A 57,671-nucleotide genomic window follows, 5' to 3' on the forward strand; every position below is an offset into this window, starting at 1 on the left:
ATGGGCACCGCAACCGATGGTTGAGCTTCCTGAATTCGAAACAAACGACCCGACAAGAGGTTAATCAATTTCTCAATCCCAAGGAACTTCCATGAATCCAGATTTAGCGCTGACTAGACCTTACCCTTTTACACGATTAAAAAAATTATTGGAAGGATCTCAGCCTCCTGCCGGCAAAAAACATATTTCTCTGTCAATCGGAGAACCGAAACATCCGGCTCCTTCATCTGTATTAAATGAGCTTTACCACAACTTCCAACTGTTTGAAAAATATCCTTCCACCAATGGAATGCCTGAACTGCGGGAGGCAATTGCCAATTGGAACTTGAGACGGCATGGAGTAAAACTCAATCCAGCCACTCAAATTCTGCCGGTCAACGGGTCCCGAGAAGCCCTATTTTCTTTTACTCAAGCTGCCATAGACTCCTCCAAGAACCCGACGGTTTTAATGCCTTGTCCCTTCTACCAAATCTATGAGGGAGCGGCCATTATGGCCGGAGCCAAACCCGTTTATATCCCGACAACTGCTGAAAACGACTTTGTGATGGACTTAGAGGCCTCTGCCTCCGAAGAAGAACTCGAAAACGCCCAACTGGTTTTTGTTTGCTCCCCGAGCAACCCGACAGGAAAAGTCCTCGGCCTGGCTCATTGGAAAAAATTATTTGAATTGGCCGATAAATACAACTTCATTATCGCCAGTGATGAATGTTATTCGGAAATTTATTTCGACGAAGATAATCCCCCGCTTGGAGCTTTGCAAGCCGCGAAGATTCTAGGCCGAGATGATTTTGACAAGTTAGTGGTTTTTTCAAGTTTGTCCAAGCGCTCAAACATTCCGGGCATGAGAACAGGATTCGTGGCAGGTGATGCAAAGCTCTTGAAACCCTATCTTCTTTACCGAACCTATCACGGCTGCGCCATGAGCGGTCCTTTGCAAAAAGCAAGCATCATTGCTTGGAATGATGAAGAACACGTTAAAGAGAACAGACGTCTTTACCATGAAAAATTTGAAGCCGGTCTGCCTCTCGTACAGCAGACCCTTGAAGTAGAAATGCCGGATGCCTCATTTTATCTTTGGGCTAAGACCCCAATAGATGATAAAGTTTTTACTAGGAGGCTCTACGAGGAAGCAGGCATCACGGTTCTTCCGGGGAGTTTTTTAGGAAGAGAACTGGCAAACGGCATCAATCCGGGTTCCGGATACGTGCGAATTGCACTCGTAGCGACAACTGAAGAAGTGAAAGAAGCGACGCAACGAATCGCTGAATTTAAGATATAGGAGTAAAAATGCAATATATAAAAGACATTATCGAACGCGCTTTTGACCTCAAGCCGGAACATTTAGGTCCCGAAGTACACAACGCTGTAGATGAAGTTCTTCAGTCTTTGAACAAGGGGAAATTAAGAGTCGCCGAAAAGATTGACGGCAAGTGGGAAGTCAATCAATGGATCAAAAAGGCAATTCTTCTTGAATTCAGAATGAATCCAAGCCGTGTTTCCAGAGCAGGTGAGTTTGTTTATTTCGACAAAGTTCCTCTTAAATTTACTCTTTACAACGAAAGAATGTTCAAGGAAGGCGGCTTCCGCGTTGTTCCAGGAGCTATCGCCCGCGAAGGCAGCTTCATTGCTCCGGGAGCTGTTTTGATGCCGTCTTATGTCAACATCGGTGCATACGTCGGTGAAAACACAATGGTCGACACTTGGGCAACCGTAGGCTCTTGTGCACAAATCGGCAAAAACTGTCATCTCTCCGGCGGTGTCGGCATCGGCGGCGTTTTGGAACCTCTCCAGGCCAACCCAACTATTATTGAAGATAACTGCTTCATCGGTGCCCGCAGTGAAATTGTCGAAGGCGTCATCGTTGAAGAAAACTCCGTTATCTCTATGGGCGTCTTTATCGGCCAAAGCACGAAGATCTATGACAGAACAACAGGCGAAATTTTCAGAGGCCGTGTTCCTGCCGGTTCCGTTGTTGTCCCGGGAAGCCTCCCGAGCAAAGACGGCAAATATAACCTGAACTGCGCCGTCATCGTTAAGCGTGTCGATGCCCAAACAAGAGCCAAGACAAGCATTAACGAACTTTTAAGAGACTAAGCATGACTGCCGCCTCAGACAACTTAACCCTTCGGCTTTTGAGAGAAGTCCTCTCTTGTCCCTCCGTCACACCGGAGGATAAGGGATGCCAGAACTTAATCAGCGGTTTCCTTATTGACGCCGGGTTTGAATCAGAAACTATTTGCCGTGGAAAAACAGACAATCTTTACTGTTGGTATGGATCTGCCGGACCATTGTTTTTATTTGCCGGTCACACTGACGTCGTTCCTCCCGGTTGCGGCTGGAATACAGACCCGTTTGCTCCGACAGAAGTTGACGGGAACTTAGTTGCTCGAGGCGCGCAGGACATGAAAACCTCTGACGTTTGCTTTGCAGCTGCTGCAAAGCAATTCGTCAAAAACTTTCCAAACTTTAAGGGTCGTATTGCCCTTCTTCTCACAAGTGATGAAGAAGGGGACGGCAAAGACGGAACGGCTTTTGCCATCGAGGAACTGAAGAAGAAAGGAATTCAGCCCGACTTTTGTATTGTCGGCGAACCGACTTGCTCTAAAGAATTAGGAGACACCATCAAGAACGGCCGCAGAGGCTCTTGCAACTGCCGGGTTACTATTTATGGGGAACAAGGTCATGTCGCCTATCCGTTAAAGGTTGAAAACCCAATTCATACAGCGTCCAAAATTATCAGCAAGCTTGCTCAAACTCAGTGGGATCAGGGCTGCGAAGGCTTCCCCTCCACTTCTTTCCAGGTAAGCAATATCACTGCCGGAACAGGCGCCGTCAACATAGTCCCCGGCTCCTGCAGCTTTGTTTTTAATTTACGTTATAACCCGGCAACTTCCGGCCAAGAAATCGAAAATAAAGCTAACGGCATTATTAAAGAATTTGCAGAAAACTCCGATATCTCTTGGGAGCACAGCGCTTTTCCTTTTAAAACGGAAGGAAAGGAATTAACCGGATGCTTAGAAAAAGCCATCTCTAAGGTTCAAGATATCAAACCAGCGCTTTCAACCACAGGAGGAACCAGCGACGCACGTTTCATCAGCCGGTGGTGTTCGGAAGTCGTTGAATTCGGCCCTGTCAACAATCTCATCCATAAAGCGAACGAATCCATTCCTTTGAAGGATATTCCGAAGCTGACAGAAATCTATTACCAAACACTTGTCAATCTTTTTTCGGTAAGTTCAAAATGAATTTAGAAAACACTGCCCCTCTAAGAACAATTAGAGATTTTGTCAGGTACGCTGCAACTCAATTGTCAAAAGCAAACATCTCTTATGCTCACGGATATGACAATCCATACGACGAAGCAGGATTTTTAGTGCTCCGTTCCTTGGGAATCGAACTTGAATATGAAAATAAGTTTTTAGACGCAGCGTTAACTCAGGACGAAAGACAATTCATTCTTAACCCAATTTCCCGCAGATGCGATGAACTTGTGCCGACTGCTTATCTCACCAAAGAGTGGTGGCTGACCGGCCATCGTTTTTTTGTAGATGATCGGGTCCTAATTCCCAGAAGCTTTATTGCCGAATTAATTGAAGAAAAATTTCAGCCGTGGGTAAAGAACCCTGAAGAAATTACTTCCGTATTAGATATGTGCACCGGCTCCGGATGTCTTGCCATTCTCTCCTCCGAATGCTTCCCGAATGCGGAAGTAGATGCTGTTGATATCAGCGAAGGCGCTTTGGAAGTTGCCGAAAAAAATATCGCCGACTACGGTTTAGAAGGTATTGTAAGACCTATTCAATCTGATTTATTTACCAACTTAGTCGGCAAGAAGTACGATGTTATCATCACAAATCCTCCCTATGTCACCACAGAAGCTATGGAGCATTTGCCCGGTGAATACCGGCACGAACCTGAGCTGGCTTTAGTTGCGGGCGAAGACGGGATGGATTTAATTAAAACTATCCTTGAGCAGGCTAAAGAACATTTAAATGATGGCGGTTTAATGTTCGTAGAACTCGGCGACGGCAAAGAGGCTTTCGAAAACAGATGGCCCGAATTAAATGTTGTATGGCTTCCCACCAGCGGAGGCGATGATCAGGTATTCATGATCAGAAAGGAAAATCTTCCGTAATGCTTAGACTCCAAAACGTATCTGTCTCCCGCGGAACAAGAATTCTTTATTCCGGGGCAACACTCATCAGCAGCCCCGGAGAAAGAATCGGATTAGTGGGACCTAACGGGTCAGGCAAATCAACATTATTTGCCGCCATTCTCGGAGAAATCGGCACAGAAGCGGGTGACATCACAACTCCGGAATACACCCTCATTTCGCACGTTGCTCAGAGAATTGAAAACCCTGAACAGCAAGCCATGCATTACGTCCTTGAAGGACATAAGCCTCTCATCGAAGCTAAGAGTGCTTTAGCCAAGGCTGAACAGTCTCATGATGATTTAGCTTACGCCTCGGCTCTAGCCGCTTACACTGAAATCAATGAAGGAGCAGTGGTTGCCAGAGCAAAAGAAATTCTTCACGGTCTAGGATTCAAGGACGAAGACTCCGAAAGAAAGGTATCAGAGTTCTCAGGCGGTTGGAGAAACAGACTTTCTCTGGCCCGTGCTCTGCTTACACCGGCCGAGTTAATGCTGCTTGACGAACCGACCAACCACTTGGATATCGACTCCGTCATTTGGCTGGAAAGTTGGTTGAAGGCTCAACAAACCACTATCGTCGTCATTTCCCATGACAGAGAATTCTTAGATCGGATTTCTCAAACAATTTGGTCTATTGAAGACGGCACCATCCATCGTTATTCGGGAAACTTCTCCGATTACGAGAGAATCAGAGCTGAAAAGATCAAACAGCAAGCAGCGGCTGCTAAAGCTTACGAAAAAAACGCCCGTCATCTGCAAAAGTTTATCGACCGTTTCCGCTATAAAGCTACCAAGGCCAAGCAGGCTCAATCCCGTATCAAGATGCTGGAAAAGCTGCAAGCCATTGAGCCGATTAAAGGAAGCAATGAATGGCGCTTTAATTTTGCTGAACCTGAGAAGATGCCTCAGCATCTCATCTTTGCACAGGAGTTGAACTGCGGCTATGACGGCAAGCCAATTCTGACTAATGTCAAAGTTAAGGTTGAACCTCAAGACCGAATCGGCGTTTTAGGCGTCAACGGAGCGGGTAAATCTACATTAATTAAAACGCTTATCGGAGAACTTGCGGCGATATCCGGAGAAATCCGCTACGGCACAGGCTTAAATATCGGGTACTTTGCCCAGCATCAGCTCGATCAGCTCAGAGAAGACGAATCCCCTTTGCAGCATCTTACCCGCATCGCACCGAATGTCAGAGAACAAGAACTGCGAAACTATCTTGGGGGATTTAAGTTCAGCAATGAGATGGCCTGCAACCCTGTCGGTCCGATGTCCGGAGGAGAAAAAGCCCGTCTTTGCCTTGCCTTGATAGCGTGGACTAAACCTAATCTTTTAGTCCTTGACGAGCCAACCAACCATTTGGATATGGAAACTCGCGATGCTCTCACCGTAGCCTTGTCCTCTTTTGAAGGTGCGGTCTTATTGGTTTCTCACGATCGGCACCTTCTGAAAACCGTATGTGACGATTTATGGATTGTTCATAAAGGTCAGGTCAGTGAATTTTTAGGAGATTTGGAAGATTACGCACGTATTGTTCTTGAAGACAAAAAGGACAAAATCAAAGAATCCGCCTCCGAGGACAAAGAAGCTCCTACGGTAAATAAAAAAGAGAAACGAAAATTAGAAGCGGAAGAAAGAGCACGCATTTCCGCTTTAAGAGCTCCTCTGCAAAAGCAGCTTAAACAGGTTGAAACCGCTCTCGATAAAAAGTCAAAGAAGTTAAAAGAACTCAACGCTCAGTTAGCTGAGGAAGATTTTTATCAAAAAGATTCCGCTCTCGTCAGCAAAACCATCAAAGAACAGGGAGAGCTTGCTTCGGAGGTGGAAGAACTCGAACTCCAGTGGCTGAATTTATCCGAGCAAATCGAAAGCATCGTTTAAACCAAAACTATCAGTTAACCTTCCGATCGTTCTTCACGCCCAACGGGACGATCGGAACGCCTTCTTCAATCAATTCAATGACTTCTTCCGTTTTAGCCGTTCCCCTGATGGAGCGCTCGGGACTGTCACCATAATGAATAGCTCTCGCCTCGGCGGCAAACTTTTCCCCGACATCTTCAGCCGAGTTAATTTGTTCCGCAACTTCTTTAATTAAATTTTCTAACCGTTCTTGGGCTTCTTTTTCACTGGCAGAGACGGAAGTACTACGGCTGCGCGCAACATGCGGGGCAGAAAGGACTCTTTCAACCTCCCTGCACTCACAAAAAGGACAAAGGAAAAGACCGGCGTCCCGCTGCTTTTCGAACTCCTTAACGCTTGGAATCATCGCTTCAAATAGATGCCCATTTTTGCATTTGAAGTTAAATACTTTTAAAGCCAATCCAAATTCCTTTTTGTTAGTCCGCTTGTTATGTTAACCAGGAAAAGCGGCATATTCAAATTTGAAGCGTGTCGTCTGATAGCTCCCCGGAAAAACTTTCACAATTCCAGAGACCGTAATGGTAAATCTCGGCGGCTTCTTTGCTCCTCTATCACCAATACACTTTTGTTATCTTTTCATAGAAGAACAAAAAGAAGCGGACACGTGCTCCATTTTGCGCTGCGCCAACATTTTCTAATTTTCGTCTTCTGCCAATATCCTCTTTGCTCTGTCGGGCAAAGAAATTCTTGAAGAGTTTTTGCAAAAATTTACAGTTAGAGAAAGTCTTTAGGTTTGAGTTTGTATGAGTTTTTGTTATCGAAAAATATTCAAAAAAATCTTTAATAAACAAAGAAATCTAAACCCTCCCTCCTTAATCACACCATAAAAAGAAACTTAACCTATGTCGTATTTTTGCAACGCTTTCAAAATACGCTAAAAATTTTTGAGGACCTAATTTGACAAGCAAAAATTCTGCCTGTATAGTTCTGTTTCTCTCAGCGCGGGAGTAGCTCAGTTGGTAGAGCGCAACCTTGCCAAGGTTGAGGTCGCGAGTTCGAGACTCGTCTCCCGCTCCAGAATTTTTAAAGTTATTCTTTAGAGAACAGATTTTGGATGGCGCGATAGCAAAGCGGTTATGCACCGGATTGCAAATCCGTTGAGAGCGGTTCGACTCCGCTTCGCGCCTCCAGTGCGGGAGTAGCTCAGTTGGTAGAGCGCAACCTTGCCAAGGTTGAGGTCGCGAGTTCGAGACTCGTCTCCCGCTCCAACTAATCTTTCTCTAACCGATAACTACGCGGGAGTAGCTCAGTTGGTAGAGCGCAACCTTGCCAAGGTTGAGGTCGCGAGTTCGAGACTCGTCTCCCGCTCCATTCTTTTGTTTACTTTTCCTGATTGCATCATTACAAAAACTTCAGTTCGCCAACGAACTTCTCGGGATTAGGCTTGGGCCACAATGCCATTCTTTAGTACTTTTACTCAACACTTAAGATTACCAATTTGTCGCCTTGGCTTTTGTGCATCCCCCAAAAGCCTTTGGCATTTTTTCATTTCTGATTCCAAACGTTACCACCTGTAAAGAATCGGAAATTAATGAGTACAAATGAGATCAATTCTCAATATTTAATAATTTTTTAAGTACTTATGCCTAGACTCTCCTTTCTAAATTCCGCTTGGTAGCGCAGCACAGATGTTTGAATATGAATTAAAGAGGTTAAACCTCAGCGAGAAAAGAGAGCAGCAGGTCAAACATCCTTATATTGCTAAGGATGTTGAGACTATTCGCATCATGACAGAGATTTTCTGTCATGCACACCATGACACTAAAGAAGGAATGTGTCCGGAATGCGAAGACTTTTATCTCTACGCCGTTAAGAGACTTGCCTGCTGCCCTTTCGGAGAGAAAAAACCGGTCTGCGGAAGCTGCAAAATCCACTGTTTCGGCAAAGGTTATAAAGAAAAAGCAAAAGAAATTATGGCCTTCTCCGGACCAAGATTAATCCTGAAACACCCTTACCTATCTTTCCGCCATTTAGTAGCATTGTTTAGGACGGCTCCGGATAAACCAACGGCCGCGAAACCGCGGCCGACTGTAGCTAAAAAAGAGAAGTAGACAGATACACTGAAATCTTTATGATTCGGCGTACGAGCCTCGATATAACTCTCTTTACTTCTTGGCGTCTTTCATTACGGTTTCGCCCGCCACTTTGCCGTTCACTAAGCAGTCCATAACTGCATTAGCACCGATACGAACGGCACCATGAATACCTCCGGTACATTCTCCGGCAGCATAAAGGCCCGGAATCGGCTGATCGTTAACCACGGACAAAACGCGTGTGGATGTGTCAGTAGCAATACCTCCCATGGTGTGATGAATCTTCGGACTCATTTCAGAGACATAATAAGGAGCGTGAGTAAGAGACTTCAACCCTTTATCAAATTTTCGGTTGAATTCCTCATCTTTCCCAGCTTCAATCGATTTGTTAAAGTCAGCAAAAGTTTGTTTTAAGACTTCCGGATTCATTCCATAGGCTTTGGCCAGAGCATCTAAATCCGCATACTCTTTGACCGCTCCGTTCTTTTTCAAAATTTCCATTGCTCCCGGACGGACTTTCTTGAACGATTCGACACCTTCTGCATCAGTTACGGAAATTGTTCTTCCTTTAGCGTCTAATACTTTGAAAATAGCATCGGTTGCTGTTTTACGATCGCCGAATTCATCGGTAAATCTCTTACCGGTATTGGTATTGAGCCACAAACCATACAAAGAGCCACCTACGCTTGCAAAATGAGATCCCATGCCCATTCCTTCTTCATCCGGCGAGGTATTCGGCAAGAATTGAATCCAATCGGCCTGAATGATATTTGCGCCTATACGGCTTGCTTCACGCATTAATTCTGCGGTTGCGCCGGGCTGATTGGTGGTCTTCAAGTTAGCCGTCAGCTTAGGATCAAGCAATGTGCGATAAGCGATATCAGCTGAGAATCCGCCGAAAGCTAAAATAACGCCGTCCTTAGCTTTGATCTCAACTGTTTTTCCTGAATCCTCTTTTCCGAATTTGTATCCTTCACGTGCCGTAACACCGATGACTCGGCCGTCTTTATTCTTATCGAGAGAAATTACTTTAACACCCGTGAAGACAGGAACTCCGAGTTCTTTGAGTCTGGCCATGAAAGGAACCAAAATTCCTTGACCTGTTCCTTCCTTGGTAATCAAGCAGCGTCTTGCGGAATGCCCGCCTTTACCCGTCAAATCAGTGCGCCAAACCACGCCTTGTTTTTTCGTCCACTCAAAAGTTGGAGCTGCCAATTCAGTAACGACTTTAATATGTTCAGGATCGCCTAATCCCAGGCCAATTCTCTTCATGTCGGCAGCGAGTTTAGCCGGAGAGTCCTCAATGCCTTGTTCTTTTTGGACTGACGAACCTGGGATGGCCATCATGCCGCCGGAACGTGAAGAGTTTCCTCCGGCTACCTGCATTTTTTCCAAAACAGCTACCTTGGCACCGTTTTCAGCTGCAGAAATTGCAGCAGCTAATCCGGCGAAACCAGAACCGATGACAATGACATCGTACTCAGGAGCAATAGTTTGAGGGGCAGCCCAAATTAAAGACGGAACACCGGCGCATAAAGCTCCGGTAACCATCACTTGAAGCATGTTTCTGCGGAATAATTTCATTTGGTTCTCCATTTGGTTGGTCTAGTTTTTATCTACATGATTCGTAGAAATTCTAGGATCCGTGTTGCGAGATGTAAACAGAAATTATTGCTTCTTTGAGAATCACATTGATTAGTTTTTGGAGCACAAAAATATTATCTGCAAGTAAAAAACTCCGGTGCTTTTGCTAACTCACCGGAGCATTGAATAAAAACAACGGGTATGAATAGAGATTATCTAGCTAAAACTGTTTCTCCCGTTCCTCTATCTTCGTTATTTGCCGCCATTCTCAGACCCACAACCACAGCAGCAATTAAAGCCACGCATACTGCAATACAAATAGAGGCGTAAGTTGGATTGGAGGAGAATCGACCAACTTGGTAGACGAGAGTTGCTGAGCAGTATCCAAGAACTGTCGTCCAACCTGCGGCGAACAAGGCCCATTTGCTTCCAACTTCTCTGTAGACTGCCCCCATAGCTGCGCCGCAAGGTAAGTAAAGAAGAACCATCAGCAAGTAAGCAAAGGCGCCAAGCTCACCGTCATAAAGTTTGTTCATGGCCTGAATGGTACCGGCAGCAACTTCTTGTTCTTCAGCTTGTTTTTCAACGTCCGATAAATCGCTGTCTACCGAAATACCGAGTGGATCTGAGAAGAATGCTCCGATATCACCGAAACCTTCACCAATACTGGCTACAGCTTCATTTAAGGAGTTCATGAAGTTAAATCCTCCTTCTTCTTCAGCAGCTTCAGCCTTTTCCTCAATAGCAGCAGCCGGTCCTCCTTCAGCTGCAGTTTCTTCATCTTTGCCGCCCATACCGCTGTATAAGGAATCCAAAGTCCCAACCACGGCCTCTTTAGCCAAAATACCTGTAAAGATCCCGACAGCAGCAGGCCAGTTTTCTTCAGATACGCCCATTGGCTTGAATACCGGGACGATTGTCTTGCCGATTTGAGAAAGAACGCTCTTATCGGAGTCTTCGTTACCGAAAGAGCCGTCTATACCCAAAGAGTTAAGGAAGCAAAGAGCAGCGACTAAAACAACGATTACTTTACCGGCACGGAAAATAAAGCCTTTTAATCTATCCCATGTCCGGAGAATGATATTTTTAAAAGTCGGCAAATGATAAGGAGGAATTTCCATCACAAAAGCACTGGTTTCGCCCTGTAAAACAGTCTTCTTCAGCATAAAGCCAGTGGCAATAGCGGCCAAAATACCAATGAGATAAAGACCGAATACAAGATTTTGTCCGTTCATCGGCCAGAAAGCTGTCGCGAATAAAACGTAGACCGGAAGACGGGCACCGCAGCTCATAAACGGAGCCATTAAAACGGTAGTGATGCGATCTTTCTTCTTTTCCATTGTACGGGTTGCCATAATGGCCGGAACCCCACAGCCGAAACCGATAATCAACGGAACAAAAGCTTTGCCGGGTAAACCCAGAGCACGCATTAGTCTGTCCATCACGAAAGCTGCACGGGCCATGTAGCCGGAATCTTCCAAGAATGACAGAGCCAAGAATAAACAGAAAATAACAGGTATAAATGTTGCAACGCATTGGATACCGCCGCCGATACCGTCAGCCAAAATGGTCTTAAGCCATTCCGGAGTTCCTATAGAGGTAAGCAGTTCTCCAAATCCGTCGATAAATATGGCGCCGAATAAAATGTCGAAGAAATCAATAAATGCGGAACCTACATTAATTGAGAAAATAAACATCAAATACATGACGCCCAAGAAAATCGGTACCCCAAGCCAACGATGCAGCACAACCTTGTCGATTTTATCTGTCAAAGTCTGGGTAGCCTCGCCCTTTCTGGTAATGCAGTCATGAGCAACTCTCCCCACGAAAGAATAGCGCACGTCGGCCATTACCATATCGACGTCGCCGTCATATTTTTCATTTAAAGCATTGGCTTTAAATTCAACGCCTGCAAAATTCTTATCCGAAAAAACTTTGAAAAGCTCTTTGTCTCCTTCCAGGATTTGTTCAGCGACCCAGTAAGCTCTTGAGATACCTTGTCGACTCAAATCTTGACCGATGGACAGGATTTCTTCATTGATATCTTGTGGAAATAGGATCGGATTCTTAGGAACGGCTTTTTTAACTAGCTGCTCTTCAATGCATTTCTTAAGATCCTCAATTCCTTTCTCTTTAGAGGCTATAAGCCCGACTACCGGACAATCGAGTTCTTTTGATAATTTTTCCAAGTCAATCGAAATTCCGTGATGTTTTGCGGCGTCAAGCATATTGACGGCAACAACCATCGGAACTTGCATTTCAATAAGCTGAGCCGTCAAGTAAAGATTGCGTTCGAGATTGGAAGCATCGACGATATTGACGATAAGCTCTGCCTCATCTTCAAGGATATAGTTTCTAGCGACTCGTTCATCCTCACTTGAAGATGCACTTGGCTGGATAGAGTAAATCCCCGGCAAATCAACCAAGGTAATTTCTTTATTTTCTAACGAGAAATGCCCCACTTTCTTTTCAACGGTAACCCCAGGCCAATTTCCCACGGATTGATGAGAACCCGTCAATGCATTAAAGAGAGTCGTTTTTCCGCAGTTAGGATTTCCAACAACGGCAATAGTAGATTTAGCTGTCATTTTTTTATTTAGAGAGGTTCAACATCAAGGATTTCGATTTCCGCTTTTCTAACACTGATAAAAGAATTACGAAGTTTGATTTCAATCGGGTCCCCAAGGGGAGCGATACGTGTGACTTCGAATTCCGTATTGGGAAGGACTCCCAAGGAGAAAAGTTTCTTTCTGTATTCTGAATTTCCCGGCAAAAAGCCTTTAATAACGCCTTTTTGGCCAGGCTTCATGTCTCTTAACTGCATATTCTTCTTCCTGTTTAAGAGGTTTGGAGCACTTTTATTTCAGCTGCGATTTCCCGATTGATAGCAATTCTTGCGTCACCTACAGCCACTAAAAGCGGTCCCTCTTCAACTGAAGCGATGATGGATGCAACTGACCCGCGGTACAGTCCGAGATCTCTGAGTCTCCTAATCTCTTCGTCTGGGACAGCGCCGAATTTTGCTACACGGCATTTAACATTTAACGGCAACGCGCTTAAGCGGAAGTAATTTGAAGCTGACATAAAGTATTAAATGAAAATGAAAACGAAAATTATTTATAAAAATATTACTCCAAGCGAACATTAATGAAAATTATTCTCATTAGTATTTACATTATTTTTAAGTATTAAATTCATTGCTCATATACCAAAATGCTAGCAGTCTTGATCGCTGCAACCACTTGATTTTATTAACCCACCACGTAAACAGGTGTTGTTAAAAATCTGCAGAAATCCTTAATACAAGACATTTTTAAAATATAATGCTAATCATTCTCATTTATTTTTTTGGAGCAGTAATGAAATTTGTTAAGACCTCTTTAGCCGTCGCCCTGCTTTCTTTGGGCTCTTTGGCGGCTGCTGAATCTCAGATTACTTTGTACGGTACCGTTGATGGGGCTGTTGTAGTCAACAAAGCAAAAGGCGCAGACACCACAGTTTCTATGGAAGACGGGATCGCCGGAGGAAGCGTTTGGGGTTTGGAGGGAACCGAAGATTTAGGTAACGGATACTCGGTAGGTTTCCTTCTTGAAAACGGCTTTTCTATGGACAGCGGGGAAGCCGGTGAAGGAGGCAAGAGTTGGAGCAAACAAGCCACTCTGTCCGTTTCCGGAGGATTCGGTGAGTTAGCTTTCGGCAGGATGGGAGGTCTTGCTTCTTATGAAGGCAGTTATTCCATCTGGGATGCCTCCCCAATCGGAACCGATTATCTTCAGGCAGGTTTGGGCAATGTCTTTGTCACCGGACAAATCAACAATAACAGCATCGTCTATGTGTCTCCGGAATTCGGCGGCTTAAAACTTCACGTCCAATACTCTAACGGTACTGAAGCTGATGATAAGAAGTGGTCCTTAAACGACCACTACTACGGTCTCGGTCTTACTTATGAACTCGGAAATCTTTCTTTAGCCGGTATCGTTGAAAGATACGACTACAAGTCATTTAGAGATGAAGACACTAAGGCTTCTATGATTTACAGTCTTAGCGCAAGTTATGACTTTGAAGTCGCCAAAGTTTTCTTCGGATATCAGTATGCCAGCCGCTTCCACACAGTTGATCAGCTTGAAGACGCCTTTGTCGGCGGAAAAGGCATGAACCAAAATGCCTTTACTTTAGGTACAGAAATCCCGGCAGCCGGCGGAACGCTGAAGTTGGTCGCTAACTATGGTTTCGGCAAAGTAAAGTCTGCTGACCAAGTCACTTTCGATGATAACAAAGTTAATCTCAACAAAGACAAGTTCAATAGGTTCACTGTAGGAGCAGCCTACGAATATCTGCTTTCCAAACGCACTTTCCTTTACGGATGGGGCGCATATGCTACTGCCGGAAAACTTTTTAAGGAAAAAGCCGTTGAAGGTGACTTCAAGTCCTGGAGCGTCGGTTTAGGTTTGCATCACAACTTTTAAGCCAAAGTTTTGCATATAACAAAGGCCGGATTTTCCGGCTTTTGCTACATTGAGAAAAGGTAATAACTGCTGAATAAGCAACTTCCCAAATGCCTTATCTTAAGAGCTGTTTCTTATATCTGAGGGTATGAGCAGCAGCGGCCGCTGTGAATATCCAACCAGCCCAGGAGTGCAGCTTCCAGAGCTTTAGGCTCAGACCCAAAAGACAGAGTGGTCCGGCAAGAGCCATCGTTTGATTTTCGACCTTTCTCATTGCTCTATAGGAAGAAAGTTTCTGATGCTTCGCAGACTTTGCTTTTGTCGAGGACTTCGTTTCTTCAGAAACCGCCTGAGATTCAAAGGTGGAATTAAGAATCTCTTCAAAACGAGCTACATCAAAAATTGCTGGCTCAAAATTTACTAATAAAGACCCGGTTATTTTATTCAGCTTGAGATTCTCAACACCCCTGACCTGCTTTAAAGCCTCAAAAAGCTCTGCACCATCAACAAGCTTCAAACTTCCCGAGCGAATCCTCAATCGACCTTCGGTTCTGCTGGTAATAGTTCCGTGTAAATGTTCCATAGTTTAGAGTCCTTATTGTTTATGAGACTTCTGAGGTTCTCTCTTCTTCAGAAAGATTTGGGAGGTATGCCCGGGCGGCATTAAGCGTCACACCGACCGTGGTTACGTTATGGAGCACTGCTCCAACAGCAGCCGGTAATACACCGTCTAGGCCGCCGGCTAAGAATGCAGTATTAAGGCCTACGGAAGCACGGAAGTTCTGATGAATTCTGCTTAGTGTTCTCTTTCCAAGCTTAATTGCCAAAGGAAGATGTTTTAAGTTGTTTTCCAATAAAACCACAGCAGCTACTTCACGGGCTAAGTCGGCAGCTTCTGACAAACTTACTCCGACATTGGCTGCGGTAAGTGCCGGAGAGTCATTAATACCGTCACCGACCATCAGAACTTTTCGACCGCTTTTTACCATTCTTTCTATGATCTGCGCTTTTCCTTCCGGCAGAACTTGACAGTAATACTCTTTGATATCGAGTCTGGCAGCAACATTCTTTGCCGTTCTCGGTCCATCTCCGGTGAGCATAACAATATTCTGAATGCCCAAGTTCCTCAGTTCTTCAATTACTTCGACAGATTCCTTTCGGATTGGATCTTCAATACCGATCAACCCCTCCAACTTTCCATTCCTGGATAAATAAAGAACGGTGTGTCCCTTCGAAGCAATGCTTTCGATTATTTCCTCAGCTCCGGAGCAGTCAACCCCCTCATCTTCTTCAATGTAGTGGCGGCTGCCGATTAAAACTTTTTCTCCGTTCAACTCTGTACAGATTCCGTGACCAACGACATATTTAACTTCGGCGTGCTCTTCTTCATGATGAAGTTCCTCGTCTGCCGCTGCTCGCACAATCGCCTTAGCGACCGGATGTGGGAAATGTTCCTCAAGACAAGCAGCATTCCTTAAAACAGTATCTCTATCCCAGGTTCCGAGAGGAATAACTTTGGATACTTTCGGATGAGACTCGGTAAGCGTTCCTGTTTTATCGAACACAACAGTGTCAACTTGAGCCAATTCTTCGATATACCTTCCTCCTTTAATCAAGATTTTGTGAGAAGTACCTTCTCTCATTGAGGACATAAATGCTACCGGTGTAGACATCTTTAGTGCACACGAATAATCCACCATCAAGACAGCAGCCGCTCTTTGAAGGTTTCGCGTAAAAAGCCATACAAGTCCCGACAGCAAGAAGCTGTATGGAACAACTTTGTCAGCTATTTTCATTGCCTTACTTTCAACGTTGGCTTTAACCTTCTCGCTGTTCTCAATAAATTGAATAATTTTATTAAGACGAGTACCTTGACCAACAGCCGTCGGCTGGATTAGAAGTTCTCCGTCTTCAACAACTGTGCCTGCGTAAACTGTACTGCCTTCCGTACGAAGAACTCCTATAGATTCTCCCGTCATTGACGCCTGATTAACCGTAGCCGATCCGCCGATTACTTTTCCGTCCACCGGGATTGCGGAGCCGGCTCTCACCTTCAAGAGATCTTCTTTTGTTACCGAGGAAAGAGGAACTTCAAGTTCGTGACCGTCTTTGACAATCCAAACCGTATCGATGTTCATGGCCAAAGATCGAGTCAAGTTCGTCATCGTCTTTCTTCTCGTCCACTCTTCGAGCTTTTCGCCGAAACCTAAAAGCAGAACCAGTGTTGAAGCCGTCTTAAAGTCACGCATCAGCAAAGAAGCCGCAATCGCGCTCAAGTCCAAAACTTCAACAGTAAGCTTGCCTGAGAAGAGCTTTTTAAAGCCTCCTGAAAATATTCCCCAAGAACTGTGAAGGAACATTCCGAGGCTGGCCGGAAAAGGCATCAACGGTCTGGTAAAAAAGCGGACCATCGGCCAGAAAGCTACATCAGAGATAACGCTTTGTCCTTGGGGAATTGCCAACGACTTAGATGCCAATGTCCTCATGTAGCGGGCGATTACAGATTTGGCTTCCTGCAGAGATTGCTTATCCATATACAGAAGAAGAACACTTCTCGTACGAGGATTAATTCTCACACCTTCAATTCCAGGAATTAGGTCCAATTTGTCGGCCAGCTCTTCAGCCCCTTCGGAGCCGAAAGGAAAATCTGAGACGAACCTAATCCTCCCCTGAGTGTGGGAAACCACAGAAAATTTCATAATTTTAAAAACTGAATAACAAATGCGGTGAAAAGATACTATTTGCTTTCTTGAGCAGTATCTTCCGGGAGAATTACATCTTGAGAACTAACGTTCTGAGCACGTGCTTCCTGTTGTCTGCGAGCGGCGCGTTTCTTAGCCTCTTCTTTGGCTTCTGCTGTCATATCTTCTAAATCTTCTTTAAAGGTTTCAGCGCCTTCAATCAACTTATCTTTCCAATCCAGACCGTATGACATCAGCTTTGTTGTGCAAGGTCTGAGTTTGCCTCTGCTAATTGCAGAAGATGCAGCGAAACCTAAAAGAGCGCCTCCAAGAACACCCCAAGCTACTTTTGTTAAATCCTTCATAACTTTTCCTTTAAAAATGTAAATGAGAATGAAAATCAACAGTGATAATTGTACCCCTTTGAAAAAGGCATCAACTTCAATTTTTTCATGCTAGTTCAATTAATTGATTCCGGGAGACGGAGTTTGAAATCAAATATTGCACCGCACGCATTATGGGACATGGAGTTTCCACCGTTACCAAGTTATCGATTTCTTCGAATGCTCTGGAGCAAATATGAAGGAAAAGTGCACTTAAGCAAACGCCTCAGAAAAATTCTGAGGCGCTGTCAGGGAAAATTCTTTGAATTACTTTTTACCGAGTAAAGAACCTAATACTCCGCGGATAATTTGATTGCTTGCTTGTCTAACCACGGATTTCGCCATATTTTCCACAACTCCGGGTTTATGGCCTCCTCTAGGTCCAGTTGAACCAAACATGATATCTTTCAGAGAGGAAAGAAGAGCATCTCCGATTCCCGGTTCTTCCTCTTCCTGCACAGATGCGCCACCGGCCGTTCCTTTTGCATCTTTTTGAGAGGGCTGTTGAGAACGAGCCTGGAGCACTTCATAAGCACTTTCTCTGTCAATTGGCTTGTCATAAACACCGGCAACAATAGATGTTGCCATTAATTGTTTACGCTCTGCCTCTGTGATTGGTCCGATCTGACTTCCCGGGCAGCCAACCCAAATTCTTTCTGTGACACCGGGGACGCCGCCTTCCTGAAGGAAGGAGACTAATGCTTCACCTACACCTAACTCTGTAATTGCTTTGCCGATGTCTACCTTTGGATTGGGTCGCATTGTTTCAGCTGCGACCTTGACTGCCTTTTGATCTCTTGGAGTGAAAGCTCGAAGAGCGTGCTGGACGCGATTTCCTAATTGTCCGAGCACAGAATCAGGAATATCAAGCGGATTTTGTGTAATGAAATAAACACCGACGCCTTTAGAACGAATCAAGCGGACAACTTGTTCGATCTTATCGAGTAAAACTTTCGGAGCATCCTTGAAGAGGATATGAGCTTCATCAAAAAAGAATACGAGCTTCGGTTTTTCTAAATCTCCGACTTCCGGAAGATTTTCATAGAGCTCACTCAAAATCCACAGAAGAAATGTTGAATAAAGCTTAGGAGCCTGCATCAATTTATCCGCAGCCAAAATATTGACTACACCTTGCCCACCAACAGTCTGAAGAAGATCTTGGATATCGAGCATAGGTTCGCCAAAAAATTTATCAGCACCCTGGCTCTCCAGAGCTAGCAAACCTCTCTGAATTGCTCCGATGGAGGCCGGAGAGATATTTCCATATTTCTGTCTGAACTCTGAAGCGTGTTCGCCAACAAATTGAAGCATTGATCTCAAATCCTTCAGATCCAAAAGGAGCAATCCATTGTCATCCGCAATAGCAAAAACGGCATTTAAGACGCCTCCTTGCGTGTCGTTCAATTGAAGGAGTCGGGATAAAAGCAGCGGTCCCATATCGCTGATGGTTGCACGAACCGGATGTCCCTGCTCCCCGAATACATCCCAAAAGGTTACCGGACAGCCTTTCCACTCCGGCTCCTGCAGTTTTTTCTTGATTATTCTTTCTTTTAGTTTTTCTGAAGGAACTGCTGCTTTTGCTAAACCGGAAAGATCTCCTTTGATATCAGCCAAGAAAACCGGTACACCGACACGTGAAAAATCTTCAGCTAGCTTTTGCAAAGAAACTGTTTTACCGGTACCCGTTGCTCCGGAAATACATCCGTGGCGATTAGCTAAACCGGGCTCCATTGTTGAGGATGCAGATGAATCGACAGCATCAATTGGAGCACCAAAATACAGAGGCTCTACCATTATTTTCTCCTAGTTGTTTTAAAGCATTATAGAGCCGCTGCACCTGAGCCTTCATACTATTTGAGCCTGTAAATGCCTGAATTGCATCCATCTGATCTCGCAAGTATTAGGGTTATATCCATCCGAGATATTATTTTCTTTTTTGTAAGAAATTTAAAATTAGAAATAATTAGTATCATTTGGTACTAATGAGGTTTTTATGGACAGTCATCAATACAAAGAGATTTTAAAAAATAGATTAAGAAGTTCATTCGATATTTTGGAGCCGCCTAAACCTTTAACTAACTACTCGGATCTTTGGGCGGTCCACAATAGATTGAATGAGAAATACTTTCTTTCTAAGAAAATTTCCTTGTATTCGATGAACAATGATGAATATGTGAGTCTTAAGCTGGTAAGCAACCAACTTACAGCCGAATTCTTAGAAGAATGCCAAAAAGCATTTTCCGACTACATTTCATCGATGAGAGTTGCTGAAGGGCATATGTCTTCTCTCTTTAATTTGGTTTTACTGACTGAATCAGGAGTTGAAGATAAAGCTCTGAATAACCTTTCTAAGCATAAGTTCCACAAGGACTTTTGCTTCACCTTAAAAGGCTGGGCAGACCTTGCAGTTTTTGTCGTCGATCTGAAAGATCAGAAAGTCTTTTCCAATCCGAAAGGTAGTAATTCAACGGCTAATTTTCAAATTTTTTAGGAATACTTTTCTAATATGAACGGACTTGCTTTATTGCTTGGTGCGACAGTTATATTTATTGCCGCCTACATCGTATACGGTTCTTGGTTAGCCAAGAAATGGGGTGTAGATCCTTCCAGACCAACCCCAGCTTATACGCAAAAGGATGGTATCGACTACCTCCCGACAAAACCTGCTGTACTTCTCGGTCACCATTTCTCATCCATTGCGGGTGCCGGCCCGATTGTCGGCCCAATTTCCGCTGCAGTCTTCGGATGGATTCCAGTTTCTCTGTGGATTATTGTCGGAAGTATATTCTTCGGCGGTGTTCACGACTATGGTTCAATGGTGGCATCTATTCGCCATAAGGGCCAAAGTATTGGTCAGATCATTGAATCTAACGTAGGCAGAAGAGCCAAGTTGCTCTTTGCAATTTTTGCGTGGGTAACTCTCCTTGTGGTTGTGGCAGCTTTTGCCAACATTGTGGCTTCAACGTTTGTGGCCAATCCCGGAGCCGGCACTGCTTCCCTTCTCTTCATTGTACTTGCGGTTGGTTTCGGTTATGCGGTATATCGTTCCGGCATTCCGCTTCTTATCGGCACCATCTTCGGAATTATCGGCATGGCGGTTTCTTTCTGGCTCGGACATATTTTCCCGCTTGCTCTTAGCAAAGAAGTTTGGCTGTTGATTTTGTTAGCCTATGTATTCGTTGCTTCCATTGCTCCCGTATGGATTCTGCTTCAACCAAGAGACTACCTCAACTCCTTCCTCCTCTACGCAATGATGATTGCTGCTTTCTTGGGCATTATTTTCTACCAGCCGACAATGGAAATCGCAGGATTCGTTGGTTTCGATCTCGGAGGCGGACAATGGCTGTTCCCGGTTTTATTCGTTACCGTTGCCTGCGGAGCGATCTCCGGCTTCCACTCTTTAGTTTCTTCCGGAACAAGTTCAAAACAGCTTGACAATGAACGCAACGCTAAGCTAATCGGTTACGGCTCCATGCTGATTGAAGGCCTTTTAGCTATCTGCGCCATCATTTCCGTTGCATACGTAGCTGCCGACAAGCTTCCGGTGTTACTGAAACAAGGAGGACCGGTTAATGCCTTCGCACAAGGAACCGCAACATTCATGACATCTTTAGGTTTAGATTTCTCTCTCTCCAAAGAATTCGTTGCGTTAACTATCTCCGCCTTTGCATTAACTACTCTTGATACCGCAACTCGTTTGGGCAGATTCATTTTTCAAGAAATGATTGCACCGACCGAAAATAATAAAGAAGTTAAGCCAAATTCCGTCAGAGAAGCCTTAAGCAACCGTTATGTCGCCACGCTGATTACCATTGCTGCCGCTTGGTATATGGCTTCCGGTTCTTATCTGACTATTTGGCCGATTTTCGGTACAGCAAACCAGATGCTGGCTGCCCTCGCATTGTTGGCAATTACTGCTTGGCTCAAGAAAGAAGGTAGAGACACTTACATGATCACAATTCCAATGTATTTCATGTTCGCCGTCACTTTCACTTCTCTTGGACAACTGATCTATTCCAACTTAGGCAAAAACTGGCTAATCGTCGGTGTATCTGCTCTTCTGACAGTTCTTTCTCTCGCCCTAGCAGTTGAAGCATTCCGTGTTTTCAGCGAGGACAAGAAAGAAACCTCCCAGGCAGAAGGCCTTCAAAGCCAAAGCCAGGAATGACTTAATTCTTACATAGAGAAGAATGGTAAAAGAACCTTCTTCTCTATACAGTAATAGACGCCTCCTTTAGAGGCGTTTATTTTCCTGAGTTTGATACCGAAACCCCCTTATTTTCATAATTACTATCTGAAAATAAAAGGAAAATCTCTCTTGACTTTTTTTGGTTATATGTAGTAAAATAATGGTAATAGTATAGAGAGGGGTTTATGCGTTACCACGTCATGTACAGTTCTAATAAAGAGGGGAATCGAAGTGTCTATATCGCTTCCTCCTACAGAAATGAAAAAGGACAAGCCCGGAAAAATATTTATCGCAAATGTGGAAATGAGAAGATGCTGCTTGCGGCAGACCCTCTTGCTATACAAAAAATTAAAGCCGAGGTTGAAGCTCTTAATCGTGAGGCTGCAGCAACTGATCTAAACCAAAGGATGGTTTTAAATAAAAATATTAAAGATCAACTTCTCAAAGAAGCTAAGGACGGCCTGAGCTTAAAAGGAGAAAAGCCGGCGTTACGAGGTCTTGGGTTGGTGGTTTTAAGTCGGCTTTGGAATGAACTTAAACTGCCTTACAAGCTCACTTATCTTAAAAATGGTACGAACGTTCAGTTCGATTTTTCTGAAGTTGTCCGCCAACTGTGTCTTACAAGAATTTTATCCCCTTGGTCAAAGGCTAAAACCAAACGCTTAGTACCAGTCACATATCTCGGTGCTAGGCCGCAGAACCTTTCCGATTACTACAATTGCTTAGATCTGCTCAGCGATAATAAAGAAGCCATTATCAAATATCTGAATAAAAAGCTTTTAGAACAAAATCCTCAACGAGACACGCGAGTGTGCCTCTATGACATTACTACTTACGCCTTTGAAAGCATTCGAGCCGACAGTCTTCGAGAATTCGGTTACTCAAAAGATAAAAAATTTAATGAAGTTCAGGTAGTTATGGCCTTAGCTGCTGACAAAGACGGACTGCCAGTCAGCTATAAACTCTATAAAGGCAATCAGGGAGAATCTCCGACGATGATTCCTTTTGTAGAAGAATTGAAAAAAACTTATGGGGTTGAAAAACTTGTAGTCGTGGCCGATAGGGGCCTTAACAACACGGCCAACATTCACTGCCTGGTCGAGCTTGGTCACGACTATGTATTCTCATCGAAGATTAGAAGCGCTTCCGAGGAAGTCAAGGCCGCTGCCCTTTGCCCGGAAGGAAGAATCTCATATACCGTGGTCGATGATGACGGGGTTGTGGAAGAAAACTGGTACAAAGAGGTCACGCTTGAAACCAAAGTTAACTATCGTTATCCGGAGTTTGCAAAGGAGCATGATAATCCTGCAGAGATAGAACGGCTGGAGAAGATATTAAAGCCCTATGAAACTCGAGCTAAAAATAAGAGAAAAAAAGGAACGCTCAAGCGCAGGTACATCGTTACATTCTCTAAAAAGCGCTTTGATAAAGACAGACACGATAGACAAAAGTTTATTGATAAAGCAATAGGGCTAGTTACCCGTCCCTCTACCTTCACAGCGGAAATGAAAAAAGGAGGCAAGGGATTAGTTCGCGTTGAGATTGATAAAGAGAGTTTGAGTTTAGACGAGGAAAAGATCGTTGAGCAGGAGAAGTTCGATGGAATGCATGTGATAGAGACTTCACTGGAAGATCCTGTAGAGGAAATCCTAAGCATCTACAGAGAGCTCTGGCACATAGAGAGCAATTTCCGCCTCTTGAAAAGTCAATTAGAAGCACGACCGGTGTATGTGCGCACTGAGCAACACATCCGCGGTCATTTTCTTTGTTGTTATATCGCATTAGTAATTTCGCGTTTGCTCGAGTACAAGCTCAAATCCAACCAGACCCCAATTTCCATAGAGAAGATCGTGGAAAGTCTCAACGGACTAAGGACGACAAGAATCAAATTAGAGAGACTGCCGGCGGTCTATGCAACTACAGGGATTTCAGACGATGTAAAAAACATCTGCAAAGCCGTATCTATGCCGGTGCTAGAGGACTATGAAACCGCAGCAACCTTGAGAAGGAAACTGGGGCTATCCGGAGATTTGAACAGTTACTTCTCTATCGAGTGAACTACTACTACGAGGAATAAAAAAATGAAAAATTAGAGATACATTGAGGCCCAATAGATATAACAAAATTTCCTCAATTTATTCTCTGAAACTCAGGAGAAAGAAGGTAGAGACACTTACATGATCACAATTCCAATGTATTTCATGTTCGCCGTCACTTTCACTTCTCTTGGACAACTGATCTATTCCAACTTAGGCAAAAACTGGCTAATCGTCGGTGTATCTGCTCTTCTGACAGTTCTTTCTCTCGCCCTAGCAGTTGAAGCATTCCGTGTTTTCAGCGAGGACAAGAAAGAAACCTCCCAGGCAGAAGGCCTTCAAAGCCAAAGCCAGGAATGACTTAATTCTTACATAGAGAAGAATGGTAAAAGAACCTTCTTCTCTATACAGTAATAGACGCCTCCTTTAGAGGCGTTTATTTTTGACTAATAAAGCTGAAAGAGTCGGAGAGGTCGCTCATAGAAGTGAAATCAACCTGAATTCCCGAAAACTAGATTAGTTTCTTTTCAAATACTCACAAACAACAATTAACTGTTTGCCTATCAGGGGATTTTGAATAGCTTTACCCCTAATTTCATAGATTAAACTTTTAGTATCTATGTAATCAAGGGGTAAGTTACTGTGGAATCGATACATAACATCTTGAAAGTTACAGTCAAGAATATCGACTATCTCTACAGATACGAGAACGCCTGGGACAAGGAAAAAAAAACGTTCTTATTGCAAGCACAGATACTCTATTGGGCGACTCCGGGACGGACAAGTTGAATTAGGAAGAAAATTTTTATCAGAACATCCCGAGTGCAAACGGATTGAATTCAAATTCGAAGACCATCAACTTATTCCGGCTAGCTCTTTGCCAAGTCTTTCGAACCAGGAAGTTCAGGCTGTCCTATCGAAGACATATCCGTTAAATGCCGGAGCCGCTTATGTGCTCAAGGAGTTAGCAATTCAAAGCGGCTTAATGAGGGATTTAAAAGCAATTTTCCCTCATAATTGGGCGGAGATTTTGTCGCTGGCAATGTTTTTTGTTATCTACCCTGATCAGAACTTAGCCAATTACGACGTGACTGCCGCTCATTGCGATTTTCCTTCTCCTCCTCTTTCTTCACAGCGAATCTCAGAACTGCTCGCCTCTATCACTTTTAAGCAGCGTGAGCAATATATGAAACTAAGGCTGGCCTGCAGCACAAAGGCAAACAGTTCTAATTACTTGGCCTTTGATACCACCTCCATTTCTTCATTTTCGCAAACGCTTAATAAAGTTGCGTTCGGTCATAACAAAGAGGATCCTGAGATGGTAATGCTCAAGATAGCACTGCTTATTGATGAAATTACGGGAGAGCCCTTGTACTACAAGGTTCTAGACGGCTCCATTGCTGACGTTACCTTATTACGGAACTTGTTTGCCGAACTCTCCAAGCTTGATGCTGAACAGATCAACTTGGTTTTGGATAGGGGCTTTTGTTCGGAAAATAACTTTCAAATGATGTTCCGCAACAATATTGGCTTTGCAGCTGGTCTGAAATCAGATTTGAAAATTGCCCAGCAAGCCCTGCAGGAGTTCGTCCCTCAGCTAACGCTGGCACTTCCTCAACAACATTACCCGGAGATTGACTGCTATTGCGCGACCAAGAAAATAGAGTGGTACAGCTCGAGCCGTACATTTGGCAAAGAGTATTCTCCCTTCTATATACACGTCTACTACGACTTGCAAAGAGAAACGAGCGAAAAAACCCATATGACAGCTTTAGTTGAAAGCTTTCGCTTGCGACTGGAAAAGGGGAACGTTCCTAACTCTCTGGTTTTTAAAGAGTTCTTCAAACTTAAACCTTCCGCAAAAAAACAAGACCCCGCAGCTGAAAAATATCAGTTCGATGTTAACTCTTGGGTTAAATTCACAAAATCCTGCGGATTCTTTGTGCTTGGTTCCAATGAAATAAGCTCTGCGCCGCAAGCGTTAAATATTTACCGGCAGAAAGATGTTGTTGAAAAGGCCTTCAACAATTACAAAGATAAATGCGGAGGCAGAAGAATGAGATGCCAAGAAACTTCTTTAGACGGCAAGGTGTTCATCATCTATCTATCTTTGTGCTTGCGCCTGATTCTTCAAAGGCGATTAGAACAAGCTAAGAAAAATCCGCTGGATACGCCCAGGATTATCGATGAACTGAACAGCATCGTTCTGTTCCGCCACGATGTAGAGGGGAAAGTGCGTCACTATTGGCAAGAATGGCCGAAACGATATAGAGAACTGCTAGAAGAGCTGGGAGTCGAAACGCCCGCTCCTCTTGTTTTGTAATCTAGGGGCAGGAATTCAGGATTAAAAGATTCAAAAATGAGAAAAGTCTGAGAACTTTTTACGATTCTCAGACTTTGTTTTATGGCGCGCCAGGCAGGATTCGAACCCACGACCCCTTGGTTCGTAGCCAAGTACTCTATCCAACTGAGCTACTGGCGCAATATATGTGAGCCCGGAGGCTACCTACTTTCGCAAGAAATACAACTCACTATCATCGGCGTGGAGGCGTTTCACTGTCCTGTTCGGGATGGGAAGGAGTGGTTCCACCCTGCTATGGCCTCCGGGCTTTAACTTGTTCTGCATCTTTCGATGCTCGGAAATTCTTATCAATCTTGACGAGCTCTTAAGCTCTGCTTTGTTTAACTTTACTTGCTACAACCAACGCGGGCTTTAAGCTTCACGGTTATAGGATCAAGCCTCACGAGCAATTAGTATCAGTTAGCTCAATGCCTTACAGCACTTACACACCTGACCTATCGACGTCCTGGTCTCGAACGACTCTTTTGGGAGGTTTTACCTCCGGGAAGACTCATCTTCAGGCAAGTTTCCCGCTTAGATGCTTTCAGCGGTTATCTCTTCCGCACTTAGCTACCCGGCTATGCCACTGGCGTGACAACCGGTACACCAGAGGTGCGTCCACTCCGGTCCTCTCGTACTAGGAGCAGCCCCCGTCAATCTTCCAACGCCCACGGCAGATAGGGACCAAACTGTCTCACGACGTTTTAAACCCAGCTCACGTACCTCTTTAAATGGCGAACAGCCATACCCTTGGGACCGACTTCAGCCCCAGGATGAGATGAGCCGACATCGAGGTGCCAAACACCGCCGTCGATATGAACTCTTGGGCGGTATCAGCCTGTTATCCCCAGAGTACCTTTTATCCGTTGAGCGATGGCCCTTCCATTCAGTGCCACCGGATCACTATGACCTGCTTTCGCATCTGCTCGAGTTGTAGCTCTCGCAGTCAAGCACGCTTTTGCCATTGCACTATCAGCACGATTTCCGACCGTACCTAGCGTACCTTCGTACTCCTCCGTTACCCTTTAGGAGGAGACCGCCCCAGTCAAACTGCCTACCATGCACGGTCCCAAACAGTGTGGTCCTGTCTTGGTTAGAACCGCAAACAAATCAGGGTGGTATTTCAAGGTTGACTCCAGAGGAGCTGGCGCTCCTCTTTCTCTGTCTCCCACCTATCCTACACAAATCGGTTCACAGTTCAATGCAAAGCTGCAGTAAAGGTTCATGGGGTCTTTCCGTCTAGCCGCGGGTAGATTGCATCATCACAAACACTTCAACTTCACTGAGTCTCGGGAGGAGACAGTGTGGCCATCGTTATGCCATTCGTGCAGGTCGGAACTTACCCGACAAGGAATTTCGCTACCTTAGGACCGTTATAGTTACGGCCGCCGTTTACTGGGACTTCGATCAAGGCCTCTCAGCCCATCAATTAATCTTCCAGCACCGGGCAGGCATCACACCCTATACGTCGTCTTTCGACTTTGCAGAGTGCTGTGTTTTTAATAAACAGTCGCAGCCACCTATTCTCTGAGACCGTCTCACGCTCAAGGTGTCTCTCCTCTCACGCTACTGCGGCACACCTTCTTCCGAAGTTACGGTGTCAATTTGCCGAGTTCCTTCTCCCGAGTTCTCTCAAGCGCCTGAGCATATTCAGCTCGCCCACCAGTGTCGGTTTGCGGTACGGTCCTCTCAGACTGTAGCTTAGAGGTTTTTCCTGGAAGAGTTTCCAATCACTTCGCTCCCGTGGGAGCACCACTTCCGATCCGGACGATCCGTTGGCGGATTTGCCTGCCAACCGTCCTCGTCTAAGTACCGAGTAGTCCAACACTCGGATGACCTTAGCCTCTCCGTCACCCCTTCGCATCTGACAGCGGTCCGGGAATATTAACCCGGTTCCCATCGGCTACGCCTTTCGGCCTGACCTTAGGGGCCGACTCACCCTGCTCCGATGAACGTAGAGCAGGAAACCTTGGGCTTGCGGCGAGAGGGCTTTTCACCCTCTTTAACGTTACTCATGTCAGCATTCGCACTTCTGATATCTCCAGCAGACTTCTCAATCCGCCTTCTCAGACTTACAGAACGCTCCCCTACCACGCATGGATTTTTCCATGCATCCGCGGCTTCGGTTAGCAGCTTAGCCCCGTTACATCTTCCGCGCAGAAAGACTCGACCAGTGAGCTATTACGCTTTCTTTGAAGGATGGCTGCTTCTAAGCCAACTTCCTGGTTGTCACGGCCTTTCCACTTCGTTTTCCACTTAGCTGCTATTGGGGACCTTAGCCGGCGGTCTGGGTTGTTTCCCTTTTGAGTCCGGACGTTAGCACCCGGTGCTCTGTCTCCCGTGTATAGCTTCCAGGTATTCGGAGTTTGCCTTGGTTTGGTAAGACTACATGTCCCCCTAGCCAAAACAGTGCTCTACCCCCTGGAGCCTTCACACGAGGCACTACCTCAATAGTTTTCGGGGAGAACCAGCTATCTCCAGATTTGTTTGGCCTTTCACCCCTATCCACAGCTCATCCGCTAATTTTGCAACACTAGTCGGTTCGGTCCTCCAGTGTGTGTTACCACACCTTCAACCTGGCCATGGATAGCTCATCTGGTTTCGGGTCTACACCCTGCGACTTTTCGCTCTATTCGAACTCGCTTTCGCTTCGGCTTCCCTATTCGGTTAACCTCGCCACAGAATGTAAGTCGCTGACCCATTATGCAAAAGGTACGCAGTCACCTCAAAAAAAGGCTCCTACTGTTTGTATGCATGCGGTTTCAGGTTCTATTTCACTCCCCTCCCGGGGTTCTTTTCGCCTTTCCCTCACGGTACTGGTTCACTATCGGTCGATCACTAGTATTTAGCCTTGGAGGATGGTCCCCCCTTCTTCAGACAGGATTCCTCGTGTCCCGCCTTACTTCTCGTTTCCTTAGTACCATTCGGACAATTTTAAATACAGGGCTATCACCTTCTCTGGCTGAGCTTTCCATCTCATTCTTCTATTATCCAAACTATCAAAAACTAGGCTCCTCCGGGTTCGCTCGCCGCTACTGCCGGAATCTCGGTTGATTTCTTTTCCTGAGGATACTTAGATGTTTCAGTTCTCCTCGTTCGCCTCGCATGACTATGGATTCATCATGCGATAACCCTTATCGGGCTGGGTTCCCCCATTCAGATATCTGCGGATCTATGCTCGTTTGCCAGCTCCCCGCAGCTTTTCGCAGGCTGCCACGTCTTTCTTCGCCTGTGATCGCCAAGGCATCCACCACATGCACTTAGTCGCTTGATCCTATAACCCTGCCGCCTATTGCCCGGCAGCGTTACAAGCAACCGCTAAACGCTGTTCCCATTACGCTGTTTATGTCTTCGCTTTCAAGTTTCTCACAAAGTTTTGCTTTGTTATGACTCGTCAATCTTTTCCCGTTTACGTTTCCATAAACGTTTTCAATTGATTCAAATTTCCGATTTTTTAAAGAACTATCTTCTTCAATCTATCGACTGCCGATAAGAGCGGACACTCAAATCTTCAAGCAAAAACTCTTGAAAGGAGGTGATCCAGCCGCACCTTCCGGTACGGCTACCTTGTTACGACTTAACATTAGTCACGGTGCTCACCGTGGTCGCCGCCCTCCTTGCGGTTAGGCTAACGACTTCTGGTAAACACCACTCCCATTGTTTGACGGGCGGTGTGTACAAGACCCGGGAACGTATTCACCGCGGCATGCTGATCCGCGATTACTAGCGATTCCGACTTCATGCAGTCGAGTTGCAGACTGCAATCCGGACTACGATCGGTTTTCTGGGATTTGCTCCGCCTCTCGGCTTCGCTGCCCTCTGTTCCGACCATTGTATGACGTGTGAAGCCCTACCCATAAGGGCCATGAGGACTTGACGTCATCCCCACCTTCCTCCGGTTTGTCACCGGCAGTCTCACTAGAGTGCCCTTTCGTAGCAACTAGTGACAAGGGTTGCGCTCGTTGCGGGACTTAACCCAACATCTCACGACACGAGCTGACGACAGCCATGCAGCACCTGTGTGCAGATCCTCTTGCGAGCTCTCCTCATTACAAGGAGTTGTCTGCCATGTCAAGGGTAGGTAAGGTTTTTCGCGTTGCATCGAATTAATCCACATCATCCACCGCTTGTGCGGGTCCCCGTCAATTCCTTTGAGTTTTAGTCTTGCGACCGTACTTCCCAGGCGGTCAACTTCTCGCGTTAGCTGCGTTACTGAAAGTTTTACCTCCCAACAACTAGTTGACATCGTTTAGGGCGTGGACTACCAGGGTATCTAATCCTGTTTGCTCCCCACGCTTTCGTGTATGAGCGTCAGTTGCGTCCCAGGGGGCTGCCTTCGCCATCGGTGTTCTTCCAAATATCTACGCATTTCACTGCTACACTTGGAATTCCACCCCCCTCTGACGCACTCTAGTCTTGCAGTCATGTATGGCTTTCCCAGGTTAAGCCCGGGGCTTTCACATCCATCTTGCAAAACCGCCTGCACACCCTTTACGCCCAGTAATTCCGATTAACGCTCGCACCCTACGTATTACCGCGGCTGCTGGCACGTAGTTAGCCGGTGCTTATTCTTAGAGTACCGTCATCATCTATCGGTATTATCAATAGACTTTTCGTTCTCTACAAAAGTGGTTTACAACCCGAAGGCCGTCTTCCCACACGCGGAATAGCTGGATCAGGCTTGCGCCCATTGTCCAAAATTCCCCACTGCTGCCTCCCGTAGGAGTCTGGGCCGTGTCTCAGTCCCAGTGTGGCTGGTCGTCCTCTCAGACCAGCTACTGATCGTCGCCTTGGTAAGCCTTTACCTTACCAACTAGCTAATCAGTCATCGGCCGCTCCGCTCGCGAGAGGCCCTCGCGGGTCCCCCTCTTTCATCCTCGGATCTCATGCGGTATTAGCTCCCCTTTCGGGAAGTTGTCCCCCACGAGCGGATACGTTCCGATGTCTTACTCACCCGTTCGCCACTCGTCGACAGAGGAAAGCAAGCTTTCCTCCTCGTTACCGTTCGACTTGCATGTGTAAAGCGTTCCGCCAGCGTTCAATCTGAGCCAGGATCAAACTCTTTTGTTTAATCTCTGTTGTCGCTCTTACTCTTCGTTTCGGTTTTGACGGAGTATTTCCTACTCCGTTTGCCTCACAAAAGCGAGCTTCTTAAATTTAAATCTTTCGCTTTCGCTCTTAAACTTAAGTGCCCGCTCTTATCGGTTCGTCGATAAATTTTTAAAGAACTTGCGTCGCTGATTTCGTGTTCGTCATCAACAACGAGGTGCGAACTATAAATACCTTTTTTGAGCTTGTCAAACCTCTTGATGAAAATTTTTCTACGAATTCATCGTAAAATATTAGTTTTTACTTTAATTTCAACTAGTTAAGTAAAATGTAAAAAATTTTGTATTTTCACCACACTTAGAAATTTTTGGCATTTATCAATTTTTTTATTTCGTGTTTTGACCTTATTTGATTTTTCTTTTGAAACAGACGGAGTTGGAATATAGATGCACGCTTCTCTTTTTAGGACGGCATTCTCAACCTGTCGCAGATTCTCCTAGGTACAATCATCACAACTGTTAGAATCGTTTCTATGCAGATTTATTAAGAATCCTAAATGTCAGAATCCATGGACCGAGTCACCGGACTTTTACTTGCTGGAGGGCAAGCAAAAAGAATGGGCTCTATTAACAAAGGTGCTGTCCAATTAAATGACCGCCCCTTTGCCGAGCTTGTCATTGGGAACCTATCCAAGCAAGTTGACGATATCGTTATCAGCGCTAATGAGTATGCTTCTTACTTCAAACCGTTCGGGTTTGAAGTCATAAAAGACAAAAGAGAGGGATTTCTAGGACCGCTGGCAGGAATTGAATCGGCGTTTATTGAAATTCCGGACATCCAATGGTTGTTCTGCGCGACTGTCGATACTCCCTTCTTCCCGGGCGATTTAGTTTCTGTGCTTCTTAAAAAGACTAAGAATAACAACAGACTCTGTGTAATGCCCGTCCACAACGGCCGAAGGTATCCTCTGCATTCTCTGATTCATGCCTCACTTCTTCCTTCTTTATCTACTTTTCTAGATTCCGGGGAAAGAGCGGTTGGTTATTGGCTAAAAAAATGCGGAGTTCTGGAAGTCGAGGTAGAAGCACCATTTCCCGCTTTCGAAAACATTAATACATTGGAAGAACTTTCACTTCTAAAAAGGAATACCAAATGAGTTCAAATTCATCTTCCAAAAGCTTTGAGGAAACTTTGGAATTCCTCAAGACATACGTTGAACCAGTAAAAGACACACGACTTGTGCCTTTGTCTGAATCCTTATCGTATTTTTTAGCAGAAGATATTATCTGCCCTATCAACATACCGGCTTTTGATAATTCCGCCATGGACGGATGGGCTTTCTCTTCGAAAGACATTCTTCCGGAAGGCTTTACTTTAAAAGAAGTTGGAAGTTCTTTTGCCGGTCATCCCTTCTTAGGTGAATTAAAAACCGGAGAGTGTGTACGTATTATGACCGGAGGTAAAGTTCCTGAAGGGGCTGATACGGTCGTGATGCAAGAACAAGTTACGGCTCATGCAAAAGAGATCGCCTTTCCTAGTGGCGTAAAGAAAGGTCAGAATGTTCGCAAAAAAGCAGAAGAATTTGCCAAGGGTGCTGTGTGTATGGAGAAAGGCACACGTATCATGCCTCCGCACATCAACTTCTTGGCAACTTTAGGCATACCTGAAGTGTTGGTATTCCGTAAGGTCAGAGTCGCCTTCTTCTCAACGGGAGATGAACTGCAATCCCTAGGTTCTCCCTTAAAAGACGGCCATATTTACGATTCCAATCGTTATGCCATTCGAGCTCTCTTAGAGAGTGCAGGATTCGAAACTAAAGATCTTGGAATTGTCAAAGACAATCCTGAGTCTTTAAAAGAAACTTTTCAAAAGGCGGCCGATTGTGCAGATGCCGTCATCACTTCCGGAGGCGTCTCCGTCGGTAAAGCCGACTTTACCCGCACTGTCGTGGAAGAGCTCGGCGAACTTGTCCAATGGCAGTGCAGAATTAAGCCCGGACGCCCTTTGGCGATCGGAAAAATTGGAGAAAGTTACTTCTTCGGACTACCGGGCAATCCCACAGCTACTCAAATCACTTTCTTAGTTATTGTGAAACAGGCTCTTCAGCTTCTTGCTAACGCCAAGGATGTTTCTATGCAATATGCGGAAGCTGAGGCAACGGAAAAAATGAAGAAAAGAGAAGGCCATACGGAATTCTTGAGAGGAATCCTATATACAGAAAATGGAAAAGCAAAGGTTCGCTCAGCGGGAAGCCAGAAGACCGGTGCTTCGGCTTCCATGATCACTGCTAATTGCTTGATTTATCTTCCCGAGGACCATGGTCCTGTCCAGCCTGGCGAAACCCTCCTCGTAGTTCCATTCCAGGGTGTTTATCAATAGATTTCCAGCTGCTTTGTCCTTTAAACTGGCGATCTCTGCGAGCTTTGTATAAACGTCTGAATTTAGAAGCCGGAAGTTTTTTGACTTTCGGTTTCTTTTCATACTGAAACTTATTAGCTGTTTCTCTGAGATCGGCCTCGGCCGGCACGATTACATTTCCGGCTAAGTCGATAATTCCTCTCAGACCAATCCCTCGCGCAACAAATCCGTTGATGACACCGTAATTCTTACTTTCATGCTGATGAGCATGAAAGAAATATTTAACCCCTAACTGATCTGCCAATATGTCAAGACATTCAAAACCTTTAGCATGAATAGAAGGAGCTTCATGAGTGACTAGCACATCGGCCTTACACTCTTTTAGCTTGTCATACACGGAACTGAAAATAGTTGAGCGATGGCGCCTCGGCAAACCTCCACGCCAAGTAGTAGCTTTTCCAAGCTTTTTGATAAATACGCCGGGAGAACTGTAACATGGAGATGCAGGAGGCATCCAAATTTGGCCCCTGAATACACCGCCTAGGCCGGCGACTTTAACCCCGCAAACGTCAAGCACCTTTCCATGAAGGTTGTTTGTTGCAAATTTTGAGCGCCAGATGCGGTCATAAATTAAATCTGAATCGGTATCGTGGTTCCCAGGAATCCAGAAAACCTTCGTCTCTCCGATATCTTTGAATATCTCATCCAAACTCCTATCAGGAGTGAGGTCACCTAGAATTATGATGGCATTCGGATGAAATTCATCAATAGCTTTAAGAATGTGGTCGAACTCCCCGTGGGGGTCACCGCACAAAAAAATCTTTTCTAACTTTTTGAGTTCTTTCGCTTCCGGCTGAGAACTCCCGCAAACCTGCGCCCGGCCCTTCTTCCGGCCGAAATATGAACGCCTATATCTCATGTCTAACAAACAGGCTCTTTTATTATTTATTTTGAAGCCTGCACCTAAATTTTTCGTTAGACAGAGAATAACACTATTTCATAAGATCTTCTTGCCGTTCAAGAGGGACAACCACCTTTTCGTACCTACTCCAGTCTTACAACGTCGGCACCTTTAGGAATTTCGAAACTAAAAAATTTAGAACCGGGAGAAACGTCAGTTACAACATTTTTTAGTGTGAGCTTGGAAGTTTCTCCGAGGGAACCTACAAACTCCATTTTGACCGGAAGGTCACCTTTAAAGCCCATCGTAATCTTAGAAAAGTTAAGATTCCCGGCTATGGGAACGAGTTCAATCCAATTTAAATTATCCCCGCCTTCAATGTCCTTAACCTTCCAGTACTTCTTAATATTGGAATCGCCGAACAGAATTGCGGCGGGACTTTGTGGGATAGTCTCCTTCGCAGATCTGACCGTCACTTGGTTTAAATCTTTATCCCAAACCCATATAGTCTTTCCGTTGCAAATCATCTCTTGAGGAAACGGGACAGTGTACTGCCATAAAAATTTTCCGGGTCTCGAGAAGACAAACTTACCGGAAGACTGGTCAATTTGCTTTCCGCCTTTATCGACCACCGTTTGGTCAAATTCTCCTTGGGCATTTTTGACATTCTTTGAGAAATTCTCCAATAGCTCAATCCCCTCGGCTCCCAAGGCATATGTACTGATGAAAAAGGACATTAAAAGAGGAAAACAGAATTTTTTCAAATTAATCTCCGACGAAAATATTGGACTTGAGAAATCTCTTTACTTAACACACTAATGATTTTCACTAATTTTAACTTTGTTTTTTTAGTTAAGGGAAATCACTGAGTCTAAAAAAATTTAAAAACAGTAAAAAATTTTTAACCAAAAACAAGTAATTACCTCTTTTAGGTTAAAGGCATTTCAGTTTTTTGGGGGTAAGCTTTTTCCCTTACTCGTTTTTTTGATTATGGAAGTTCTCTATTCACAAAATAAAAGGGGGGTCCTAAAATTAGCTCGAGTGTTAAAGAAGTGTTTGATTTGTTAGCTTTTGTGAAATTTTCTAGCCCGGTCTTTAATCCGAGTTGGCATTTTTCTCTAGGCTTCCCTGTACGTCCCTCCATTCACGAAGGCAGCAAACACCTCCTGCTGCGTTCCGGTACAGGGAAGCCAACCTCTTTTCTTCTTCAGTGTTCTAGATAAAGAAAAACTCCTTACTGGAAGGAGTCTCTCGTGGTTAGGATTTATTAGTTTTCTGTTGTGTGAGCTAGTAAACCGCGTTGAGCAGCCCAGCTCCATGGCGTATCAAGCCAGGAATGAATATCGTCTAGATCCTCAGGTCCGATTAAACCCATCTGTACGGCCTTGTTGACGATAAATTCAAACGAAAGCATTTGATGGGCCTTTACATGGTTCTTAGAGAAAAGACGAGTGGTTTCCGGCATATCGAAGTTAGTAATTGCAAAGCAGTCAGTTACCTCTGCCCCGACTTCTCTTAGGACCTTTACGGCATCAAGTAAAGAGATACCGGTAGATAAATGGTCCTCAATAATCAATACTTTTTGGCCTTTTACATCCACCCCGTCAATACGGCTCTTGTTTCCATAAGTTTTTGCTTGTTGTCTTACAGTAACGAACGGAACATTCAGACGATAGGCTAAAGCAGCACCGTGCGCAGTTCCCGCGCCTTCTACGCCAGCAATCACGTCAAAATTCAGCTGGAGTTCGATAATTCTCGAAGCCATAGTTTCAATGACGTCTCTCCAAGCTTCCGGAAAAGAAGACAAAATTCTGTTATCCACATAGATCGGAGTAATCAAACCTGACTTCAGACGCATAGGAGAGTTTTTCAGAAATACGATGGCATTATTTACCAAAAGATGTTCTGCAATAATGTCTTGAGCAATAAATGATGTTGCCATTCTCTTTCCTTAAATATGTACTGTGAAGTCAGTGTTCTGAAGAGGAGGAAGACCGAGAACCTTTCTGCCATTAATTGTGGCGATCTTTGCCAATTCTTCCATTTCGTCAAATCTGCAGCCGGTGGCCAATGTGGTGAGTTCGTGCCACATATCACCGTTATTCCACGGCACCATGGCATCGCAGACGTTATCCGTTCCTAAAGCAACTGTAATTCCAGCTGGAACAAGCTCATCTACAGGAGTCATGGAGTTATGAACCGGACCAATTGCCTCAGAACGCGGAGTATCAATCCAAGCAGTTGGACAAGCAATCATCATGACATCAGCTTGCTTCATGAGTTCATAAAGACGATGTCTGTACTTCTTAGAGTGAGCTGCAATAGAAATACCATGAATAGCTACTACTTTACCTTGCATTCCATGCTCAATAGTCTTCATGCAAAGTTCTTCAGTTTCGTACTCCAAAGACTCATTGAACTGGTCCACGTGAACATGAACCATCTTATTTAATCTCTTAGCCGTACTTAGAATGATATCGAAAGCTTCGGAACCTTTACCATAGTCTTTCTCGTCTCTCTTCGGTAGAGCACCGATGATGTCAACCATTTCGGCACCGATATCAAACCATTCTTTAGCTTCCGGATGAATGACACCCTTCAAAGTTTGGTTGGCAAACTTAACTTCCAGCTGATCTTTATAGTGCTCCCGGGCTCTGATACCTGCTTTGATTGCTCTGTCTTTACTCTGAGGATCGATATCCACGAAGGTTCCCAAAGCAGTAACTCCCTGAGAAATCATGAGCTCAAATAACTGAGAAAATCTTCTGTAAAAATCTTCTTCCGTTGATTCAGCCTTTAACTTATCTAAGGCATCCCACTTTTGCTGTAAAGTGCAGGTCTTACGCATGTGTAAAACATCAGGACTGAGAGTAAATGAACGATCTGCATGCGCGTGCGTATTAACCCAGCCTCCGTTTCGTTTGATAACGGGCTCAATCATCGAGCGGATGGTAAGAGGTGTTTCTAAATTCATGTTGATAAAGCTCTCCGCATGTAAAAAAAACGGCTTCAAAGCCGTTTTTAAGAAATAGTAAACCTAGGTGCAATCGCGCCTTGTCGAATTTTTGTACCGAACTAATTAGTTTTATTCTTGTGCAGTTAAGTTTCATAGGCGTAAGGATATCAAAACTAGAGACTTTCGTTTTGTGTTTTTTTAAAGGACTTTCCCCGAAATGTAAATCTTGGAAAATTAGTTAATTGAGCTATTTGTTGTAGAAAGCTCTGAATGCTTCTGAGAGTGATGCTTGTCGGTGGCATCATAGAGATAAGCTAAAAGTTCCACCCCTTCGTCTGTCAACCGATGCTCGCGATCCAATTCTTCGAGAATATCTAACAAAACTTCAGCTTGATGAGGAGAAAGCTTGATTTCGTTGTCGGCAGAATGAATATAGGAGTAACTGGACTGAAGATCTTCCAAACCGAAAATTAACTTTTCGTATTTTTCATTGAGTTGGACATACTCCTGAGCGGTAAAACCAATCAAATTGCAGAGTTCCCCATATTCCTTAAGAGACAAGAGCTCCCTAGTCTTCTCTGGAGGATACCTTTTGTTGATACCGTCGAGAATTTGCTTGGTCTGCGCTCTCCATTGGCGCAACCGGTCAATGACTTGACTTATCTCTTCCAGGTACATCCCCAGATCTGAAAACCTAGCCTCTGCCGGGTGACTAATTTGACCTGTTACCCGAGAGGCAGATTGGTGGATCGCTTCTATCTTCCGCTCATTTTTGCTTAAAAATTGCTGGAAGGATAGAGAGTATTCGCCCCTCTCTGTCATAACATCCCTCCATCCTGTTATAGTTAATCATACAAGCATTTAAAGTTTCCGTCAGGGTTTTTCTTAGCCATTTCGCGCTTTTCAGCGATAAAAAATCTCTTTTTTCTTCACCCTTTTCGGAATTGCCTACCTGTCGACATTTAACGGCGTTTTTTAATTTGCGTACTAAATTCATCCAATACTCACTTTGGGCAATATTTTTCAAATCTACCGAGGTCTTTTGCTATGTATTAGGGAAATCCATAATTTAATTTAAGAAGGAAACCATTTAATGAACAACGCGCCGAACCAAGTTCCACGTTTTTCAAATATTGAAGCATCAAGAATATTAGCGATGTTTCTTATCGTTGCTCATCACTTTGCCGTACATGGAGGAGTGCCGATCTGGAAAGGAGATTTTCCAATGAGCGGAAACTACTATTTCACTCAGTTATTTTCTACCGGCGGCAAAATCGGTGTCGACTTATTTGTTCTTATCACCGGATATTTCATCTGCAATAAGATAAGCAAGCTAAGTTCTTTGGTTTATCTCTGGATTTCTACTTTCTTTTATGTATTTCTCTTCTATTTAGTTTTTACCGTCGTGGGAATCAAAGAATTTACTTGGTCGGGGCTAATCAGTTGTTTCTTTCCAATAAGAAATGATTTCTATTGGTTTATTTCTGCCTATTTTGTATTGATTCTTGCTTCCCCCTTCCTGACCCTTACCATTCGCTCCTTGGGAGGAAAGAAACTTCTGGCTCTAATATTAGTTTTTGGACTAATTTGGTCCGTGATTCCTACAATTACCACAAGAACAGAGTATTACGGTTCTTCCCTTCTTTGGTTTATTTATCTCTTCTTCGTCGGTGCTTATCTGAGAACAAAATTAGAGAGGTATCGGTTCTCTACACTAAAAGCCGTTCTCCTGGCGACGGTTCCTTGGCTCTGTGTTGCCGGGTTAATCTGGATCGCGGATATGAGTAACCGAAGTTCATGGAACATTGGATTTGTTGATTGGTTTACCTTTGCCAATATGACGAGCATTTTTACTCTGCTCTCCTCACTGGGACTTTTTATTCTCTTTAAACAATGGCGTCTCGGGTATTTTCCATGGATAAACAAAGTTGCCGCAGCCATGCTCGGCGTCTATCTTATACATGAGAATCCGACCCTCTATCCGTGGCTTTGGAAGACTGTGTTTAATATCAATGAGCATTTAAATGAACCCTATTTCATTCCTTATGCTTTGGGGGTTACGACTGTAGTCTTTACTATTTGTACTCTTATAGAAATGGGAAGAGAACACTATATGAGGAAGTGGTTCAAGCGAGTCCTTATGCCGAAGCTTGCTCCGATAGACTCAAAAATTCAGAGATTCTTTGACAGTCCAAATTAGAAATTTGTAATTAGTTCTGTTTTGAGCAAAAATCAATAAGTAAATCCCCTTACTTAGGGTACTATAGGCGTGAAGGAGGTGATTTATGAAGAAAGTTTTAAAAGCGTTACTTCAAGCCTACTTGATGTACCAAGTCAAAGCTCGAACCACAAACAGATTTAGCAGAAGTTTTTTCCGCAAATAAACTCATTAGATTCCGGTTTATTTCCGTGAGGGGACTTCTACAAGTTCCATGTCGTGATTAATTCGATTAATTCGGCGGTTGAGATGAGGTGTCCTTTTTCTATTCTGATACTCTTTGGGGTTGATGAGAATGGAGGCCAGCCAGACACTTTCAGATTTGTTCAGTCTTGAAGCATTTTTATGAAAGTAGTAGCGTGAGGCGGCCTCCACCCCAAAAATTCCGTCTCCAAACTCAGCAATATTTAAATAAGTCTCAAGAATTCTCTTTTTACTCCAGAGCAATTCCATCATTTGCGCAAGAAATATTTCTTCCGCTTTTCTTAAGTAACTTCTCTCGTGACTGAGAAATAGATTTTTAACCGTTTGCTGAGTCAGGGTAGAACCCCCGGGTGCTCTTCTATCCTTCAGAATGTTGGCAATAAAAGCCTCCCGAACGGCTTCCCACTGTACGCCCGAGTGCTCCATGAATTTGGCATCCTCGGCTGCAACCACTGCTCTTATCAAATAAGGAGAGATTTGGGAGAAGTCGACCCACTGATATTGAATTTTTCTCAAAGAGGCCTCATTCATTCGAATTTCTTCCTGCCTCATATACGGCGTAGAAGAAGGCTCGAAAAAACCAAACCAGGTAATCCTGAGGATGTAGTGAATTTGAAAAATGAGGAAAAGAACTAGAAAAGCCAGCACTACTCTCTTTATCCATTTAGCAAAAGTACCAGTTTTGTTTCTTATCTTCACCATGGAAAAACTATTAGAGTAATATTCGCTTCCGAATCAAGACTGCACGTGCATTTTAATAACGGTTCAAATCATGGATTTTAGTTTATCTCAGTTCTCCAATACATTTTTGTATGTTTATTCTTCTCTGATTACGGTGATCAACCCAATTGGCGGGGGTTTGTTTTTTTTATCCATGACGATGTCAGCCACTAGAGAGATCCGCGGAAAACTTGCTGCAAGAATCGCAGTCTACTGCTTCTTTATGACGGTTGTTTCACTATGGATCGGATCCTTTATCCTGAGTTTTTTTGGAATTTCTCTCGGCGTTTTAAGAGTCGGCGGCGGATTAGTTCTTTTTGGCGCCGGCTGGGCAATGCTTAATGCCCCGACTGCCGAAGACGCTCCAGTAGATCCTGCCAAGAAAATTTCTACCAGCGAACTGATGGCTAAGGCATTTTATCCCTTGACTTTACCTCTGACGATTGGGCCGGGAGCCATCTCAGTAGCCACCGCTATCGGTACTTCAACGGAAATTAACCTAACTAACATTCTTGCCGTTAATTTAGCTGCATTAGCAACTACTCTTACTATCTTTGTTTGCTTTAAATACTCAGACCGCATTACTGCTCGTCTTGGAGCAACCGGATCGGATGCCATTCAAAGAATTTTCTCGTTTATTCTTCTTTGCCTTGGAGTCCAAATTTTGTGGACGGGCGTATCTGACTTAGTGACAAAACTGGTAGTAAGTCTTCCTCATTGAAGAACGACAAGTCAATCTTCAAACCTGATTGGACCTCCTCTTGATGTGAGGTCCAATTACTTTAGAAGTAAGGACGTTATACGTTCTGCTTCCGGAGCGCATTTAGAAGACGGAGGTCAATTAAAGATAAACTGGACCGGACTCATTGCGCATAGATTTGATTATTAAGATTGGAAAAGTCAAAGAATACGTAACCGAACAACGAAAAGTTATTTTTTTTGTTTTTTGCCAGAAACTTTAGAATAGAGACTTACGATCGCCAAAACCAAAACTCCGAGAATGATTAGCAAATCGCTGTAAGCTGACATTTCTTGTAATAGCTGTTCCATATTCACCTCCACAAATGGCATAGAAAACAGATAAGGAATTTCGCCTTGGTTTCTAATCCAGCGCATGAGCCTCCAACCTCTGCACTGATACCTCTACGAACTGTTTCTTTGCCTTTACTGAACACGATTCATTATAGACATCGGATATATTTTAATAAGTGGGTAAGGGGCTAAATCCTTTTGAATTTCATGTAAATACTATTAGGACTCTCCCTGTGATCTGTTTGTCTGATACTGTCTATTTGGGATTTTTTCTTAAAAGATAAGCCCACTAATATTTAGCAACCTATACAAAAAACAAGAAAATTAGAGTTTCCCGAACCTTTGCATTCACTCTATTTTCTCCTTGTTTTCCATTATGTTACATACCTTACTTTTATTAGCCATTTAAAAGTTATTTGTAATAATCAACAAGTTAATGTTCAACACGATTTCATTGATATTTTTTCATCAGCAAGATTTTCCGTTTAATAACTTTTAGAAATACTTTTACCTCGTACCGAACGTAAAGTATGAGGTCAATAGGATGAAAAATAAGCTTAAAAAAATTACTTAAGTCCTCGGCAGTATTGGAAAAGCGCTCCGAAGAGCGCTTTTTACTTGTTCATTACTGAGTCTTACTTCTTGTCAGCTTTTTCTTCAGGCTTCAGCTTAATTGGAACAAAAGTTCTTTGACCTTGTCTGTCAACCAAGACAGGAAGCGAGTCTTGTGCTTTAGCTACTGTCTCTTTAAGTTCATCGAAAGTCTTCACGGTCTTGCCTCCAACTTTGATGAGAATGTCTCCGGCTTTAAGGCCAGCTTCTTCAGCCGGGCTGTCAGGAGTCACTTCAACAATGACAAGACCATTTTCAAACTTCTTTTTCTCTTCATCATTTAACGGACGAACAGAGACCCCGAGTTTTGCTTTTTCCTGAACGCTGGCTTTGACTTCAGGCGCACTCTTCATTTCTTCGACAGTGATTGTCACTACGACTTCTTTACCATCTCGAATAACTTTCATCTTGGAAGAGGTGCCGGGTTTTGTCTTTGCAACAGCCCTGGATAGTTCGCGAGGTTCAGACACAGGGGCGCCAGCATATTCAATAACAATATCGCCTTCCTGCAGTCCAGCCTTCGCAGCCGGACCTTCCTTCTGGACTTCAGCAATAAGAGCTCCTTCAGCCTTCTTAAGGTTGAAACTCTTCGCTAGTTCCGGAGACATACCTTGGATAAGAACTCCAATTCTGCCGCGGGAAACTTTACCGTCTTTAAGAAGCTGATCCTTAACTTCAAGAGCCAAATCAATAGGAATTGCAAAAGACAAGCCCATGAAACCGCCTGAAGTAGAGAAGATCTGAGAATTAATACCGATAACTTCTCCTGCCATGTTGAACAGCGGACCACCGGAATTGCCAGGGTTCACAGCCGCATCGGTCTGAATGAAAGGAACGAACTGGTCGTCCGGAAGGTCTCGACTCTTAGCAGAAACAATACCGCTCGTCACAGTGTTTTCGAGTCCGAATGGAGCACCGATGGCAGCAACCCACTCTCCGACTTTAACCTTGCTGGACTTGCCGAGTTTGACCGTCGGAAGATCGGTAGCTTCGACTTTAACAACGGCGATATCAGTTTTTTCATCTGAACCAAGAACCTTGGCCTTGAATTCCCGTTTGTCAGTCAAGTGAACGGTAATGTCAGTTGCATCACGAACAACGTGATGGTTTGTAAGAATCAAACCGTCAGAACTGATAATGAAGCCGGAACCTTGTCCTTTTCTTTTAGGAGCCTTTCCGCCCGGAGCTTTCGGCATTTGGCCGAACGGGAGTGGGAAGCCAAAACGTCTCAACTGATCGAGTTGATCTTTTGGAATTCCGTCCAATGAAGGATGCGGTCTCTTTGACATTGTTTTGGTAACGTCAATGCTGACGACTGCCTTACCATTTTCCTCGACCAATTTTGTGAAATCAGGAAGCTGCTGTACAGAGGACTGAGCATGAACTGCAGGGACTGGAGAAAGCGCATTGTTCTGGGAAAAGAAAAACCCGGAAGCGGCTGTCAGAGCGACTGCAGCGGCTAACACTTTCTTGTTCAATATCTTTTGAATCATTAGTTCTCCAAGTGTTAAGGGAAGAATTTCATTTTGAGAATATTTCAGTTCCTGATTAATGTCTCCTTAACGAGAGGTTTTGTTAGCAAACACTCGTAAAACAGGTAAAAAGACATTTCTTTGTATACAAATTGATAAACAATCCATTTGTCGATTTTAAAAATCCTCTTTAGAACGCCTCACTCCCATTGGCACTCTTGTTCCAAGGATTCCAATCAAAAGAATATTTGACCTTTTTATTTTTTACCTATACAATTCGTGCTTCATTCAAACAGACGAGTGAAGTTGTGCGGAAGAATGGCTGAGAGGCTGAAGGCACGCCCCTGCTAAGGGCGCAGACTGGCTATAACCGGTCTCGAGGGTTCGAATCCCTCTTCTTCCGCCATCCTTATATCAAAGTTCATCAAATAAGTTCCAAAAAACCTTAAAATTCCTTCCAAACTTATTGATTTTCAAGATATTACGTTTTTCGTGTTATCAAAGTTTATCAAATAAGTTCCGTTGCATAAGGTCGCCAAGTGGTGACATTTTGGTGACATAGAACGTCTTAAGGAAAACCCTAGTCACCATTTTTGAAGGTTTTAGAACGATGGCACTCTCTACAGCTTTGCATATTAAAAACACAAAAGAGAATGGATGGTATTCAATCTCGGGAGCGAAAGGGCTTTACCTAAGAATCTGCAAAGGTAAAAAAACATACTATTTCCGTTATCAATGCCTTGAAAAAAGAAAGACATTAGTTATTGCGCCTTGCGAAGCTCTTACCCTTTCTGAAGCCAGACAAAAAGCGATTGAACTAGGTCAGTTATTACGAGAGGGTATTGATCCTAGTCAACAGCGAAAAGAAAAGCTTAAAGAATCAAGAGCAATTGCAACAAAAGAGAAAAAGAAAGAAGAAGTCTTATTTAAAAACATCGCAAAAAAATTTGTCCGTGAGCGGGCTTTGAATGGTTACTGGAAAAATAATATAAAGGGAGAGAGAGATACGTTAAGCCGTCTTAGTAATCATGTTTTCCCGGTTATAGGAGACATGGACATTAATTCGCTAAAGCCAGAAAACATTAGAGACGTCATGTTGCCAATATGGAACCGCAGCCCGTCAACGTCCTCAAAAGTATTAAGTGATATTCGGGCCGTTTTTCGTTGGGCAATTGCGCTTAATTACCGCACAGAATCTTCAAATCCGGCAGATCTTCACGGTTCACTAGGTGTTTTGCTTGAGCCATATAACAAAAATCGCAAGCTAGAAGAGACCTACGCAAGTATTGATTTCAAAGAAATTCCCTCTTTTGTGAAAGACATATCTTCTCTTATCAGCCCTTCGTCAGAAATGCTGTTGCTTTCAATTTATCTTGCGGCCAGATCGAAGGCCATAAGGAATATGAAATGGGAAGATATTGACTTTGAAAATAAAATCTGGACTGTCCCATTAGAGGACGATAAAGTCAAAAATATCAAAGTAAGAAATCAAATCTTTTTGAATTCTGCCGCTATTAATCTCTTAAAAAAAGTGACTAAGTTTCCTAATTGCCCCTACGTTTTTTCTAACTCTTATGGTCGGCCATACACTGATATGGCAATGACTCAAGTAATCAGAAAAGCCCATATTAGGAAAAAGAGCATTGACAATGTGGGTTGGATTGATAAAGACAAAACGACAAGAACTGGCAAAGAAAGTATCGCTACTCAACACGGAAGTGCTCGTTCGACTTTCCGTACTTGGGCTAAATGCGATGAACTCGCCAACAATAAGAAGTACGACCAAGAAGCGGTTGAGTTATGCCTTCTTCATTCTAGAAACGACCCTTATAAAGGCGCATATGATAGGTCAAAACTAGAAAAAGAAAGACGCACGATCATGGAAGATTGGGGCCGGTACTGCACTTCCCTACTCAAAGAAGAGTAGTACAAAGAACGTTGGAAGAGGCTGGAGTTTACGCTTTCCTCAGGGCTGCAAGATATTCTCTTTCCTCTTCTGACATCGGAATTTTATCAATCATGCGCTTTTGACAATAATCGCAAATTAAATTAGCACACAAACTTTTCGTCGATTTTTTTAATCCGTTAAAAGGATCACTCAAAGTTTCCACTATCTTCAAAAAATCCTCGGTACTTATTTCTACAGTAGGAGGCTTGATTGATCTTCTTTCTTCTTCTACAAATTCCGCAACAGTATCTTTAAACATTTTGTCTAATCCTGTCCTAGTTCTGTTTGAATCGTCATATTTCCAAAACCTCTCCATTAGGAAGAACTATCTTCCTCTTCGGCAGAGGGGGAACTTCTCCGGGCTCACATAGACCAAAATATAAATGCCAAAAGTTCCATCTCTTGTCATCAAACCATCCTTTTTTTTGCGTTTTTAAGAACACTTATAAGAAGGGTTTTATCGAAATTTTTTCCAACATCAACCCCCAGTCACTCAACGTACACAAATTCATGACTTAAGCCAAAATAAAGAGCGGATCGCATTCTAAAAATTCTTCCGGCTTCTCCCACCAGATATACTTTTGGGATAGTTCCTTCGCTGTCTTTATCTGTTGTTCTGTAAAAACCGGCTTTAGTTCTTTTCTCATGGCTTTTCCTTCGAAAGAAAATTCAACCATTGAATTCCGTACTCTTTGCCCATGAATTGGCTAATCTTATCCCAATGCTTCAGGTTCCTTAGCACGTAAACTTTTTTAAAAATCTCCGGTGTATAGCTGTCATTGCAAATAAGCTCGTTACGCATTCCTTGAGCATAACCGAAATTTCCTTCCGCCAATAAATCCAGACAGGCCCGGATATGATTAGCAGTATTGAAAGTTCCCTCATGTTCAGGGACGTAAGAATTTTTTTCGATTCCGTAATCACCAAACAAAGAATTTGAAGATTCTCGGACTGTGGGCATCTTCCATTGAATACCGGATTGATGCCAGTCACCGCAAGTTTGCAGGCTGCAGCGTAAATTCAAAGCATGTATGCCGCTTATATATTTCATAAAAACCTCAGCGGTTTTGTTCCAGCTTATTCTTCTCTTGCGTATTATCGAGAAGAAGACCCAGCTTGTCATGCATTGTCAAGAAACTATCGGCAAGTTTATCTTTGTCGATGAGTGGATCCTTTTGAGTTGCAACGAGGTAGTCAAATTGCTCTATACCTTTGTAAGAGAGTACATCACGTATTGTATTTTTGGTTCCGTGAGAAAGCTTATCAAAGTAATTATTGCAAATAAAGCTCAGATCATAAAGGTCTCTAATTTTGTCACGACCGTTGTAGGCATTGGCCTTCATTCTGGCTAAGGCATCAATTGAATAAACTTTAATTCCTCCAACAATCTGCCAGTCTTGTTCAGATATTTGTTGGTTTCGGTAAGAGACTTCAATTTTCAAAGGCTTTTCCAATCCGCCGTAATCAATTAGGCACCGTTTTACTGTTGATGTGTCCTTGGCAACTCTCATTGTGAAGCCAAATCGGTCACAAAATCTTCTCGTCGGTTCTTTAATATCTTGTTTGTGACCGTCCAAATCAATATCTTCGGAGAATCTATCTAGACCATAGCAGCGAGATAAAGCCGTTCCATCCTTAAGAATAAATTGATCAGTTTGCTTGTTCAGCAACAACAAATAACTAATCAAGATTTTCTCATGTAGCTCTTTCCAGTCTTTCATCTTCCCTCGTCCCCAGAGGAATTTAATATTACTCTTGGAAAAGTATAGAGCTTGTTTTTTACATTCTTGTCAATATTGTGCAAGACAAAATTGTTTGGCAATGACTTTGCTGAGCAATATTCGAAAATCTTCTTATCCGGAGTTTTGCTAAAATGCACCCGTCCTGTTTAGGTGCGCATGACTAAACGTGGAATTGAACGGTTTCGCTCTGGTCACCCGCTCAGTCTTTGAAGCAAAAACCAAAGCTAACGGCCCAAGGATTCGTACTCCTTGAGCCGCTCAAAGTAAAAGGTTTGTCATGCGTAATCAAACCTTGAACACTAGTATAAAGCAAATCCTGCGATTACTCATTAAGTTTGTGGTCGCTGTGGTTTTAATCCTTTACTGCTAGACACATGAGTAAATGGCCTCGTTGGTTCTTTGAGCTGGCGGGGCCTGTGTGTATCCTAGGTTAAAAAACAAAGCTAAAGCAGAGGAGTTCAAGTGTTTTAGCTCATTTGCCGAGAAACCTCCGTGAATTAGTTTAAGGAGAAAAATGTAAAATTCTCATTATTAATCAATTTATGTAAAAACTCTCTAAGGCATTTTGAATGGAACCAATTTTTGAGTTTGAAAACGGGAAGATCTTTCAAGAAGATTGTCTCGATTTCTTAAAAAGTATTCCGAGCGGTACAGCGGATACCGTCTTTGCCGATCCGCCATACAATATAAAAAAAGCAAAATGGGACTATTTCTCCTCGGATGATTTTTACATTGAGTGGTCAGTGAAGTGGATCTCCGAATGCGCTCGTATTCTCAAGGCGTCAGGTACTCTGTACGTTTGTGGATTTTCAGAAATTCTTGCAGACTTAAAAAGACCATCTATGCAGTATTTTAAGAGGTGCCGCTGGCTGGTCTGGTACTATGACAACAAAGCCAATCTCGGAAAAGACTGGGGCAGAAGCCACGAAAGCGTATTGTGTCTAAGGAAATCAAATGATTTTATTTTCAATATTGACCCCATACGAATACCTTATAACTCTCACACGTTGAAATACCCAAGCAGACCTCTTTCAGGCAAAACTAGTCAATTCAGTGGGAAAAATGAGAATTGGATACCAAACCCTTTAGGCGCGAAGCCTAAAGATGTTATTACTATTCCTACCACCTGTAACGGTATGGGAGAGAAAACTCGGCATCCAACCCAAAAGCCGGAAGCATTGATAAGAAAATTGTTGCTTGCAAGTACTAATGAAAATGATCTTGTTGTTGATCCATTCTCGGGGTCTGGCACCACAGCAGTTGTCGCCACCCAGTTAAGGAGAAAATTTTTAGTCAATGATAACCATGCTGACTACAACGACATGGCGATTAACAGATTATTATGCTCTCCGTCTATGTCAATTCAAGAATGGATCGAACACGATAAAAAAGAAATAGAAAGGCGTAGAAAACTAAAATGATAAATATTCACTCACTGATGGCTTCTGTAGATGCCCAAGGGTCTATAAAAACATTGGCGGATCATCTGGAGTTTGCTGAAAAATTTTTAGATTACACAGGGTTATCCAAGAAGGATGGTTTAAAAATCAATCAAGCGAATCTTCAAAGTCTTACTGTTGCAATCAATAATCATGATTACTACTTTATTCAATTTCCTCAGTCGGTAAACTTTTCATTAACGCGGCCTATAAATAAAGATCTTTTCCTAGACATTAATGAGTTCTCTCACAACAAATCTGAATTTTTAAAAATAATAAAGTCTGTTAGGGAAATAAAGGACGATTCAGCAAAAAGGGAACTCCTCAATTGTTTTGTTTATACCTGTCAAATGTCAATCGCTTGTACATTGGACGCTTTTGGCAATCCGAACAAGGCTAGAAAAAAGAATGGAGCATACTTCGAAAATCTCATCAGATACTTAGTTAAGGAGTGCGGAATTGAAAACAGCCATGCAGTTGAGAAAATTAATATCGGAGATTCAGAGGATACATTCTCTTTTGAATATGACATTGTTTTTGAAAAAGAAGGTCAACGACGAGCAATTGGGCAGATCAAAACATCCACGAAAGACCATTTGGATAAAATTTTCTTGGATAAATTGTTTTTCCAGAAATGCTCTAGCCAAGACATTCCGTTTATCGCAGTAGTACTGAATGATGTTCAAAGAACTCAATCAAAAAAAGTATCCTCTACATTCCTACCGGGCCATTACAGAGCTTACAGTGTATATTTGACGCCCCTTTCTGGTGTGTACTATGTTGATGTTGCCACATCTGCAAAGCAATTTAAGGATTCGATCCACAAGCTCGATCAGTTGTTAGTCGAGGATATGTGGGATTTTTAGCTAGACCGCCGAGAACCCTCCGTCCGAAAGGACGGAAACGAGAGGCGTTTCTCCGCTCTACCTCTGAGCTCCTCTCTCAAATCGCTTCCTCTTTCGCATTGCTTGAAGCCGTCGAATCTGCTGTGCTCTTTCTTCGTTCATCTTTCTGAGCATTTTCTGCTGTGCACTTTCGACCGGAGAAAGATTGTCGTAGTGAATCTTAAGTTTCTTACCCAACTCTCTGTCGGCCTGATTTTGAGAACGCAGAAGCTGCTGAGCCGCACCGTTGGCAAGTCCGATAACTTTCTTTCTCGTTTTTTTAGCTTGAACAATTCCATCCGGATCTTCAATCTCCGCACCAATCTCGAAAGCGTCAGCTATCCGCTGCATTCTCTCTTTCTGATGGTTCAAAAGATTGCGCTTTTTGCTCATGGCATAAATCCGTGCCCGCTCTTCATTAGTCATTACACGGTTGCGGGCGACGTGATAGTCAGCTTGACTGACAGACTTTATTGTTTTGCCACGGGACCACCTCCGTGTGGCATTAGCTTCGATGCCGTTTTTTAACAAGCATGAAGCAAAATGCTCACGAAAGGCAGCCGTCTCTTGATTGTCTAAATGAAACCTCTTCCCGTCTTTACTAATGGTACGCAGAAGAATATGACAATGAGGCTGATGAGTTTTTTTGTCATTGCTTTTTAAATGAAAAGCGATTAAATAATCGTAACCGGGAAGCATATCTTTGGCCCACATCCGGCAAGATTTCTGAAATTTTTCCTCATCAACTCCTTCAGGCATAGACAGAATAATTCTTCTTGCATGGCCGTATTTTGCTTCACCTTCTCCCATATCTGAAGCAAGTTTCCATTGATAAAGAATTTTTCGGTACTCGGCTTTATCTGTAAAAATCTGCCCGCTCTGATCTTCAACTTCAACATCTCCATGCCGGGCAATGTAATCAGCGGTTTTAATCAGATGAGAATAAGAGCGAACATTAGGTCTTCCTAATCGGATAACAACTTCCGGTCTTCCGTTTACTACTCCGGCCGCCTTCGTTTTCGACCCGAGGGCCGAAAAGCGAAAAGCAGCGGTCGACTTAACCGTCTCGAACTCTCTTTTGAAACTCCCTTTTGGAGCTCGTGGCGTCGGAAATAAATCTTCTAAAAAAGGGTTGTCTGATAATTTCATCAGCTATATCCCTGCTAGTTTTTTAGCTTTTGTAATTTCCTGCAAAATAAACTTTTGCTGGGTGTTGAGAAAATCCTGCAAACTGCCTGTTCCTGCCTCTACATCTTTGAGTTTTCTTTCAAACATGGCAGTCAAAACAGGATTTTTTACAAGTTCTGGAACGACTTTGAGCAATGCAAATCCGACTTCGCTTGCGTTTATTTTTTTCCCTTTAGAGGCAAGATATCCTTTCTTTTTCAGCTCAGTAATGATTGCAGCTCTCGTTGCGGGCGTACCGATGCCGTCTCCCTCTTTAAGAAGTTTTTTGTGTTCGGGATTTTCAACGATGGTATGTATTTTTTCCATAGCAGCAATAAGCGTACCCTCAGTGAAATATGCAGGTGGTTTGGTCATATCTTGCTTAACAGAAATGCCCGCTACTGCCGCTCTCTCGTCTTTAGTGACTTTCGGAAGAACTTGAAGCTCTTCTTTCTCCTCTTCTTCATTGAATCCCTTCCAGCCGGCCACTTTGACAGTTTTCCCATGAGCGCAAAATTTTTCACCGGCGATATCTAACTCAATAGTCTTGACTAAGTACTGATGCTCCGGAAAGAATTGGGATAAATAACGTTTAGCAATCAGAAAATAAATTTTCTTTTCTTTCTCATTTAGGGCCTCCCATGAAACACTCTGGCAAGTCGGAATTATTCCGTGGTGCGCAGTAATTTTTTTATCGTTCCATGTAGGCGACTTAATTGAAGGATTAGCCTTCTTTGCAAGAGCGGCCAGATCCGGAATACTTTTAGCCACGGCAGCAATCACAGAAGGCGCATCATCAAACTGGCTCTCCGGTAAAAATTGGCAGTCGCTTCTGGGATAAGACGCACATTTATGATTTTCATAAAGACTCTGACACGTGTCCAAAGTCTCTTGCGCTGAAAAACCAAACTTGTTAGAAGCCTCAAGCTGAATATCAGCTAAAGAATATGCTTTAGGCTGGACTTGTTTTTTGAGAACCTCTTCAGCTTTTGTAATAACACCGCTTTTTGCCTGCTGCAATTTTTGCTTTAAGGCAATTGCAGCCTCTTTGCTTACCAGCCGGCCCGATTCATCTAATCCTTTTTGGTTTTCGGCTGCCTTCCAAGTTGCCTTAAAGCTGCCGCCGGCAACTTTAATATCTGCATTAAAGTTATAAAAAGGGATGCTCTTAAAATTTTTTATAGCAAGATCTCGGCTCGCTACTAATTGCAAAGTCGGCGTCTGAACTCTTCCGACGGCAATAAGTCTGCGCTCCTCACGGCTTGAATGAGCAAGAGTAAGAGCACGGGTCAGATTCATTCCAAGAAGCCAGTCGGCTCTCTGGCGTCCTAAAGCGGCTAATTTCATTCCGTTGTATTTTGAGTTTGGCTGCAGATTCCCAAGACCTTTTCTGATAGATGCAGAATCTTGAGCCGAAACCCAAAAACGAAGAACCGGTTTTTTATTGCCGTAAAACTCTAAGATTTCATCGACTAAAAGCTGTCCTTCTCTGTCAGGGTCTCCGCAATTTACTATTGTTTGTGCCTTAGGAATAAGTGTCTTAATAACTTTTAGTTGAGCTTTTACGCCTTTGTCAGACTTGGGAAGAAGTTTCCATTGAGTTGGAAAAATCGGCAGATCCTGCATACGCCAAATTTTCTTTCCCGTTTTTTTGCTCACCGGTATATCCTCTGCCGTGTATGCGTCCGGTTCTGCCTGCTCAAGCAAATGACCAAAGCACCAAGTGACATAATTTTGTCCGGAGCATTCGATATACCCATTGTTGCGTTTTACAACCCCCAACTCATTCACAATGGCTTTTGCCACCGATGGTTTTTCCGCAATAAATAATCTCACGTTACTTCCTCCTGCTATCTTTCGCAGCCGCTGCCCGCTCTTTCTTTTTTCTCACTAACTTCACGGTCAAACAGACTCATTTGGTAGGGATTTGAACTGCGTTTCGGTTTATTCAAACTTTGAGCCAAGCTCTGGACGACAACAGCTTTTTCCTCCTCAGAAAAACTCTTATAAATTTTTACAGCTTTTCTTGTCTCGGAATGTTCCTCTGCAACTTTAGAAATTTCACTGGAACTGCCTTCTTCAAGTTTCAGCGACTTATCCAAGCTAAATAAATAATCTTTGATTTTTTCGGCATCAGCGCACGCTCTCAGAATCTCTCTCGGATCGTCTCTTAACGCTTTAATCCATGAATCAACATAGGCGGCGTGATTTGAGGGATCATGAGAAAGTCCGAGAGTTGAGCCGACCATAAAAGAGGAAATTTCTGCTCTGAGTTCTTCTTTCGCATATTCCTCGTCCCCGAAGGATTTTCCAAAAGTTCTGTTTAGTCTTGAAGAATGAGCGGTCCAGTGTCCTAATTCATGAAGCGCAGTATCGTAAAAAGCCTCCGCATTAAAGAACTGTTTTCTTTCAGGCAGAACAATCAGATCTTTTACAGGGTTGTAAAAAGCCCGAGACTGACTTTTTTCTTCAATTTTTGCTCCTGAGGCCTTTAGAAGCTTTTCTGCTGCTTCCACAGGCGTCCAGTCATGCTGAGGTACTTCCAGAGGTTTTATTTTCAGGTTCTCACATTGTCCAACGTTAAAAATCGTAAACGGACAGGGGATCATTCTTTCTTTGACAACGATCTCTTCTCCTTCTTTTTCAGGATTTTCGTCCCGAACCTCAAACCTTCTCCAAAAGATGCAAGGGACTCCTCTTTCTCCTTTTCTGACCGAGCCTCCTAAAGAGCGTGCTTGATTGAAAGTCACCCAACGGTTATCTTCAAATCCGTTAGAGCACTGCATAGCAAAAAGAAGCATCAGGTTAGAGGCTCGATAGAGTTTTCCGGTTACCGCATTCTGCGGAAGAATAAATTGTGACTCCCAACCTTTTTGCCAAGGGGCGCATCCCTTTTCCAATTGCTCTATAAAAAGATCTGCAACCTCATTGACATAAGCATTGTATTTATTGTGAGTATTGCTTGTTTTACTTGCCATGATCTTTATCTCCTTCGGAGACTTGCGCATAAGTTCTTAAGCAAAAATCTTCAAAGAACTTATCTTTCTCTTGGGCAGTAATTGCAGTCTCTTCAAAACAGCCTAAGTCTTCGGCTTCCTTTGCATCAAAAGAAAATTCTTTGGCTGCTGCCGGTTTGCATAAATTTTTAATAAAAACCTTGACAACGATCTTTAATTGTTCTGATTTATTCATTATTTATCTCAACCCTGGAATGTTCATCGGTGCCCCCGGCTCACCGACTTTGTTCAGCTTTTAACGCTCCTGACCTTTTTGTTGCTGCTTCTGCTTAGTAAACTGAACTTCAAGGCCCGGCTGATTCAGAGAAACAGCTATGCCCTTGGCTGCAATGACGTTTTCTGTCATTGTTTTTCCGTCTTTTCCGGTAAATTGTTTCTCTCTGACCTCACCACGAACTTCAAGAGTCATGCCTTCTTTGATTCCCGCAGCTATTCTCTTTGCCGAAACTTCGCTGCCGTAATACTGGACAGTGAAGAACTTCGAATCTTTCTTTTCAAAAGTTCCGTCGGCTTTTTTTTCAAATTCCGGCCTGTAAGCTTTAAATTCAACAACAGAAGTCTTCTGTCCGGCTCGTGGGCCTGACTTAGGAACAATCTGACTGACTGTGGCTTCCTTGTAAACCACGATGGCATTGTTAAACGGTGTGTAATCGTTCATACGATTCTCCTTTTGTTTTCCGCTTGGGTTAAGAGGTGTTTATGCAGACAGCGGACGTCTGGCAGCTCTTCGATATAAATTTTTAGCTTGATTAAAGCTCCTAATCTTCTCAGAGGCTGATTCAGCATCCTCTGAGCCTTCTTGATAATCCGAAGACTGTGATCCGGCAGGAACTTCGACAAGCTGCTTTTTGATTTCTTCTATAAGGCTCCCCACGAATTTGGCGCACTTATCTTCTGTCCAATCTGTAGTCTCAATATTTGCAGTAACTCTTGCTTCAACTTTTCGCAGGGCAGTTTCTGATTCATCTTGACTCTTAGGCGAGGAAGTTTCTTCAATTTCAGCGGTGATCTCAATGGACTCAGGCAACTCCGAGGCTTCGGTATCTTTTTTCGTTTCGGCAGAATCAACCAGATCAAACTGCTTCAGTGCGCCTAAAAGACTGTCTTCGGTTTCCTCGGTTTCCTCGTTTTCCTCTGATTCGGTTTGCATAAGCGACTCTAAGCCGGTATTTTCTTGCCCTTCGGAGTCCGATTCAGCAGCATTGGCGGCCTCGGAAAACGCTGCGGCATAATTTGTTTGAGCAGCTTGTGAGGCATTTTTTACAACTTCATTTAAGTTTGCAAACGGATTGCTGAAACTTTTTACACCGATTTCATTGGTTACAAGGTTATCGAGATAGCAGTGAATCTGCTCCTGAGTCCATTGTGAATCCGGAATATTAGCCATATCAGCCGGCAATGAAGTATCTCCGGTGACAATAGAGTTGGCTGCGTTTTCTTCTTTCAACTCCTCATCAGCTGCGGCACGGATTCTTTGCTCTAACTGAGCGACGAATAAATTAACGTCCTGTATCGGAATATCCGGCGTTTGCCAATTGGCTCTTTTTGTAAACTCAGGATCTTTGTAATAACGGATCTTTTTACAAAGGATCGGCTTGGTATTTTCTAAAGTAACTATCTCATTGTCTGTCCCAAGTTCTTGGATTTCCTGCGGAAGCATTAGAGCTCTTCTTTGATCAGATTGACTTGTCGAGCCGCCGGATTTGCTTGTAGAGGTCGATTTTGACTTAACAGTCTGATAACCAAGCATTTCTGAATATTCATTTGCGTCTGACTGGGTTGCCGGCGACGGCGCATACATAATCATCAGAGCATGGTTGGAGAGCAAAGTAACAGCACCTGCTTTCCCGTAAACGTCTTCTAACTGAGATTTATTCTGAATGATTGTCAACAGTCTCATGTTGTAGCCGGCCATATAAGAGACGGCCTGCTTAATCATGTTGACAGTTCCGATGGAAGTCATCTCATCGAGAAGCACCAAACATTGATACTTCAAAGATTTATCCTGACTTGGCAATTTGCGGGTATTCAAATTCAGCAGCTGATCAAAGAAAAGATTAATCAGAACTCGAGCATCTTTTAGCTTTGTAGGCTCAATCTTGAAGTACACGCTCATTCTTTTTCTGCGGACTTCTCTTAAGTCAAAATCACTTGCGCTTGTAGCCAAATCCACCTTTGGATTCTGAAAACTTAAAAGTGCAGTGTTAAACGTGGCGACAATACTTGCTAAGGTGTTTTCAGAGTTGCTTAGAACTCGGTTTAAAGCATCCACGCAGTTGTTCGAATACGGGTGTCCTTTTTCTTGAGCTTCCTTAAGTTTTTCAAGAAGATGCTCTTTAACGGGTTTGCCTTTGCCGGAAGCCTGACGCAGAATCTCACCTAAAGTATTAGGGAGCTCGGGACTTTCTAATACAAATAAGGCCACGCCTCGGAAAAAGTCTTTGGCATTTTCCGACCAGAACTTATCGTTATTGTTCTCACCGGCATAAAGTGCCTGACCGATGGCATCGATATCACCGAGCCTTTCCGCCGGATCCTCACTGACGTAATCGAGAGGATTGTAGCGATGAGTCTTACCCTCTTCGTCATACGGTGAAAACAAATAAACTTCTTGGCCGCAAGCTTTTCTAAAGCCGGACGTGATATCAAAGTTTTCTCCCTTGATATCTAACACAACCAAAGAGTCGGAATAGTTAAGACAGTTTGGTACCACAACTCCAACACCTTTACCTGAACGGGTAGGCGCAGCCAAAAGAACAAACTGAAATCCGCCGTAAGTCAAGTAGCGGTCTTTAAATTTGCCGACAAGAATCGTTTTATCTAAGCCTTTTTTCGGATCAATTAATCCTGCTTTTTTAACTTCAGCCATAGTTGCAAAACGGGCTGCCCCGTGCAGCGCTCTTTTGTCTTTTGTCAAAACAATCAGAACGGCAAGTCCTACAAGCAGGAGCCAAGGAAAAAAGAAGCAAAAATTGACCGCCAAACGCAGCCATTTATAACCGCTCTCTCGGTACATTGCCCAGTATTGAATAATCGTCCATGGACGAGACATTCCAACCGGCAGCCCGTAAATCTGCATGAAGATAAAACTTGCGGCCCAATAAAATAAGACCAGAAGAACAACACAAGCAAAAATGCCGAATAGGACTTTCTTTGAAGTATCGCTCATGCGCTGACTCCCTTTGTCAGAGGATCAGCATAAAAAATTTCGGTAATATGCCGTCCTTCTTCACGATCGCGGTGAACGTGAACAATGACATCAATTACTTGATGCAGAAGTTTTTGAATGACCTCATAAGGCAGCTGTCTTCCGGTATTAGACTGCAGCACTTTGAGAGCCAAGTATTCAAAAACCTGCTCACAGCTGCCGGCGTGGCAGCTTGTTATTGAGCCTGCATGACCGGAAAGACATATATTTAAAAAATCATATGTTTCTCCGCCTCGAAGTTCAGCAAGAAGAATCCTATCCGGTTTCATTCTCAGACAAGATCTCATCAGACTGGTGGCAGTCACGCTGGAGTCTTCCGTTGCCTCCTGAGTTTGATACCGAAACCCCCTTATTTTCATAATTACTATCTGAAAATAAAAGGAAAATCTCTCTTGACTTTTTTTGGTTATATGTAGTAAAATAATGGTAATAGTATAGAGAGGGGTTTATGCGTTACCACGTCATGTACAGTTCTAATAAAGAGGGGAATCGAAGTGTCTATATCGCTTCCTCCTACAGAAATGAAAAAGGACAAGCCCGGAAAAATATTTATCGCAAATGTGGAAATGAGAAGATGCTGCTTGCGGCAGACCCTCTTGCTATACAAAAAATTAAAGCCGAGGTTGAAGCTCTTAATCGTGAGGCTGCAGCAACTGATCTAAACCAAAGGATGGTTTTAAATAAAAATATTAAAGATCAACTTCTCAAAGAAGCTAAGGACGGCCTGAGCTTAAAAGGAGAAAAGCCGGCGTTACGAGGTCTTGGGTTGGTGGTTTTAAGTCGGCTTTGGAATGAACTTAAACTGCCTTACAAGCTCACTTATCTTAAAAATGGTACGAACGTTCAGTTCGATTTTTCTGAAGTTGTCCGCCAACTGTGTCTTACAAGAATTTTATCCCCTTGGTCAAAGGCTAAAACCAAACGCTTAGTACCAGTCACATATCTCGGTGCTAGGCCGCAGAACCTTTCCGATTACT

The 57,671-nt window shown here is 43.6% G+C and carries 49 protein-coding genes, 6 tRNA genes and 3 rRNA genes (2 of these 58 running past the window's edge); 26 read left to right on the top strand and 32 right to left on the bottom strand.

Annotated elements, in window-relative coordinates:
- The 6 genes in view from queF to abc-f are tightly spaced (at most 27 nt apart) and all read left to right on the top strand, a layout consistent with a single transcriptional unit that may run on beyond the window.
- Positions 1-64, top strand: the 3' end of a protein-coding gene (queF, locus tag ADH67_RS05825; protein WP_066593018.1) for a preQ(1) synthase. It extends 356 nt beyond the left edge of the window; 64 of the gene's 420 nt are visible here — the last part of the coding sequence; its start codon lies off the left edge, out of view; its stop codon occupies positions 62-64.
- A gap of 27 nt (positions 65-91) precedes the next feature.
- Complete coding sequence (gene dapC / locus ADH67_RS05830) at positions 92-1,279, top strand: succinyldiaminopimelate transaminase (protein ID WP_066593027.1); 1,188 nt, start codon at positions 92-94, stop codon at positions 1,277-1,279.
- An 8-nt stretch (positions 1,280-1,287) separates the two neighbouring features.
- Positions 1,288-2,094: a 2,3,4,5-tetrahydropyridine-2,6-dicarboxylate N-succinyltransferase gene (gene dapD / locus ADH67_RS05835; RefSeq protein WP_066593028.1), complete on the top strand. Its 807-nt coding sequence runs from the start codon at positions 1,288-1,290 to the stop codon at positions 2,092-2,094.
- Between the two features lie 2 nt (positions 2,095-2,096).
- Positions 2,097-3,245 carry a succinyl-diaminopimelate desuccinylase gene (gene dapE / locus ADH67_RS05840; RefSeq protein ID WP_066593030.1) on the top strand — a complete coding sequence of 383 codons (1,149 nt, stop codon included), beginning with the start codon at positions 2,097-2,099 and terminating at the stop codon, positions 3,243-3,245.
- Positions 3,242-4,135: a 50S ribosomal protein L3 N(5)-glutamine methyltransferase gene (gene prmB, locus ADH67_RS05845; protein WP_066593033.1), complete on the top strand. Its 894-nt coding sequence runs from the start codon at positions 3,242-3,244 to the stop codon at positions 4,133-4,135. Before dapE ends, prmB begins: the two co-directional genes overlap by 4 nt.
- The gene (abc-f, locus tag ADH67_RS05850) at positions 4,135-6,036 is read left to right on the top strand and encodes a ribosomal protection-like ABC-F family protein (RefSeq protein WP_066593036.1); all 1,902 of its coding nucleotides are present in this window, start codon (positions 4,135-4,137) and stop codon (positions 6,034-6,036) included. Before prmB ends, abc-f begins: the two co-directional genes overlap by 1 nt.
- 10 nt (positions 6,037-6,046) lie before the next feature.
- Here the strand turns inward: abc-f and ADH67_RS05855 are convergent, their stop codons facing one another.
- Entirely contained in the window at positions 6,047-6,475 is a 429-nt protein-coding gene (locus ADH67_RS05855) for a DUF1178 family protein (protein WP_066593040.1), read from the bottom strand.
- A 541-nt stretch (positions 6,476-7,016) separates the two neighbouring features.
- Between ADH67_RS05855 and ADH67_RS05865 the strand changes: the two genes are divergently transcribed.
- The 5 genes from ADH67_RS05865 (at position 7,017) to ADH67_RS05885 (ending at position 8,126) form a co-directional block, all read left to right on the top strand.
- Positions 7,017-7,092: transfer RNA gene (locus ADH67_RS05865), tRNA-Gly, on the top strand.
- Positions 7,093-7,131: 39 nt separating this feature from the next.
- Positions 7,132-7,205, top strand: a tRNA-Cys gene (locus ADH67_RS05870).
- A 2-nt stretch (positions 7,206-7,207) separates the two neighbouring features.
- A tRNA-Gly gene (locus tag ADH67_RS05875) sits at positions 7,208-7,283 on the top strand.
- Between the two features lie 27 nt (positions 7,284-7,310).
- Positions 7,311-7,386, top strand: a tRNA-Gly gene (locus ADH67_RS05880).
- Between the two features lie 317 nt (positions 7,387-7,703).
- The gene (locus ADH67_RS05885) at positions 7,704-8,126 is read left to right on the top strand and encodes a nitrous oxide-stimulated promoter family protein (protein ID WP_066593049.1); all 423 of its coding nucleotides are present in this window, start codon (positions 7,704-7,706) and stop codon (positions 8,124-8,126) included.
- A gap of 54 nt (positions 8,127-8,180) precedes the next feature.
- Here ADH67_RS05885 and ADH67_RS05890 read toward each other — a convergent pair whose 3' ends face one another.
- The 4 genes from ADH67_RS05890 to ADH67_RS05905 form a co-directional block, all read right to left on the bottom strand.
- Complete coding sequence (locus ADH67_RS05890) at positions 8,181-9,692, bottom strand: FAD-dependent oxidoreductase (RefSeq protein ID WP_236578516.1); 1,512 nt, start codon at positions 9,690-9,692, stop codon at positions 8,181-8,183.
- 212 nt (positions 9,693-9,904) lie between these two features.
- Positions 9,905-12,280 carry a Fe(2+) transporter permease subunit FeoB gene (gene feoB, locus ADH67_RS05895; protein WP_066593053.1) on the bottom strand — a complete coding sequence of 792 codons (2,376 nt, stop codon included), beginning with the start codon at positions 12,278-12,280 and terminating at the stop codon, positions 9,905-9,907.
- A gap of 8 nt (positions 12,281-12,288) precedes the next feature.
- On the bottom strand, positions 12,289-12,516 hold the full coding sequence (locus ADH67_RS05900; protein ID WP_066593054.1) for a FeoA family protein: 228 nt from the start codon (positions 12,514-12,516) through the stop codon (positions 12,289-12,291).
- Between the two features lie 14 nt (positions 12,517-12,530).
- Positions 12,531-12,776, bottom strand: a complete 246-nt coding sequence (locus ADH67_RS05905; RefSeq protein ID WP_066593057.1) for a FeoA family protein — start codon at positions 12,774-12,776, stop codon at positions 12,531-12,533.
- Positions 12,777-13,051: 275 nt separating this feature from the next.
- Here ADH67_RS05905 and ADH67_RS05910 point away from each other — a divergent pair, with 275 nt between their 5' ends.
- The gene (locus tag ADH67_RS05910) at positions 13,052-14,158 is read left to right on the top strand and encodes a porin (protein ID WP_066593058.1); all 1,107 of its coding nucleotides are present in this window, start codon (positions 13,052-13,054) and stop codon (positions 14,156-14,158) included.
- A gap of 94 nt (positions 14,159-14,252) precedes the next feature.
- On the opposite strand, the gene ADH67_RS05915 is transcribed toward ADH67_RS05910, so the two are convergent.
- The 4 genes from ADH67_RS05915 to ADH67_RS05930 all read right to left on the bottom strand — a co-directional run bounded on the left by ADH67_RS05915 (position 14,253) and on the right by ADH67_RS05930 (position 18,932).
- A complete protein-coding gene (locus tag ADH67_RS05915) occupies positions 14,253-14,720 on the bottom strand; it encodes an HMA2 domain-containing protein (protein ID WP_066593060.1) in 468 nt (155 codons plus the stop codon).
- Between the two features lie 19 nt (positions 14,721-14,739).
- The gene (locus ADH67_RS05920) at positions 14,740-16,824 is read right to left on the bottom strand and encodes a heavy metal translocating P-type ATPase (RefSeq protein WP_236578517.1); all 2,085 of its coding nucleotides are present in this window, start codon (positions 16,822-16,824) and stop codon (positions 14,740-14,742) included.
- 50 nt (positions 16,825-16,874) lie between these two features.
- Entirely contained in the window at positions 16,875-17,183 is a 309-nt protein-coding gene (locus ADH67_RS05925; RefSeq protein WP_066593065.1) for a hypothetical protein, read from the bottom strand.
- A 285-nt stretch (positions 17,184-17,468) separates the two neighbouring features.
- Positions 17,469-18,932, bottom strand: coding sequence for a helicase HerA-like domain-containing protein (locus ADH67_RS05930; protein ID WP_236578587.1), 1,464 nt, complete (start codon positions 18,930-18,932; stop codon positions 17,469-17,471).
- Between the two features lie 262 nt (positions 18,933-19,194).
- On the opposite strand from ADH67_RS05930, the gene ADH67_RS05935 reads away from it, so the two are divergent.
- The 5 genes from ADH67_RS05935 to ADH67_RS05955 all read left to right on the top strand — a co-directional run bounded on the left by ADH67_RS05935 (position 19,195) and on the right by ADH67_RS05955 (position 25,749).
- On the top strand, positions 19,195-19,692 hold the full coding sequence (locus ADH67_RS05935; protein WP_066593068.1) for a DUF8052 family protein: 498 nt from the start codon (positions 19,195-19,197) through the stop codon (positions 19,690-19,692).
- A 15-nt stretch (positions 19,693-19,707) separates the two neighbouring features.
- Positions 19,708-21,369: a carbon starvation CstA family protein gene (locus tag ADH67_RS05940; protein ID WP_066593070.1), complete on the top strand. Its 1,662-nt coding sequence runs from the start codon at positions 19,708-19,710 to the stop codon at positions 21,367-21,369.
- Between the two features lie 206 nt (positions 21,370-21,575).
- The gene (locus ADH67_RS05945) at positions 21,576-23,447 is read left to right on the top strand and encodes an IS1634 family transposase (RefSeq protein ID WP_066591743.1); all 1,872 of its coding nucleotides are present in this window, start codon (positions 21,576-21,578) and stop codon (positions 23,445-23,447) included.
- 120 nt (positions 23,448-23,567) lie between these two features.
- The gene (locus ADH67_RS05950; protein ID WP_066593078.1) at positions 23,568-23,786 is read left to right on the top strand and encodes a hypothetical protein; all 219 of its coding nucleotides are present in this window, start codon (positions 23,568-23,570) and stop codon (positions 23,784-23,786) included.
- A 502-nt stretch (positions 23,787-24,288) separates the two neighbouring features.
- Positions 24,289-25,749 carry an IS1634 family transposase gene (locus ADH67_RS05955; protein ID WP_419723253.1) on the top strand — a complete coding sequence of 487 codons (1,461 nt, stop codon included), beginning with the start codon at positions 24,289-24,291 and terminating at the stop codon, positions 25,747-25,749.
- An 82-nt stretch (positions 25,750-25,831) separates the two neighbouring features.
- On the opposite strand, the gene ADH67_RS05960 is transcribed toward ADH67_RS05955, so the two are convergent.
- The 4 genes from ADH67_RS05960 to ADH67_RS05975 all read right to left on the bottom strand — a co-directional run bounded on the left by ADH67_RS05960 (position 25,832) and on the right by ADH67_RS05975 (position 30,837).
- Positions 25,832-25,908: transfer RNA gene (locus tag ADH67_RS05960), tRNA-Arg, on the bottom strand.
- Between the two features lie 11 nt (positions 25,909-25,919).
- Positions 25,920-26,034, bottom strand: a 5S ribosomal RNA gene (gene rrf, locus ADH67_RS05965).
- Between the two features lie 122 nt (positions 26,035-26,156).
- Positions 26,157-29,041: ribosomal RNA gene (locus ADH67_RS05970) — 23S ribosomal RNA — on the bottom strand.
- Positions 29,042-29,295: 254 nt separating this feature from the next.
- Positions 29,296-30,837 (bottom strand): 16S ribosomal RNA (locus tag ADH67_RS05975).
- The 16S, 23S and 5S rRNA genes sit together here with 1 tRNA gene alongside, the layout of an rRNA operon.
- 535 nt (positions 30,838-31,372) lie before the next feature.
- Between ADH67_RS05975 and mobA the strand changes: the two genes are divergently transcribed.
- Both mobA and moeA read left to right on the top strand, forming a co-directional pair.
- Positions 31,373-31,972 carry a molybdenum cofactor guanylyltransferase MobA gene (gene mobA, locus ADH67_RS05980; RefSeq protein WP_066593081.1) on the top strand — a complete coding sequence of 200 codons (600 nt, stop codon included), beginning with the start codon at positions 31,373-31,375 and terminating at the stop codon, positions 31,970-31,972.
- Positions 31,969-33,195, top strand: coding sequence for a molybdopterin molybdotransferase MoeA (gene moeA / locus ADH67_RS05985; protein ID WP_066593083.1), 1,227 nt, complete (start codon positions 31,969-31,971; stop codon positions 33,193-33,195). The genes mobA and moeA overlap by 4 nt, the downstream gene beginning before the upstream one ends.
- Here moeA and ADH67_RS05990 read toward each other — a convergent pair.
- The 5 genes from ADH67_RS05990 to ADH67_RS06010 form a co-directional block, all read right to left on the bottom strand.
- Complete coding sequence (locus ADH67_RS05990; protein ID WP_084081477.1) at positions 33,104-34,093, bottom strand: metallophosphoesterase family protein; 990 nt, start codon at positions 34,091-34,093, stop codon at positions 33,104-33,106. The two genes, moeA and ADH67_RS05990, sit on opposite strands and share 92 nt — an antisense overlap.
- A 125-nt stretch (positions 34,094-34,218) precedes the next feature.
- On the bottom strand, positions 34,219-34,839 hold the full coding sequence (gene lolA, locus ADH67_RS05995) for an outer membrane lipoprotein periplasmic chaperone LolA (RefSeq protein WP_084081478.1): 621 nt from the start codon (positions 34,837-34,839) through the stop codon (positions 34,219-34,221).
- A gap of 503 nt (positions 34,840-35,342) precedes the next feature.
- On the bottom strand, positions 35,343-36,017 hold the full coding sequence (locus ADH67_RS06000; RefSeq protein ID WP_066593085.1) for an orotate phosphoribosyltransferase: 675 nt from the start codon (positions 36,015-36,017) through the stop codon (positions 35,343-35,345).
- A 9-nt stretch (positions 36,018-36,026) separates the two neighbouring features.
- A complete protein-coding gene (locus tag ADH67_RS06005; protein ID WP_066593086.1) occupies positions 36,027-37,049 on the bottom strand; it encodes an amidohydrolase family protein in 1,023 nt (340 codons plus the stop codon).
- 216 nt (positions 37,050-37,265) lie between these two features.
- A complete protein-coding gene (locus ADH67_RS06010; protein WP_143597730.1) occupies positions 37,266-37,853 on the bottom strand; it encodes a hypothetical protein in 588 nt (195 codons plus the stop codon).
- 271 nt (positions 37,854-38,124) lie between these two features.
- On the opposite strand from ADH67_RS06010, the gene ADH67_RS06020 reads away from it, so the two are divergent.
- The gene (locus tag ADH67_RS06020) at positions 38,125-39,231 is read left to right on the top strand and encodes an acyltransferase family protein (protein ID WP_066593092.1); all 1,107 of its coding nucleotides are present in this window, start codon (positions 38,125-38,127) and stop codon (positions 39,229-39,231) included.
- A 201-nt stretch (positions 39,232-39,432) separates the two neighbouring features.
- Here the strand turns inward: ADH67_RS06020 and mtgA are convergent, their stop codons facing one another.
- Complete coding sequence (gene mtgA / locus ADH67_RS06025; RefSeq protein WP_066593095.1) at positions 39,433-40,155, bottom strand: monofunctional biosynthetic peptidoglycan transglycosylase; 723 nt, start codon at positions 40,153-40,155, stop codon at positions 39,433-39,435.
- A 70-nt stretch (positions 40,156-40,225) separates the two neighbouring features.
- On the opposite strand from mtgA, the gene ADH67_RS06030 reads away from it, so the two are divergent.
- Positions 40,226-40,894 (top strand): MarC family protein, encoded by a 669-nt coding sequence (locus tag ADH67_RS06030; RefSeq protein WP_066593097.1) that lies wholly within the window; start codon positions 40,226-40,228, stop codon positions 40,892-40,894.
- 209 nt (positions 40,895-41,103) lie between these two features.
- Here the strand turns inward: ADH67_RS06030 and ADH67_RS06035 are convergent, their stop codons facing one another.
- Positions 41,104-41,289 (bottom strand): hypothetical protein, encoded by a 186-nt coding sequence (locus tag ADH67_RS06035; RefSeq protein ID WP_066593099.1) that lies wholly within the window; start codon positions 41,287-41,289, stop codon positions 41,104-41,106.
- A gap of 551 nt (positions 41,290-41,840) precedes the next feature.
- The gene (locus ADH67_RS06040; protein ID WP_066593101.1) at positions 41,841-43,310 is read right to left on the bottom strand and encodes a DegQ family serine endoprotease; all 1,470 of its coding nucleotides are present in this window, start codon (positions 43,308-43,310) and stop codon (positions 41,841-41,843) included.
- Between the two features lie 291 nt (positions 43,311-43,601).
- Between ADH67_RS06040 and ADH67_RS06045 the strand changes: the two genes are divergently transcribed.
- Positions 43,602-43,695 (top strand) — tRNA-Ser (locus ADH67_RS06045).
- Positions 43,696-43,899: 204 nt separating this feature from the next.
- Complete coding sequence (locus tag ADH67_RS06050; protein WP_066593104.1) at positions 43,900-45,216, top strand: tyrosine-type recombinase/integrase; 1,317 nt, start codon at positions 43,900-43,902, stop codon at positions 45,214-45,216.
- 28 nt (positions 45,217-45,244) lie between these two features.
- Here ADH67_RS06050 and ADH67_RS06055 read toward each other — a convergent pair whose 3' ends face one another.
- From ADH67_RS06055 to ADH67_RS06065, 4 genes are all read right to left on the bottom strand, one after another.
- Positions 45,245-45,496 carry a hypothetical protein gene (locus ADH67_RS06055; RefSeq protein WP_089275716.1) on the bottom strand — a complete coding sequence of 84 codons (252 nt, stop codon included), beginning with the start codon at positions 45,494-45,496 and terminating at the stop codon, positions 45,245-45,247.
- A gap of 256 nt (positions 45,497-45,752) precedes the next feature.
- Positions 45,753-45,884, bottom strand: a complete 132-nt coding sequence (locus ADH67_RS13630) for a hypothetical protein (RefSeq protein ID WP_255202393.1) — start codon at positions 45,882-45,884, stop codon at positions 45,753-45,755.
- A complete protein-coding gene (locus ADH67_RS06060) occupies positions 45,881-46,288 on the bottom strand; it encodes a hypothetical protein (protein ID WP_066593110.1) in 408 nt (135 codons plus the stop codon). Before ADH67_RS06060 ends, ADH67_RS13630 begins: the two co-directional genes overlap by 4 nt.
- A 7-nt stretch (positions 46,289-46,295) precedes the next feature.
- The gene (locus ADH67_RS06065; protein ID WP_066593113.1) at positions 46,296-46,958 is read right to left on the bottom strand and encodes a nucleotidyl transferase AbiEii/AbiGii toxin family protein; all 663 of its coding nucleotides are present in this window, start codon (positions 46,956-46,958) and stop codon (positions 46,296-46,298) included.
- 590 nt (positions 46,959-47,548) lie between these two features.
- On the opposite strand from ADH67_RS06065, the gene ADH67_RS06070 reads away from it, so the two are divergent.
- Both ADH67_RS06070 and ADH67_RS06075 read left to right on the top strand, forming a co-directional pair.
- Entirely contained in the window at positions 47,549-48,400 is an 852-nt protein-coding gene (locus ADH67_RS06070; RefSeq protein WP_084081479.1) for a DNA-methyltransferase, read from the top strand.
- The gene (locus ADH67_RS06075) at positions 48,397-49,284 is read left to right on the top strand and encodes a hypothetical protein (RefSeq protein ID WP_066593118.1); all 888 of its coding nucleotides are present in this window, start codon (positions 48,397-48,399) and stop codon (positions 49,282-49,284) included. Before ADH67_RS06070 ends, ADH67_RS06075 begins: the two co-directional genes overlap by 4 nt.
- Positions 49,285-49,341: 57 nt before the next feature.
- Here ADH67_RS06075 and ADH67_RS06080 read toward each other — a convergent pair whose 3' ends face one another.
- The 7 genes from ADH67_RS06080 to ADH67_RS06110 are packed head-to-tail and all read right to left on the bottom strand — an operon-like array spanning position 49,342 to position 57,053.
- Positions 49,342-50,451 (bottom strand): relaxase/mobilization nuclease domain-containing protein, encoded by a 1,110-nt coding sequence (locus tag ADH67_RS06080; RefSeq protein ID WP_066593119.1) that lies wholly within the window; start codon positions 50,449-50,451, stop codon positions 49,342-49,344.
- A 3-nt stretch (positions 50,452-50,454) separates the two neighbouring features.
- On the bottom strand, positions 50,455-52,305 hold the full coding sequence (locus ADH67_RS06085) for a DNA topoisomerase 3 (RefSeq protein ID WP_066593121.1): 1,851 nt from the start codon (positions 52,303-52,305) through the stop codon (positions 50,455-50,457).
- A gap of 14 nt (positions 52,306-52,319) precedes the next feature.
- Positions 52,320-53,447 carry an ArdC family protein gene (locus ADH67_RS06090; RefSeq protein ID WP_066593123.1) on the bottom strand — a complete coding sequence of 376 codons (1,128 nt, stop codon included), beginning with the start codon at positions 53,445-53,447 and terminating at the stop codon, positions 52,320-52,322.
- Positions 53,437-53,661: a hypothetical protein gene (locus ADH67_RS06095; protein ID WP_066593125.1), complete on the bottom strand. Its 225-nt coding sequence runs from the start codon at positions 53,659-53,661 to the stop codon at positions 53,437-53,439. Before ADH67_RS06095 ends, ADH67_RS06090 begins: the two co-directional genes overlap by 11 nt.
- A 60-nt stretch (positions 53,662-53,721) precedes the next feature.
- Positions 53,722-54,144, bottom strand: coding sequence for a hypothetical protein (locus tag ADH67_RS06100; protein WP_066593127.1), 423 nt, complete (start codon positions 54,142-54,144; stop codon positions 53,722-53,724).
- A gap of 39 nt (positions 54,145-54,183) precedes the next feature.
- Positions 54,184-56,655, bottom strand: coding sequence for a type IV secretory system conjugative DNA transfer family protein (locus ADH67_RS06105; protein ID WP_089275717.1), 2,472 nt, complete (start codon positions 56,653-56,655; stop codon positions 54,184-54,186).
- Entirely contained in the window at positions 56,652-57,053 is a 402-nt protein-coding gene (locus ADH67_RS06110; protein WP_084081481.1) for an ATPase, T2SS/T4P/T4SS family, read from the bottom strand. Before ADH67_RS06110 ends, ADH67_RS06105 begins: the two co-directional genes overlap by 4 nt.
- Before the next feature lie 89 nt (positions 57,054-57,142).
- On the opposite strand from ADH67_RS06110, the gene ADH67_RS06115 reads away from it, so the two are divergent.
- Positions 57,143-57,671, top strand: the 5' end (the start) of a protein-coding gene (locus tag ADH67_RS06115; protein WP_089275718.1) for an IS1634 family transposase. Its footprint extends 1,343 nt past the window's final position; only the first 529 of its 1,872 coding nucleotides appear in the window; it begins with the start codon at positions 57,143-57,145; its stop codon lies off the right edge, out of view.

Origin of the sequence: Turicimonas muris (assembly GCF_002221595.1) — a bacterium.
Lineage (GTDB): Bacteria > Pseudomonadota > Gammaproteobacteria > Burkholderiales > Burkholderiaceae_F > Turicimonas > Turicimonas muris.

Bases quoted from the DNA above. Each gene is read 5' to 3' on its own strand.
- dapC (WP_066593027.1), top strand. From the start codon at position 92: ATGAATCCAGATTTAGCGCTGACTAGACCTTACCCTTTTACACGATTA.
- dapD (WP_066593028.1), top strand. From the start codon at position 1,288: ATGCAATATATAAAAGACATTATCGAACGCGCTTTTGACCTCAAGCCG.
- dapE (WP_066593030.1), top strand. From the start codon at position 2,097: ATGACTGCCGCCTCAGACAACTTAACCCTTCGGCTTTTGAGAGAAGTC.
- prmB (WP_066593033.1), top strand. From the start codon at position 3,242: ATGAATTTAGAAAACACTGCCCCTCTAAGAACAATTAGAGATTTTGTC.
- abc-f (WP_066593036.1), top strand. From the start codon at position 4,135: ATGCTTAGACTCCAAAACGTATCTGTCTCCCGCGGAACAAGAATTCTT.
- ADH67_RS05885 (WP_066593049.1), top strand. From the start codon at position 7,704: ATGTTTGAATATGAATTAAAGAGGTTAAACCTCAGCGAGAAAAGAGAG.
- ADH67_RS05890 (WP_236578516.1), bottom strand. From the start codon at position 9,692: ATGAAATTATTCCGCAGAAACATGCTTCAAGTGATGGTTACCGGAGCT.
- feoB (WP_066593053.1), bottom strand. From the start codon at position 12,280: ATGACAGCTAAATCTACTATTGCCGTTGTTGGAAATCCTAACTGCGGA.
- ADH67_RS05900 (WP_066593054.1), bottom strand. From the start codon at position 12,516: ATGCAGTTAAGAGACATGAAGCCTGGCCAAAAAGGCGTTATTAAAGGC.
- ADH67_RS05905 (WP_066593057.1), bottom strand. From the start codon at position 12,776: ATGTCAGCTTCAAATTACTTCCGCTTAAGCGCGTTGCCGTTAAATGTT.
- ADH67_RS05910 (WP_066593058.1), top strand. From the start codon at position 13,052: ATGAAATTTGTTAAGACCTCTTTAGCCGTCGCCCTGCTTTCTTTGGGC.
- ADH67_RS05915 (WP_066593060.1), bottom strand. From the start codon at position 14,720: ATGGAACATTTACACGGAACTATTACCAGCAGAACCGAAGGTCGATTG.
- ADH67_RS05925 (WP_066593065.1), bottom strand. From the start codon at position 17,183: ATGAAGGATTTAACAAAAGTAGCTTGGGGTGTTCTTGGAGGCGCTCTT.
- ADH67_RS05930 (WP_236578587.1), bottom strand. From the start codon at position 18,932: ATGGAGCCCGGTTTAGCTAATCGCCACGGATGTATTTCCGGAGCAACG.
- ADH67_RS05935 (WP_066593068.1), top strand. From the start codon at position 19,195: ATGGACAGTCATCAATACAAAGAGATTTTAAAAAATAGATTAAGAAGT.
- ADH67_RS05940 (WP_066593070.1), top strand. From the start codon at position 19,708: ATGAACGGACTTGCTTTATTGCTTGGTGCGACAGTTATATTTATTGCC.
- ADH67_RS05945 (WP_066591743.1), top strand. From the start codon at position 21,576: ATGCGTTACCACGTCATGTACAGTTCTAATAAAGAGGGGAATCGAAGT.
- ADH67_RS05950 (WP_066593078.1), top strand. From the start codon at position 23,568: ATGATCACAATTCCAATGTATTTCATGTTCGCCGTCACTTTCACTTCT.
- mobA (WP_066593081.1), top strand. From the start codon at position 31,373: ATGTCAGAATCCATGGACCGAGTCACCGGACTTTTACTTGCTGGAGGG.
- moeA (WP_066593083.1), top strand. From the start codon at position 31,969: ATGAGTTCAAATTCATCTTCCAAAAGCTTTGAGGAAACTTTGGAATTC.
- ADH67_RS05990 (WP_084081477.1), bottom strand. From the start codon at position 34,093: ATGAGATATAGGCGTTCATATTTCGGCCGGAAGAAGGGCCGGGCGCAG.
- ADH67_RS06000 (WP_066593085.1), bottom strand. From the start codon at position 36,017: ATGGCAACATCATTTATTGCTCAAGACATTATTGCAGAACATCTTTTG.
- ADH67_RS06005 (WP_066593086.1), bottom strand. From the start codon at position 37,049: ATGAATTTAGAAACACCTCTTACCATCCGCTCGATGATTGAGCCCGTT.
- ADH67_RS06010 (WP_143597730.1), bottom strand. From the start codon at position 37,853: ATGACAGAGAGGGGCGAATACTCTCTATCCTTCCAGCAATTTTTAAGC.
- ADH67_RS06020 (WP_066593092.1), top strand. From the start codon at position 38,125: ATGAACAACGCGCCGAACCAAGTTCCACGTTTTTCAAATATTGAAGCA.
- mtgA (WP_066593095.1), bottom strand. From the start codon at position 40,155: ATGGTGAAGATAAGAAACAAAACTGGTACTTTTGCTAAATGGATAAAG.
- ADH67_RS06030 (WP_066593097.1), top strand. From the start codon at position 40,226: ATGGATTTTAGTTTATCTCAGTTCTCCAATACATTTTTGTATGTTTAT.
- ADH67_RS06035 (WP_066593099.1), bottom strand. From the start codon at position 41,289: ATGCGCTGGATTAGAAACCAAGGCGAAATTCCTTATCTGTTTTCTATG.
- ADH67_RS06040 (WP_066593101.1), bottom strand. From the start codon at position 43,310: ATGATTCAAAAGATATTGAACAAGAAAGTGTTAGCCGCTGCAGTCGCT.
- ADH67_RS06050 (WP_066593104.1), top strand. From the start codon at position 43,900: ATGGCACTCTCTACAGCTTTGCATATTAAAAACACAAAAGAGAATGGA.
- ADH67_RS06055 (WP_089275716.1), bottom strand. From the start codon at position 45,496: ATGTTTAAAGATACTGTTGCGGAATTTGTAGAAGAAGAAAGAAGATCA.
- ADH67_RS13630 (WP_255202393.1), bottom strand. From the start codon at position 45,884: ATGAGAAAAGAACTAAAGCCGGTTTTTACAGAACAACAGATAAAGACA.
- ADH67_RS06060 (WP_066593110.1), bottom strand. From the start codon at position 46,288: ATGAAATATATAAGCGGCATACATGCTTTGAATTTACGCTGCAGCCTG.
- ADH67_RS06065 (WP_066593113.1), bottom strand. From the start codon at position 46,958: ATGAAAGACTGGAAAGAGCTACATGAGAAAATCTTGATTAGTTATTTG.
- ADH67_RS06070 (WP_084081479.1), top strand. From the start codon at position 47,549: ATGGAACCAATTTTTGAGTTTGAAAACGGGAAGATCTTTCAAGAAGAT.
- ADH67_RS06075 (WP_066593118.1), top strand. From the start codon at position 48,397: ATGATAAATATTCACTCACTGATGGCTTCTGTAGATGCCCAAGGGTCT.
- ADH67_RS06080 (WP_066593119.1), bottom strand. From the start codon at position 50,451: ATGAAATTATCAGACAACCCTTTTTTAGAAGATTTATTTCCGACGCCA.
- ADH67_RS06090 (WP_066593123.1), bottom strand. From the start codon at position 53,447: ATGGCAAGTAAAACAAGCAATACTCACAATAAATACAATGCTTATGTC.
- ADH67_RS06095 (WP_066593125.1), bottom strand. From the start codon at position 53,661: ATGAATAAATCAGAACAATTAAAGATCGTTGTCAAGGTTTTTATTAAA.
- ADH67_RS06100 (WP_066593127.1), bottom strand. From the start codon at position 54,144: ATGAACGATTACACACCGTTTAACAATGCCATCGTGGTTTACAAGGAA.
- ADH67_RS06105 (WP_089275717.1), bottom strand. From the start codon at position 56,655: ATGAGCGATACTTCAAAGAAAGTCCTATTCGGCATTTTTGCTTGTGTT.
- ADH67_RS06110 (WP_084081481.1), bottom strand. From the start codon at position 57,053: ATGAAAATAAGGGGGTTTCGGTATCAAACTCAGGAGGCAACGGAAGAC.